Source organism: Enterococcus malodoratus ATCC 43197 (assembly GCF_000407185.1).
In the GTDB taxonomy this organism is placed as follows: Bacteria; Bacillota; Bacilli; order Lactobacillales; family Enterococcaceae; genus Enterococcus_A; species Enterococcus_A malodoratus.
This window is the reverse complement of sequence record NZ_KE136481.1, coordinates 1,190,899-1,248,569: the sequence shown is the minus strand read 5'-3', so window position 1 is coordinate 1,248,569 and position 57,671 is coordinate 1,190,899. Positions and strand designations below refer to the sequence as shown.

Here is a 57,671-nt window from a genome sequence, read left to right as displayed (position 1 = left end):
GAGTTTAAGGCTTTAGCTGTTAGACAATTGGAACAAGGAGAATCTGTTTGGTTCGGTTGTGATGTCGGCCAATCTTCCACTCGCGATAGCGGTATTATGGCATTAGATGCGTATGATGTTGATGATTTGTTTGACGTTGATTTGGCAATGACCAAAGCGGAACGGTTGGATTATGGTGAAAGTATGATGACCCACGCGATGGTTTTGACGGGTGTCGATTTGATTGATGATCAAGCGAAAAAATGGAAAGTTGAAAATAGTTGGGGCGAAAAAGTCGGTGAGAAGGGATTCTTTGTTATGAGTGACGAATGGATGGATGAATACACGTATCAAATCGTTGTTCGCAAAGAATTTTTAACGCAAGAACAATTGACCGCCTTTGAGGCAGAACCAACTGTTTTAGCTCCGTGGGACCCAATGGGTGCCTTGGCATAACTCAGAAGGGACTTGAAACAAGCGCGCTTGTTTTAAGTCCTTTTTGGATTGAAAAAGCGTTTTCTTCTGGGGTGTGCTATACTTTTAGCAAAAAGGAGGTTTGTTGAATGCCTAAACTTTTAGCGGTTCGACATGCTGAAAATCTACGGGAATTGGGTGGTTATGAGACAAAGGATGGGCGTAAGGTTGCTCATCGCAAACTAATCCGCTCTGCCAGTATCAATCATTTAGACACCCAAGATAAGAATTATTTAAGCGAGTATGGGATCAAAAAAGTTGTTGATTTTCGTTCACTTGAAGAACGGAATGCTCAACCAGATCAAGAGATACCAGAAGCAAAAAATATTTTTTTACCAATTTTTCCTATTAAGGAGACAGAAACAGCTTCGGCTTCACCTAAAAAAATGATGCAGCGTATGCAAGATGGTGAGGATGCTCTTCAGCAAATGGTTGAAGTATACAAGCATTTTGTAACAGATACGCATGTTCGTGGACAATACCGCAAATTTTTTGATTTAGTATTGGACAACGAGGGAACAGATGAAAGCTTGCTGTTTCATTGTACAGCGGGAAAGGATCGGACAGGATTCGCAGCGATTCTTTTATTGAACTGTCTAGACGTGGATAGTGAAACGATCGTGCAAGATTATATGGCGACAAATCGTTATTTAAAAAAAGTTATACAAGAAATGTATAAGAAGGCGGAATTGGCAGGACTGCCAGCTGAATCGCTACATGGTATTGAAGACATGATGTCTGCTAAGGAAGTCTATTTGCAGACTAGTTTTGAACAAATTAAAGAACACTATGGAACCGTAGCACAGTTTATTCACGAAGGGATTGGAGTATCAGCACCAGAAATCAAAGACCTACAAAAAATTTACTTGTTGTAAGGAGTTGACGAGATGGATGAATTGTTAAATTATCTACAATTACAATCAAAAGCAGTGCCAATCGGTGGTGGAGATATCAATCAGGCATATCGTGTAACAGATGGCAAACAAAACTTTTTTTTGAAATATCATCCTCAAATGTCGGCAGATTTCTTTCAAGCAGAGGTCGACGGCTTAGCTGAGTTGAGCAATGCTGTGCGAGTACCGAAAACGTATCAACATGGAAGCTTTGCCGGGGGTGCCTTTCTTTTGATGGAATGGATCGAACCAGGCGAAGGCGACCAAAAGGACTTGGCGCGTGATCTTAGCAAACTGCATGGGATAAAAGCGATTAAGTTTGGTTATAAAAGAAATAATTTTATGGGCCTACTACCACAGATTAATACACGTTCTTCTGATTGGTGGGACTTCTATTTTACTAATCGTTTAGGCGTTCAAATTGAAATTGCCAATGGACGAAATCGTTGGACAGCCCAACGAGAAAAAAATTATCAGTTATTTAAAGAGTGGGTTTATCAAAATTGGGGTACAATGTCTTTTGAACCAACTTTATTGCACGGAGATTTCTGGAGCGGAAATACCTTTTTCGATGTCGACGGTCAGCCGGTCTTTGTTGACCCGGCAGTTTCTTACGGACATCGGGAAATGGATCTCGCGATGTCACAACTTTTTGGCGGATTTCGTCAGGAATTTATCGACAGCTACCAAGAAATTCTACCGATGCGCGAAGGCTGGCAAGATCGACTAACGGTCTATCAGTTTTACTATCTGCTTGTTCACCTGAATATTTTTGGTGAAAGTTATGGGGATGCGGTAGATCGTGTCTTAGCTTTAGGAGGAAAGTAATTGGGAAAAAGATACACCATGAATCACGAGGTCGCTTATTATGAGTGCGATATCAATCAAAATATGACGTTTCCTGCTCTATTGAGTGTCGCTATCAAGGCATCATCGGATCAAAGTGATGAATTGCAGCGGGGAACAGAGTACATCAATACTTTAGGCATCACATGGGTGATTACGCAAACGGAAGTAAAGATTAACCGACTGCCCCAAGTTGGCGAAGAGATTACAGTCGTGACTGAACCAACAGAATTCAATCGCTATTTTTACTATCGAAGCTATTGGATATATGATTTAGCTGGAACGGAATTATTGAAGATTGAGATGTCTTTTGTTTTGATGGATATAGAAAATCGGAAAATGAGCAGTGTCGACGCCGAACTTATGGCGCCTTACGAATCTCCGAAAACCAAAAAAATTCGTCGCTGGCCAAAAATTGAAAAAGTCGAAGAGGAACAAAGAAAGCTGTATCACGTACGATATTATGATCTTGATAGCAATCATCATGTTAATAACGCCATGTATTTCAATTGGCTGATCGATGTGCTGGGCTATGACTTTATGACACAACACGAACCGACGTATGTAAATGTCAAATTTGATAAAGAAGTATTGTATGGAAATGATATTGAGAGTTTTTATGAGATCATTGAAGGTGATGAAGTAAAAACGCGTCACGAAATTCGTCTAGGCGATCAGCTTGCATGCGAAGCGAATATCTTATGGCAAAAAAGAAGCTGAATCGAATTTATTTCGATTCAACTTCTTTTTTTATTCTTCCATAAATTGTTTTAGTTCTGCCTTTGATAAATGGGCATTTAATGCGATTAATAGTTTTAAACGAGCTTTTTGACTGTTGATACCGTTGCAGAAGATCACACCATGTTGTGCTAATTCAATTCCGCCGCCATGATAATCATAAACCGGTTCAGCGATCCCGTTAAAACAGCGAGAAACTAAAACGATCGGCAGCCCTTTTTCTAATAGATGGTAAACAGGCGGCAACGTTTGCGGCGGCAAATTTCCAGCACCTAATGCTTCAACTACGAGTCCATCAACTGTGATCCCTTGGTCAAGGATTTTGAAGAAATCTCCCTGCATTCCAGCAAAAACTTTTACGATCGGAATCATCGCATCGTAACTGTCGATATCATAATGCGTTGCTTTAGGTAATTCCTGCTTGAAAAGAATTTTTGATTTTGTGACCAGACCGATTGGCCCTAAAGTCGGTGTTCTAAAAGTTGCGACATTGGTCGTGTGTGTTTTGGTTACATAACGTGCACTATGGACTTCATCATTCATGACAACAAGAACACCTTTACCGACAGCATTGTCTGAAGCGGCGACACGAATCGCACACTCAAAATTGTAGAGGCCGTCACTGCCTAATTCATTGATGGAGCGCATTGCACCAGTTAAGATGATCGGCATCAGATCGCCAATCGTTATTTCAAGAAAATAGGCCGTTTCTTCTAAGGTATCTGTTCCATGGGTGATGACTACGCTGTCGAGACCTTCTTTTTTCGCAGCTTTGATTCGTTCCTTTAATTGAAACATGGTCTCAACCGTAATATGGGGAGAAGGAAGGTTAGAAAAATCTTCCACGATCAATTCAATATCCGCGGGCAGTCGCAATTCTTGACCTGCCGCCAATAAAGGATTTTTTTTATCCGGGCGTACAGCACCATCAGCGTCTTGGCTCATCGAGATTGTTCCGCCTGTATGTAAAATCAAAATACGTTTCATCTTCATTACTCCATTCGTTATTTGCGCATTTTCGCTAATTTTTTGCTATGTTTATTGTATACTATGAAACAAGTGGAGGCTAGGATACTATGATTCGAATTGGATTAACTTCTTTTAATGAACACAGCAGTTTGACAGGTAAGAAGACCTCTTCCTTGTATGAATATGCTGGTTACCTGCCCTTGGTAGAGCTGGATACAAATTATTATGGGATTACCAGTAAGAGCTCCGTCGAAAATTGGCTGGCGCAAGTTCCGGAAGAATTTCGATTTGTTGTGAAGCTCTATGCCGGATTTACTGGGCAAAGTAAATGGCAGGATAGCTATCCTTCAATGGCGGCGATGCAGGAGCATTTTTTAGAAACACTGCAGCCTATGATCGAAAGCGGAAAGTTATTTTGCTTTTTAGCTCAATTTCCTGCACAATTTAAGTGTACGAAAAAGAATGTTGGGTATTTAGAAACACTGCGAGAATTATTTCCCGATTTACCAATGGCAATCGAGCTGCGGGATTATAGCTGGTATGCTAAAGGGTTTCTGGAAAAGACCCAGCAGTTGATGCGAAAGCTGAATTTTAGTTTGGTGATGGTGGATGAACCGCAGCTGCCAGACACGGTTCCTTTAGACAATACGGTGACCAACAAGAGTTTCAGCCTATTTCGTTTTCACGGCAGGAATCAAGCTTATTGGAATGATCGTACTGGGGATTGGCGCAAGAAGCGCACGTTGTACCGTTATAATGAAGCTGAGCTGAAAGTATTAGGCGAAAAAATTCAGCAAGCTGCAAATGACTCTGATCAAGTCGGTGTCATATTTAACAATAATTCCGGCGGAGATGCCGCTGATAATGCGATGCAGTTAAAAAAAATTCTTCAATTGGATTACGAAGGATTGAATCCAAGTCAAATTGATTTATTTTAAACGAGGGAGTGCCATGATAAAAGCTATTTTTTTTGATATTGACGGAACCTTGATCACGAAGGATTCAAAGGTACTGGATAGTACACGTGAAGCCGTTCGCTTAGCCCAAAAACAGGGGATTCTTTGTGGCGTTGCGACTGGCCGAGGTCCGGTAAAAATCGAAGAGCGGATCGAGCAAATGCCATTAGATGTCTTTGTTATGTACAATGGGCAGCTGGTGTATACCAAGCAGAAAGATATCTATCAGCGTTCCTTTGCTGAGGAAACACTACAGCAAATCGTGAATTTTGCCGATGATGAGCATCGGCAAATTATTTTTGGCGGTCGTGACCGCGTTGATGGAAGTCATTTAATGAAATGGTCACAAAACTCTTTGCTTAAAAAAATAGCAGGGTGGATGCCTAAATGGTTCCCTGTAAGACCAGCAAGAAGACTGTTGCAGTCCTTTAGCCCTAATCGTGAAAAAGGCCGCTACAAAAAATTAGCAATTTTAGCGGAACCCATTTATCAATGTGTCCTTTTTAGTGCTGAAACTGAAGCAGAACGTTTACAAGAACTGCTGCCGGATTGCTCTTTCCAACGCTCAAACCCTTACTCTGTCGATATCGTTCCAAAGAACGGCTCGAAGTATCGCGGTATTTTAGAATTTACCGAGGCTTCAGGAATTAAGATAGAAGAAGTCATGGTTTTTGGCGATCACTACAATGATATCGAGATGATTCAAAAGGTCGGCATCGGCGTGGCCATGGGAAATGCTCTCACTGAGGTTAAAACCCAAGCGGATTATGTTACCGCAACCAATGAAAATGACGGCATTTATAAAGCAATGAAGCATTTCGGAATAATTTAATTTCTTGTAGCTTTTTTCCTTTCACAAAACTAGCTGAAGGATCAAAGACGATAAGTTAGTAATAACCAATGAGTATGAGGTGTATATAATGGACGAACTATATCAAATGGCAAGAGAATTTCATGAGACGTTTGCGCCAGCGCCGCCTAAAAAAACGCAAGCTTTTTCGCGAGAACGAGGAAGTTTTCGAGCTGGATTCAAGGCTGAGGAAATTGTGGAATTTTTATATGGTGTAGCAGAAGGTGATGAAGTCGAATTTAATGATTTGGTTGAACGGCTTCACCAGAGCATCGAGCAAGCAAAGGAAAAGGTTTTGACTAAAGCAGAACCTGTGAAAGATCCGCTGGTAGCAGAAGTTGATGCGTTGACGGATCTGCTTTATTTTACTTATGGCTCATTTGCTTTAATCGGTGTCGATCCCAAACCAATTTTTGAGATCGTTCATCGTGCCAACATGGGAAAACTTTTCCCTGATGGCAAGCCACGCTACCATCCGATCACGAATAAAGTCATGAAACCGGATGATTGGCAGGAAAAATATGCACCAGAACCGTTGATCAAAAGAGAGTTGGATAGACAAAGAAAATAATTCCATCAATTGGTCTTTAGTAGGAAGCAAGGATAGTCATTGATTGAGAATAAAGGTGTCGCGAGAGAAACTATTTCGCGGCACCTTTTATTTTTTTGCCATGATTTATACCGTTTTTTACAGTAAGATTTGTTGATTCATGCGTAAAAAAAAGCGATTTTAAATTTTTGAGAATGGAATGATCACTTTTTACAAAAAAAAATTGAGACAGGGACAACTTTAAAATTATGTGAAAAAAACAAAAAAACATTCTAGTTTCTATTTATTTTTCTGAGGTGTAAAATTGTCCTCGATGAAATATGTGGGTGAATAAGTTGTTTTTTTATTTTTTGTTTATAGAAAAAATAAAATAGAAACGATCATGGTTCTATTGTATTATTCTCTCAGTTCACTACGCGTATTTCATTAAGCTGTGAACAAGAATTGAAAGGAGAAAAGACATGACAAGAAAATTTTTTATCGGTTTAGTGCTGTTTGCTTTACTGGTAGTTCCTATAACAGTGACTAATGCCGCGGAATCTCATGACTACCATTCGCATGGCGAAGCCACTTTCTTTGGAAAATATGACTATCCCAGTGAATCTGAGAATCAGAATAATACCCATAGTGATAGACCTGGTAACGACAATGGGCAATCGTCAAATCATTCCGCCATTGCCGGAAATGAACAGTCGCCAAATTATTCTGCCTCGGGACATCAAGTAATACCACCCATGGGTGATCAACGTTATGTAATGATTCAAATAATAGGAACACTTGTTATTTTTACTGTTTTTTCAATTCTGCTAATAAATAAAAGAATAGAAGGAGATCGGAAATCATGAAAAAAACATTATTTTTTGCGACAGCTGGATTGTTACTAAGTATTGGCGCTTCAACTTTGACCGCGCAAGCAGTGGAACTGCCCCAATCTGTCAATTCTAAAGGGACGGTCAGCTTTAAAGCTAGTGAAAAACCAAATCCGCCAGTCGATCCAGAAAATCCGGATCCAGAAAACCCAGTTGATCCAGAACAACCACCAACCGGAACTGCGGGTCCACTATCCATTGATTATGTTTCCAATTTCAAATTTGGTGAACAGGAAATTACAACGAAAGATGAGACTTACGCTGCCGCTACTGAAAAAATTCAACCAGTAAACTCAGAAGGCAAACCAACGGGGGCTGCTAAACAAGGACCTACGTATGTTCAGATCACTGATAAACGCGGGACTCTTGCAGGGTGGAAACTGTCTTTAAAACAAAATGCTCAATTTATGACAGCTGACAAAGATGAACTGGCTGGTGCAAGTTTGAAATTCACTAAAGCAGAAGTTGCTTCCAATATAGACGATGCCAAATATAAACCAACTGCACAAGCGGAAGTTGCTCTTGTTCCGGGGACAGAAGTTCCTAACGTTGTGGATGCTGCAAAAGGTCAAGGTGCCGGTACTTGGGTTTATCGTTTTGGTTCTGACGAAGCATCTGCCAAAGATGCCGTCAAACTGGAAGTCCCAGGTAAGACAGTTAAATTGGCTAAGGAATATAGTACGGAGTTGACGTGGACATTGTCTTCTACTCCAGATAACGGTTCTGAAAATCCATAGTTTGCGAAGCTGCATTTTTGATAAAAGGAAGTGTGTCATTACATGAAATATCTAGCACTTTTCAGTTTCGCAATGTTAAGTATCTCAGCTGCGGCGATCGCTCCTACAGCTGAAGCAAAAGAGTATCATTCAAATGGGATTGTTGAGTTTGTTCCTAATGATGAAATAACACCGCCGGTTGATCCGGAAAATCCAGACCCAGAAAAGCCGGTTGATCCAGTGGATCCGACTGAACCCGGCGGTGAACCAGAACCAGGAACAGCAGGTCCGCTATCGATTGATTATGTCTCGAGTTTTGATTTTGGTAAAAATAAAATATCCAATAAAGATGAAACCTACTATGCTATGGCACAGCACTATAATGGGCATTCAGACTCGCCCAACTATCTTCAAGTGACGGATAATCGTGGAACAAATGGTGGTTGGACTCTAACAGTAGCGCAGAATGGACAATTTATGGCTGAGAAAAAAGTGCAGCATAATAATTTATTAGGTGCTCAAATTACGTTAGCAGATCCAGAATTGAAATCAAACGCAAGAAGTGTGCTGAAACCGGATGCCGCATCCACTATCCACGTTGATCCAGCCGGAGCTGTTTCACTAGTACTGACAGCAAAATCAGGAATAGGATCAGGAACTTGGGATGAATATTGGGGGAAAGTTGAACCATTTGTTAGTAAAAGTGTCTTGCCTAAGCAAAGCTACAATATTACGAAAGCAGTGTCTTTAAGCGTACCTGGAAGTACGCCTAAAGATGCGGTTACGTATAAAACGAGCTTAACGTGGACGCTTAATGATATTCCTGAGAATTAGTGTATGAGTAATTTTTTGTTTTGAAAAATAGAAAAGGAGGAGATTTGTAGTGTTTAGTAAGATAGCAAGTATCGTTCTTTCCGCTAGTCTGCTGCTGAGTATTCCGGTGTTAGCTGCTGCTGATGTTAATCAATCGGATTCTACAGAAACGCAGATTGAAAAGACTTCTGGAACAGAGTCTTCTGAGCCTACGCCGCCTTTGACCACAGATTCCAGTTCGACAGTATCAACAAGCTCCTCGGAAAGCTTACCATCGAAAGAAAATCTTGAGTTGGTTGAAGCAGAGCCGACCGATAGTACTACCAGTGATCAACCTGCTGGAACTACAGATTCAAATGAAGAAAATGATCCAGTGACACCCAGAATACAAGATCTTGCCAAAAGTACAAAAGCCGCTGAATCGGTAGACACTTGGGCTGAACTGAAGACAGCTGTGCAGAATAAGAATATTACGGCAATTACTGTAACAACGGATCTGACAGCAAGTTCAACAGGGCCAAAAGTTGATCATGGGGTGGCTGTTGATTTTGGCAACCATCAGCTTGATATTAAAGGGTATGACTTTGATATTAAGGATACTGGTGCTTTGACACTTAAAGATTTGAAATTCACGGGAACGGGAGTGGGTAACTTAGCCGAAGGTGAAGGAAAACTAACTCTAATGGGAACAGTTAGTTCAGGTCCGGGCAATCATGCTGGTATCGCGGATATGAATACTGGGACGGTCGTCTTTGATGGAGTCGTGTTGACTTACGATCGTGATACAGCGATTGCTGGAGGCGTAATTGCAAAATTCTTTACAATTACCAATCAATCTCAAGTGACTTCCACAGCGATCCGTTTTTATGAAAATCAAGTTGCTGCCAGCGATGGGAGCCAAATCATTATTGAAAAAGGTTCGATCGTTAAAACGAATAGTGATAAAGGGAGTATTTCCGGACAAGTTTGGAAAGTTGAAAGACAAACCGATTTTTGGATTCGAGATGAGGGAACCAAACTGTTGATGGAAGGGAATATTGCCTATACCGGTGAAGACGGCGGGCTGTTTATTTTTAATGCAGCGAACTCAACGATGAATGTTTCTGATGGGGCTTATTTTGAAAGCCACTCACAAAAAGCGCCCGCATTATTGCTTCAAAGTAAGGGCGGTTCCTTCAATGTCAAAAACAAAGGAAAAATCAAGCTGATTTCCGATGGGCAATCCAATACACTGGGAGCCACTTTACGTTTTAGATTAGATGGTGATATGACCTTTAATGTAGAAGATCATTCTTCCATTGAAGTAAATAAAACCGCAGGAAATGCCCCAGCCATTCGAATGTATGGCGGGAATAATAAAATAAATGTTTCCGGCGGGTCAGATTTTATCGTTACTAACCAAGGGGATGGATCGCCCAATGACCCTGGCGTTGATGCCGGCAATCAGGGGATCCTTTACACCGCTGGAGCCAATAACGAGTTCAATTTGAAAGATGAAAATTCTTCTGTCTTAATTGATGCTAAAAATGGCGCCGCGATTGATTCCAAAACGTACTCCATGAATATTGTCGCAGATCCAGGAACGTATTTCGTTACGCGGGGTGCGACAAATACAGCTGGTCGAGGAACTTTTAATGCTGGGGCATTGAATTTCACGATGAACCAAGTGAAGTATTTTGATTTTGCCAATCGTCGTTCTGGCGGGGGGAGAATCATTGAATCAAGTGCCAGTTCAAAATTTGAAAGTAATAAGGCGGACTTAGCTGTTTGGAATGCCGGATCAGATTTGAACGGTACTCCGACAAGGCAATGGTTCACGGTTGACTATAAGTTGTCGGGGACGGATCTGGCAAATTTGGATTCTTCGTCCAGTGCAACGATGTCTAGTGAGTTTGGAAAACTAACAAATTACTCGCGGATGATGGCAAATAATCAAGCGGCTGTAATTGAAGACTTACGTGTACCAACGAATGCAGATAAATATATTTATGCCCATGCCTCAGTACCAGAAGCAAAAGGCGAAATTCGCGATGCCTATGACAATGAGGTTCTGCTAAAAATTGGTATTTATGATACAACGGGCAAAGAGGTCGGCCAAGTTCAAGGAACGTCAGTCGGTTCGGCAATGAGTGTCTACGGGGATCCGGCGCGAGCTGGTATGTTTAAAATTGATTCCTCAGACAAAGACTTTCTTAAAGCGGGCTATACCATGAAGGTGTTAGAAGCTTGGTCAGGGCAGTATGAAGGAAAATGGATTCATCAGAGCCGACCAGAAGATATCAAAACAGATTCGGTTCTAACCTATGACGTAACACCGACAAAACCGGCTAAATTAGTTGGCAACGCGACAACGATTGCACCCGGAACCAAGGAATTACAAGGAACTGGTGAATCAAATACCGATGTCAGCTTGACATTAAATGGCAAAGAAACAGGGCTGACTGCCAAAACAGACAGTTCTGGAAAATTTACTTTGACCTTACCAGATAACCTGAAGAAAAATGATGTTTTACAAATTTTCTTAAGAGATCATGCTGGAAAGGCCGAAATATCAAATCCGCCAGCTATCAACAATGCTGTCGGAAATATTGAGCCTGCGGAAGAGTTAACTTTTCATGATGCTGATTTCTTAGCCGCACTTAAAGTAAAAGTGGCGGGATCATTGGAATTTACTGCACCGAGTGCAATTGATTTTGGCATGAATGAAATTACTACCTCAACGCAGACACTGACTCCCAAAATCACCGGGTCATTAGAAGTATCTGATACAAGAGGGGCAACTGCTGGTGATTGGCAGCTGCTGTTAAGTGAGAAAACGGGGCTAACCTCAGCTGATAACGATCTTAGCGGGTTGCTGGTTTATACAAATCAAGGCGGAAAAGTTTCGATTGGCTCGACACCAGCATTAGTAGAGAAAAGTGATAAGGACAGTAGATCGCAAGTTATTAGCGACAACTGGAATAAAGAATACGGATTGCACCTCGTTGTACCTGTAGAAAAACAATTAAAGGGTGACTACAACGGAACTCTTAATTGGACGTTGCAAGATGTTCCAGGAAACTAGAATTAAAAAAAGTTCATGTAAAAAAGGAGAATACAACAAATGAAATTAGGTAAAAATTTATTGATGTCAAGCTTGATCTTAGGTTCAATGTTCGCGGCACCAATCGCCACTCTTGCTGCAAACAATGGGGGCGAATACAAGTCAAATGGAGTAATCGAATATGTCCCTAGCACCGATCCAACCGATCCGGTTGACCCGACTGATCCAGAAAAGCCAGTTGATCCGACTGACCCAACAAATCCTGAAGGACCTAATCCAGGAACAAATGGACCTTTATCAATTGACTTTGCCTCAAGTTTTTACTTTGGCAAACAAAAGATCACTTCTCAAAATGAAACATACCATGCAGATGCGCAGTCTTACCAAATCTTAGGTGCTGATGGCAAACCGACAGGTGACGTTAAAAAAGGACCTAACTATGTTCAAATTACAGATAATCGCGGAACAGAAACAGGTTGGACATTAAAAGTGAAACAAGATGGTCAATTTCTTTCTGAAGGAAAACATGCAGAGGATAAACAAGCTGAATTAACTGGAGCTCAACTAGTCTTGAATAACGGGCATGTTGTGACAAATTCGGCTTCTGCAAAACCAACAGGTACGGCTAAAATTACTTTAGATCCAACAGGTGCTGAAGCTGACGTGATGGTTGCAAAAGATAAAGAAGGAGCCGGCACATACCTATTAGATTGGGGTACCGATGAAGCAACTGGGGGTCAATCTGTTGATCTTACAGTTCCTGGCTCAACAACAAAATATGCAGAAAAATACGCAACAAAATTAGTTTGGACATTAACAGATGTACCTGGAAATGGCAGCACAACGCCAAAATCATAGTCTTGATTGGATTATGTACTGTAACAAAATGAACGAACAAATAGTAGTCAGAGCCATAAATTGTTCAATTTATGGCTTTAGCTACTCTATACATAGGAGATTAGAACGATGAAAATCAAAAGAATACTGCCCTTTTTATTATTAATTATGCTTGCCCTTTTTACGCAGGCACTGATTAGCCATGCCAGTGAGTTTAATTTCGCGGTAACCCCAACAATTCCTGAAAACCAAATAGACAAGTCTAAGACTTATTATGATCTGGCGATGACGCCAGGGCAGCAACAAACCCTTGAGACAGTTTTACGTAATGATACGGATAAAGAAGTCAAAGTAGCTATGAGTACTGCGAGTGCTACGACTAATATCAATGGCGTTGTAGAATATGGCAAAAATGCAATCAAAGCAGATAAAAGCCTAAAATATAATTTGGCCAATTATACAGAGCTTCCCAAAGAAGTTTTACTTAAACCACATACAGAATCTATTGTAAAAATCAAAGTTACCATGCCTAATGAAACATTTGATGGTGTGATGGCTGGCGGAATTACCTTTAAAGAAGTAAAAGACACTGCTCAAACAGACAGTTCATCAGATGAAAAGGGACTGGCAATCAAAAATGAGTATTCTTTTGTTGTTGCCTTACTGATGCGCCAATCAGAAAAGACAGTCCCAGCTAATTTAGTGCTGAACACGGTTAAGCCAGATCAAATTAATGCGCGGAATGTCATTTTATCTGATTTGCAAAATGATCGAATGACCTATATCAATCAAGTTGCTGTTGATGCTGAAATCACTCAAAAGGGCGACAAGCAAGTATTGTATTCAGAACATAAAGATGGACTACAAATTGCTCCTAACTCAACCTTCAGTCTGCCGGTCTCACTCAAAGGTGATCCGCTAAAAACTGGGGATTACCATATCAAAATAATTGCTTATGGAAATAAGAATACGGATGGTCAATTTACTCGAGGAAAAGATGTTCATTATAAAGATCGTTGGATTCTGGAAAAAGACTTCACGATTGATGGAACAAAAGCGAAAGAGCTGAACAAAAAGGATGTCTCGATTAAGAAAGACAATACCTGGATATTTGTTTTAATAGGGATTCTTCTATTATTATTGGTTCTATTTATTCTTTGGTTCATTTGGAGAAAGAAGAAAAAAGATGAAGAAGAACAAAAAGAAGAATAGGCTGTTTAAAGGATTGGCGCTCATTTTGCTCTATACAGGGGTATTGATGGTGTCATTGCCATGGCTCAAAACGACCATTATTGTCGCAAAGGATTCGAGAACTTCAATCACGCAGGTAACGAACTTAAGTGAAGTTAGAGATATTCCCTTCAAGCGTGTTGATCCACCGACACTTAATCAAGTTTTACTGAGTAAACCTAACGACCAGTCAGCAATTGGTGAAATTCAGATTGCTGATTTAAATATAGCGCTGCCGATTTTTGCTGGACTTGATTCTACACAACTGATTTATGGAGTAGGGTCAATGTATCCTGACAGAAATCTGAAAAAAGCAAATTTGGTTTTATTAGGACATCATCTTGGTGCGCAAGAACTACTTTTTGGTAATTTAGTTAATGCGCGCAAGGGGCAAGAGATACAGCTTAGCTATCTAGGGAAGTATTATGATTATGTGATCGATCAAAAACAGGTGGTCGACGAAAAGGATCTAGCAGAGTTAGCTGCGGCTGAAAAGCCGCAGTTAACTCTAGTTACTTGCGATAGTCCGGATTACACAACGAAACGTGTGATTGTAAAAGCGAATCTTGTGAAGCAGTCGTCAGATAAAACGAAACAAGTGATGAAGATAAATGAAACCAAATTTTTGAAGAAAAAACAGCAAATAAATCTGAAACGAATCGTGCTGCCCTTATTTTTACTTGTGTTGGGACTAATTTCAGTGACGTATCTGATAATCAAAAAAATTTAATCGATTAATGAGGCTTAGAATGAAAAAGAATATTCTGTTCACTTTAGCAGTTGTTTGCTTGCTTTCATTGTTTTCAACGATTGACAGTGAAAATGTTTATGGCGAAAATCAAATTTTGAATCCTGTTGATCCGCAAGAGGCAGTAAACCCAATACCGCCAGAAGAAAAAGCGGAAAGCAGCTCGAAAAATCTGCCGGAAGCCTCTACAGTAGAATCTACGAGTGAAACAAAACCGGAAACATTGAAGCAAAAGACGCCTGCTCCAGTGAAAAAGAAGAAAAAAAAGAACCCGCGAACGTTCATTACGGATGATTTTTTTTCAGCGAATGCAATCGCGCTATTAGATGATGGCAGATCGGATGGTGCGGGTGGTCAAGATCGAGAAGAAGAAGATCAATTGGTTCAAGTAGTGAAATTACTTTCTGGTGTGGTACTTCATGGTCGAAAGTTAGAAAAGTAGGGTTTAGTTATGAAATTAGAAAGCTTTATTAGTAAAGATGATAAAAGGAAAATAGATATTATCAGGCTTTTAGAAGAAGCGACCGATTTTTCGTACTTAAAAGTTAATCTGCAGGAGCAAATGGGATTATCTGATTTTCTCTTTGATAAAACAATGAGTGAGTTAATACATGATTTTGAATCCTATCAAATTGATCAGTTTTTCCAACTGGAGATCGACAAATTTGAGGTTCATCTGACAGAAGCTTACCAAGCAACTTCGGATTTATTATTAGAAAACTACTTGCGAAATTCTCAAGGCTTTGAGATCCTGCTGGCCATTTTTGAAGGCAAACTTAAATCAGTTAATGATTATGCGCTTGACCATTACAGCAGCTATACGAATATTTATAAGCAAGTCCAGCAAATAAAAAAAGAGTTCAAGCCATATGGGATTGAACTGGATAAACAGTATCGACTGGTAGGCAATGAGTGCAATCTCAGAATGGTGCTTACTCGAATTTTCAAGTTTGCCTATCCTAATCAACTGACTCTCTATTCGGAAGAACTGATTCAACGCTTGGACGATTCATTAATAGAACTGTCAAAGCATGAAGGATTTAACCTTGCAGAAAATGTGAAGAGCCTGTATCGGCATTACCTAGCACTTGCTATTATGCGAAACAAAAATGGTTTTGAACGGGCCGCGTATGAAAACAATCAGCAGAGAATTATTGATAATTTGACCGCTGCTTATCCTAACAAAATTGGCCACTTAAATGCTGTATTGGAACGAGCTTTTGGTACTGAGTTGATGGAAGCAGATCGTCAGGATATTCTTTCTCTGCTTTACGTGAACCAAGGGTTTGATTCAGTGGTTGATCAAAAAGTTTTCATTGGGAAACGGATTACGCGTTTAAATGAGCGATTGATCCAGTCCTTTATTGATGCTTGGGGAAGCCATTCATCTGATAAGTTGGTTCAGGTATTTAATGATTTTAATCGGATTCACTATGAGGCAATTTACTTTCCATTGAATACACTCTATTCTTTTGAGCGTTTTGATATGACATTTTTTAAAGATTCCTATTTTGAGTATTTTACTTTTTGCCAAAAATATTTGTCAGACCAGTCCTTTTTAAAATCTGAAGACTTGCTGGATGCCAGAATTTATCTTTTTTCCAAATATCTGCTTACCTTTATTATGTATATTCCTATGGAGGAGATATCCGAGCCGCTTTCCGTCTGTATCGATTTTTCTTTTGGCCAGCAGTACAATCAGTTTATTGCTCGAAATTTGTCTTTCTTTATAAATTTTGTCATCAACATAACGAATGTAGCTGATGATCAGACCGATTTAGTTATCACTGATCTGAATAAATTGTACGACAAAAGGCATAGTGAAAAGATTTTGTGGTTAGCACCTCCAAGAGCGACCGATTGGGCCAATCTGGCTAAACGACTAATTGAAATTCGAGCTGGAAAAAGAAAATAAGTAAAAACAGTATAAGCTTAAGTAAATCGGTAAAACGAAAAAGGTAGCTGGTGCCAATCAGCACTTGCTACCTTTTTAAGTATTGGTTTATTGGATATATGGTTAATCAAAGAATGTATAGTAGAGGGAACGAACGGCCAAACGTTCTTGTTCGCTGCGAATCGCGAAGATGATACTGCGTTCATCAGCTCCTTGGGAAATCATCCGCAAGTTAACATTTTTACGTGCCAGAGCAGCAGTGCTGTCTGAAGTAGTGCCAGGTCGTTCTCGCATACCCTCGCCAACTAACGCCACGACAGATAGCCCGTGTTCGATTGACAATTGATCGGGTTGAATCTGTTCTTCTATCTGTTTCATTAGCTCGGCTTCAATATCCCGAGTTAACTGACGTTCCCTTAAAATGATCGAGATGTCATCAATTCCTGAAGGCATGTGTTCGAAACCAATGTTTAAATCTTCAATGATTTGCAGGATTCGCCGAACGATCCCGACTTCTCGGTTTAATAAATATTTTCCGATAGTAATCCCGCAGAAGCCGCCATCGCTGGCAACCCCAACGACCTCATTCCGAGTTTCATCTTCAAAGGACTTCTTAATCAAGGTTCCTTGACACTCAGGATTATTGGTATTTTTGATGATGACGGGAATTTGTGCTTTAAAAGCCGGCATCAGCGCTTCATCGTGAAAAACGGTAAAACCTGCGTAAGTTAATTCACGAATTTCTCGATATGTGGCATATTCAATCAGTTCTGGATCGTGAATATATTTTGGACTGGCAGCAAAAATACCATCGACATCAGTAAAGTTTTCGTAGAGATCCACTTTCAAACCTGCTGCGACGATTGAACCGGTAATGTCAGAGCCGCCCCGCGAGAATGTACAAAGATGTCCATCCTTCGTGTAGCCGAAAAATCCAGGGATGATCAAAATTTCTGATGAATCATGCCATTGATAAATTTTTTCATAGGATTCGTCTAAAATCCGAGCGTTTTGCGGTTCGTTGGAAACGGTGATACCTAATTCTTTTGGATTAATGTAGCGAGCCTTAGTCCCGCCTTTTTGAAAACAAGCAGCAACTAATTGTGCATTCAAGTTTTCTCCGCTGGCTAAAAAACTGTCTAAGGCATAAGGATCTGTCTCATTAAAATTTTCTTGCAAGTGCTGTAGTTCAGCAGTAAATTTTTTTTCAATATCGTCATCTACGTGAAATTCAGTTGCGATTTCTGTGTAGCGGGCAACGATCTCGCGAATTAACGTTTCAGTTTCATGTTTGTATAAAACAGCATTGTAAAATTGAATCAATAAGTCGGTGACTTTTTTGTCTTTATTGGTTCGCTTTCCTGGAGCTGAAACCACCACGAAACGACGCTCGGAGTCGTCAGTAACGATCTGTAAGACTTTTTTTAGTTGTTCAGCTGAAGCTACTGAGCTTCCGCCAAATTTAATCACTTTCACTTTAATCACCTCTTATTTTAATGTGGCTTTAATATTATCTGAAAAGTCGTACAATTTCAAGAGGATTCGTCGCTTTCACGAATAGAAAATTTTATAAAATTACAATATTCTTAAATTTATAGTAATTGAAGCGATCTCCAAAAAATGCTAGTATGAGGAGTGACTGTGCGATAGGCATTTAAAAAACGAATTCGAAACTAGCTAGTGAAGAGAAAAGTCTTTTGTGTTATAATCTACGTTAGATGTTTTCGCCAAAAACAGGAAATAGTGGACCATTAAATAAACTGAATCTTGATAGTTGAAAGGAAAATCATACATGGGAAGTAATGTAATCATAGGGATCGTTATCGGCTTAGTCATACTGGCTGCCGTTTTATACTTGATTGGTTATCTGATGAAGAAAAAGAATCAAGAACGCTTAAAAGAACTTGATAAAAGGAAAGAAGCGTTATTCGATCTTCCCGTTGTGGAAGAAGTCGATGAAGTGAAGAAAATGCACCTTGTCGGCCAAAGTCAGAATACTTTCCGTGAATGGAATCAAAAATGGACGGACGTTTCGACAAAATCTTTTGCGGAATTAGAAAGTCAAATTTTTGAAGTTGAGAGCCAAAATGAAACCTTCCGTTTTATGAAGGGCAAATCAGCAATCGAAAGCGCTGAACGTACGATGACTGAGATGGAAGAAGAAGTTGAAGGCATTCGCGCTGGATTGAAAGAATTGCGTGAAACAGAAGAACGAAATTCATTAGCTGTTCAACAAGCACTGGATGTTTTTGAAGAACTGAAAAAGGATATGAAGGAAAAGAAAGACAACTTTGGTCCTGCTTTACCGGAAATCCAAAAGCAAGTGAAGAATGTTGAAATCGAATTTACACAATTTGTGACTCTGAATACCTCCGGTGATCCGATTGAAGCCCGTGAAGTGCTAGACGAGGCTGAGAAGCATACCTATGAAGTTCAAGAAATGATGCAAAAAGTTCCAGCTATTTATGAAGATTTAGAAAAAACTTTCCCAAGTCAAATTGATGAGTTAGAAAAAACTTACAAGAAGATGATGGCAGAAAATTTTGTTCTACCTGAAGATAATTTTGAAGAACGTTTAGGGCAAGTAAAAAAACACTTGGAACGTTCATTAGAGGATTTAGAGAAAATTGAATTAGGTACAGTGGAAACAGCGAACAAAGAAACTGCTGAGTTGATTGATGATCTATATGCAACGCTAGAAAAAGAATTTGAAGCGAAAAAATATGTTACGACGAATCGTAAAACGATTGGTGAATACATTGCTCACGCTTCTCGCAACAATCATCAGCTGATGGTTGAATTGGATCATACTTCTCAAAGTTATGCATTGAATAATAATGAGTTGGGACGTGCCCGCGGTTTCCAAACAGAGATCGAAGAATTAGAACGTCGCAACCGCAACATTGAACCGCAGATTGACAAACATGAGCTGCCATATTCAGAGGTTCAAGTCTTTTATAAGGATGCTTTTAAAGTCTTAGACGATATCGAAACCAAACAAGTTGAAATAGACGAAGACTTGCACGATTTGCGCAAAGGTGAAAAAGAAGCCTCTGCCAAAATCGAAAAATATGAATTCCGCTTACGTAATTTGAAACGCTATGTAGAACAACAGCGTTTACCTGGGTTGCCAGGCGACTACTTAGAATTTTTCTTCGTAGCAACAGATCGTGTAGAGGAATTAAGCAAATCATTGAATAAGATTCGAATCAACATGCAGGACATCAACAAACTGGTCAGCCTTTGTGATGAAGACATGGAAATGTTGGATCAAAAGACCTATGATCTAGTTGATGCAGCAGCTTTGACCGAACAAATGATGCAATATGCGAATCGTTATCGCCATACACATCCTGACATCAAAACTGCAATTGAAAATAGTCTAGAGTTGTTTAACAAAGAGTATCGCTATCAAGATGCTTTGGACGAAATTGGTACAGCGTTAGAACGTGTTGAACCAGGCGCATTCAAACGAATAGAAGATTTCTATTTCAATAACCGAGATTTAGTTTAAGCTGAGCGACCTGCTCGGCTTTTTTTTTGCGAATTATTGACGATAGTTTATGAAACTCTTCTTATTTGTAAGGAATACTTGAAGACTTGTGGCTTTCTCGCTATAATAGGAAAGAATTTTTGAAGGAAGGTCAGATAATGATTTATTTTGATAATAGTGCAACGACCGCAATTTATCCGTCGGCACTTGATACATATGTAAAAACTAGCCAGCGCATCATGGGGAATCCTTCAAGTCTGCACGACTTAGGAACCCAAGCGAACCGTCTACTGCAACAGGCCCGCAAGCAAATTGCGGAGCTCTTGAGTGTTCAGGATAATGAAATTTATTTTACTAGCGGCGGCACGGAAGGCGACAACTGGGTTTTGAAGGGAACGGCAATCGAAAAAAGAGACTATGGCAATCATATTATTATTTCGAGTGTTGAACATCCAGCAGTCAGCAGAACAGCTCAACAATTAAACGAACTTGGATTCGAGGTCAGTATCGCACCAGTTGATAGTAAAGGCTTCGTTCAGGTTGATAAACTAGCTGAATTGATTCGGCCTGAAACAATTCTAGTTTCTGTTATGGGCGTTAACAATGAGATGGGAGCAATCCAACCAATTGTAGCAATCAGTGAAATCTTGGAAGATTATCCAACGATTCATTTTCATGTGGATGCAGTGCAAGCCATCGGAAAAGTTGATCAAGCGAAATGGTTAACACCACGTGTTGATTTTGCCACTTTCTCTGCACATAAATTTCATGGGCCGCGCGGTGTTGGCTTCATTTATTGGAAAGCTGGCAGAAAATTAGCACCATTATTGAACGGTGGCGGGCAGGAGAATGGGCAGCGTGCGACGACTGAAAATCTTCCTGGAATCGTAGCTATGAGTCGTGCTTTACGTTTACATCTTGAGAGAAAGGCAGAACGGCCTAATCACACAGCGATTATTCGCCAGTATTTGAAAGAGGCCTTAGCCAGTTACGATAAGGTAATGATTTTTTCTGGGGATGAGAACTTTGCTCCGCATATCTTGACGTTCGGTATTAAGGGGATACGTGGAGAAGTATTGGTTCATGCATTGGAAGAAAAACAAATCTTTGTTTCTACTACTAGTGCCTGCTCTAGTCGGAAAAAGGTCGACAGTTCAACCTTACATGCCATGAATGTTCCACACGATGTTGCGACTACAGCAATTCGTGTAAGTTTGGATGAAGCGAATACGATGGCTGAAGCAGAACAATTTATGGTGATAATCAACCATCTCTACGAAAAATTTTCAAAGATAAATTAAACGCGAATATCGCCAAAGTCGATTGTTTTGTGAAAAGACTGGCAGATTATTTATAGTTTAGAAAAGAATATGGTAAAACGAATGAGGAGAATGACTGTGCAATATACTGAAATTATGGTGCGCTATGGGGAGTTATCGACAAAGGGGAAAAATCGTCGTAGTTTCATCATGCGACTCGCTCAAAATGTTCGAAACGCCCTGGGTGAATTTCCAAATTTAAAAATTCAAGCGGATCGTGATCGGATGCATATATTATTAAATGGTGAAGATAGCCGCTTAGTATTTCCAAAATTGAAAAAGGTCTTTGGAATTCAAAATTTTTCACCAAGTATTCGGGTTGAAAAAAACTTGGATGCTCTTGAACAAATGACCCATCAAATCATGCAAGAAATTTACACTGGGAAAGAAACATTCAAAATCACGGCCAAACGCAGTGATCATACCTTTGAACTAGATAGTCATGGTTTGCAGCAATTTTTGGGTGACGCTGTGATCGATATTTTCCCAGAAATCAAAGCTCAAATGAAACGTCCGGATATCAATTTACGCGTGGAGATTCGTCAGGACGCAGCCTATCTTTCTTATGAGACGATCAAGGGAGCAGGCGGGTTGCCAGTTGGTACTAGCGGCCGCGGTATGTTGATGCTGTCTGGTGGGATTGATTCACCGGTGGCGGGCTATTTAGCGATGAAACGTGGAGTCGAGATTGAAGCAGTTCATTTTGCAAGCCCACCATATACTAGCGAGCAGGCCTTACAAAAAGCTAAAGATCTAACAGAAAAATTGACCCCATATGTTGGCGGAATTCAATTTATCGAAGTCCCATTTACAGAGATTCAGGAAGAAATAAAAAAACGCAGTCCGCAAGGCTATTGGATGACACTGACACGTCGAATGATGCTGCGTTTGACAGATGCGATTCGTGAAATGCGCCATGGTCTAGTGATCATTAATGGGGAATCATTAGGACAGGTAGCCTCGCAAACGTTACACAGCATGGTAGCGATCAACGAAGTGACAACAACACCAATTATCCGGCCAGTTGTAACGATGGATAAGACAGAAATTATCGAATTGGCGGAAAAAATTGATACTTTCGAATTGGCGATCCAACCATTTGAAGACTGCTGTACGATCTTTGCACCGCCGCAGCCGAAGACACGTCCTAAATTGGAAAAAGTTTTGGAATTAGAAGAACGTTTTGATATTGAAGGCTTAATGGCACGTTGCTTAGCAGGAATTAAGATTGAAGAAATTACTCCTGCACAAGCAGAGAGAGCCGAAGAATTTGCGGACTTACTATAAAATTTTTGAGCAGGAAAGGACACTTTCTTGCTCTTTTTTTGTCAAAAGATTGTTATTGATTTTTTTCCATGTTAAAATCATTTATGTGAAGTAATTAACAAAGGTGTGGATTCCACGTTTTGCTTTGGCAGGGTGGTTCTAAGCACGAACTGTTTTTATTACCCTAAAACGAACAAGGAGAACAAACATGGAGCGGATAATTGAAAAACCTCAACTATCAAAAGCAACGACAAAAAGATTGTCTTTGTATTTGCGTTGTTTAAAAGGATTGGAAAAGAATGGTGTTACCCGCGTCAAATCTTCTGAGTTAAGTAAAATGACGCAAGTCGGGTCCGCGACGATTCGACGAGACTTTTCTCATTTCGGTGAACTTGGACGCAGCGGTTACGGCTATGACGTTAGCGATCTGATTAAGGTTTTCAGCGATATGTTAGAAACAAAAGAAGAAAAGCGGATTGCATTGATTGGTTGCGGTAATTTAGGACAAGCTCTTTTAAATAATAATTTTCGCCGCAATGAAAACTTGAATATTGTCTGCGCTTTTGACAATGATCCAGAAAAAGTTGGAAAAGAAATTTGCGGCTATTACGTTTATTCAATTGATGAGATGAATGATGTTTTGGCAAAAGAAAAAATTACTGTAGCCATTTCTACTGTTCCAAGTCAAAATGCACAAGGGGCGATTGATCAAGTAGTTGCCAATGGGGTCACTGCCATTTTGAATTTTGCGCCAGATCCCTTGAAGGTTCCGGAAAATGTTCATGTACATTATATTGATTTAACATCAGAATTGCAGACGCTGATCTATTTTGATGGACAGTAGGACTTTACAAGTTTCTGACTTCATTGTAGAATGATTCATACGATGATCAAGAGGAGTACATGAGCAACGAAGTCTTAGAGAGAAGATGCCTGGCTGAAACATTTTCACTTTGACTCATGGAAGGTAGCTTGGGAGTTTTGCGAGCTGAATCAAGTAGGAGCGCACGGCACATGCCCGTTATGGCATGAAAGAGCGGCAGAAAATTTTTCTGCAATTTAGGTGGTACCGCGTATTTTACGTCCTAGAACACACTTGTGTTCTAGGACTTTTTTTGTGAGTCTCACTAAATGTAAGAGTCATTATTTAGTTAAGCAAGTTTTAGATAATTTTCGAAACAATTAATTAGGAGGAACATCTATGACTGAAAATTTACCAACAAAATTCAATCCGCAGGAAGTCGAAGCGGGTCGCTACCAAAAATGGTTGGACCAAGATTTGTTCAAGCCATCAGAAGATAAACAAGCAAAACCCTATTCAATCGTTATTCCGCCCCCAAACGTAACGGGGAAATTGCACTTAGGTCATGCTTGGGATACAACATTGCAAGACATGATTATTCGTCAAAAACGGATGCAAGGTTTTGATACTCTATGGTTGCCTGGAATGGATCATGCGGGGATCGCGACGCAAGCAAAGGTTGAAGAAAAATTGAGAGAACAGGGCATTTCGCGCTATGATCTTGGTCGCGAAAAATTTGTTGATCAGGTTTGGGAATGGAAAGAGGAATACGCTGGACATATCCGCGAGCAATGGGCGAAGTTAGGTCTGTCGCTTGATTATGGTCGTGAACGCTTCACACTTGATGATGGATTGTCTGATGCTGTTCGTAAAGTATTCGTTTCTTTGTACGAAAAGGATCTGATCTATCGCGGTGAATACATCATCAACTGGGATCCGCAAGCTAAAACAGCCTTATCTGATATCGAAGTTATTCATAAAGATTTAGAAGGCGCCTTTTACCATGTTTCTTATCCGTTAACGGATGGCAGCGGTGTATTGGAAATCGCAACTACTCGTCCCGAAACGATGCTAGGAGATACAGCTATTGCAGTTCATCCAGATGACGAACGCTATCAAGATTTAATTGGCAAAACAGCAATCTTGCCGTTAGTTGATAAAGAAATTCCGATTATTGCGGACAGCTATGTGGATCGCGAATTTGGAACGGGCGCGGTGAAGATTACACCTGCCCATGACCCTAATGACTTTGAAGTTGGTAACCGTCATGACTTACCGCGAGTGAATGTGATGAATGCAGACGGCAGTATGAATGAGCTTGCTGGAAAATATGCCGGCATGGATCGTTTTGCCGCTCGTAAAGCGATTGTCGCTGACTTAAAAGAAATCGGCCGTTTGATTAAAGTTGAAAAAATGGTTCACAGTGTTGGACATTCAGAAAGAACCGGAGTGGTCGTTGAACCGCGTTTATCTACGCAATGGTTCGTAAAAATGGGACCACTTTCTGATCAAGCAGTTAAAAATCAAGAGACCGACAATGCGGTAGAATTCTTCCCACCGCGCTTCAATAATACCTTTATGACATGGATGGAAAATGTTCATGATTGGGTAATCTCTCGTCAATTATGGTGGGGACACCGTATTCCAGCTTGGTATCACAAAGAAACTGGTGAAATGTATGTAGGCATGGAAGCACCAGCTGATAGCGAGAATTGGGAGCAAGATCCAGATGTCTTGGACACGTGGTTCAGTTCAGCCTTATGGCCATTTTCTACGATGGGCTGGCCGAATGAAGAGAGCGAAGATTACAAACGCTACTTCCCAACAAGCACATTAGTTACTGGCTACGACATTATTTTCTTCTGGGTTAGCCGAATGATTTTCCAAAGTTTGGAATTCACCGATGAACGTCCATTCAAAAACGTTTTGATCCACGGATTGATCCGTGACGAGCAAGGCCGTAAGATGAGTAAGTCATTAGGCAACGGGATTGATCCAATGGATGTCATTGAAAAATATGGTGCCGATGCATTACGTTGGTTCTTATCAACTGGTTCAGCACCAGGGCAAGATGTTCGTTTTAGTTATGAAAAAATGGATGCGGCTTGGAATTTCATCAATAAAATTTGGAACGCTTCTCGTTTCGTAATCATGAATGTTGAAGACTTTACCGCGGAAGACATTGATTTTTCTGGTGAAAAGACTGTCGCCGATCGTTGGATTCTGACATGTTTGAATGAAACCATCGAGAAAGTAACCAATCTGTTTGATCAATTTGAATTTGGTGAAGCGGGACGTCAATTATACAACTTTATGTGGGATGACTTCTGTGACTGGTATATCGAAATGAGTAAAGAGATTCTTTACGGTGAAGACGAAGCTGCGAAACAAACAACTAAGAGTATTTTGATTTTTGTATTGGATCAAACACTCCGTTTGCTGCACCCAATCATGCCATTTGTGACGGAAGAAATCTGGGCGAAGATTCCTCATACTGGCGAATCACTAGTTGTTGCTGAGTATCCTGTAGTTCATCCAGAAAACAACGATGAATCAGCTGCCAAAGGGATGGAAGTCTTGAAAGAATTGATCCGCTCTGTTCGTAATATTCGTGCGGAAGTAAATACACCACTTTCAAAACAAATCACTTTATTGATTAAAACCAGTGATCTGAAAGTAGAGGAATTCCTGATTGAGAATACTAGCTACATCGAACGCTTCTGTAACCCAGAAGAATTAGTAATCGCAAGTGACATCATTGCGCCGGACTTGGCGATGTCTGCTGTATTGACTGGTGCCGAAATTTATCTGCCGTTAGCTGGTTTGATTAATATTGAAGAAGAAATCAAACGTTTAGAAAAAGAACTAGCAAAATGGAGCGGCGAAGTGAAACGCGTACAGGGTAAATTAGCCAACGAACGTTTTGTCGCGAACGCTCCTGAAAATGTCGTTGCTGAAGAACGTGCGAAGGAAAAAGACTATTTAGAAAAACAAGCAGCGGTTCAAGAACGAATCGAAAGCTTGCGGACGATTTCTTAAAAAGAAAATGGATAAAATAAATGAGTGTGGTCTTACTGAGGCCGCACTCATTTTTTTGATAGCAGGATTTCCTTTTTATAAATTTATTCTCTTTTGCGGAATTTCATCTGCGCTTAACAATCTTTCTTTGATAAACTTTGCTATACTAGAGGCATGCAAAAAATGTTGTAAATGAGGCGAATGATTATGACGATAGAAGAAGCGATTGCTTGGATTCACAGTCGGCAAAAATTTGGGTCGCGCCCTGGTTTAGACCGTGTTCAAGCCTTATTAAATAAAGTAGACAATCCAGAAAAAAAAGTATCCGTGATTCATATCGCCGGGACGAACGGCAAAGGCTCGACTGTAGCTTATTTGCGGAGTATCTTGATGGAGGCTGGAATAACCGTTGGAAGTTTTACCTCTCCTTATATTGAAGAGTTCAATGAGCGGATTGCCATTGATACGAAGCCTATTCCAGATAGTGAACTGATCCATTATGTAGAAAAATATCAGCCGATTGTAGCTGAACTAGATCAAGACCCTGCAATTGGCGGGATCACGGAATTTGAAATTTTAACCGCAGTCATGCTTGATTATTTTGCGGCAAAAAAGGTTGATGTCGCAGTTGTCGAAGTAGGACTAGGCGGGTTGCTTGATTCAACCAATGTGGTGGAACCGATTTTAACAGCAATTACGACTATCGGTTACGATCATATGGATGTTTTAGGCGATACCCTGCATGAGATCGCGCAGCAAAAGGCGGGCATTATTAAAGAAAATATTCCAGTTGTGACTGGGAAAATCGGCAAAGGGCCATTGATTGAAATTGTAGAAAAGGCTGTGACTGAAACGGCTAAAATCTATCGCTACGGCGAGGAGTATCAGGTAGATTACTTGCGGCCAGATACAACTTGGGGAGAATTGTTCAATTTTACGGATGAAGCGGGCAAACTTACTTCGCTCAAAGTTCCGTTATTAGGGCGTCACCAAGTTGAAAACGCGGGTGTCGCGATTGAACTATTTCATCTATATTGTGAGCAGCAGGGATTGCCATTCGAAGAAAAAACGATTCAAAAAGGCTTAGCTAAAGCACATTGGCCTGCTCGGATGGAAAAAATCAGCGACGAACCATTGATTGTGATGGATGGCGCTCACAATGGTCATGCCATGAAGCGTTTGGTTGAAAATGTAAAACGCGAATTTCGCGGCTATACGATTAAAATCCTTTTTTCAGCATTAGAGACAAAAGATGTTGATCGGATGTTGGCTTTGCTCTCAGATATTCCCAATGCACGAATCTATCTAACGACATTTGAATATCCGAAGGCATTAGATCTTAGTCGTTTTGATAAATTAGATAGCCGCTTTGAAGTTGTGTCACTCTGGCAGTTTGGATTAGGTGAATTGTTAGAGGATATGGGATCAGATGATTTACTATTAATTACAGGATCACTGTACTTCGTTTCTGAAGTACGTCAATTACTATTAAACTTGGGAGGTACGAATGAAAAAAGTTAAGGGAATTATTTTTGATATGGATGGTTTGTTGTTTGATACGGAATCGATTTATTGTGATGCGAATTTAGTTGTTGCTGAAAAATATGATCTTCCTTTTACTGAAGAAACATATGCACGTTTTATCGGTATCTCGGATGAAGAAGTCTGGGCGGAATTGCACAAAATGTTTGCTGACCATGGTAAAGAGACCGTCCAAAAGTTCATTGATGAGAGCTGGGGAATGGCCCATGATCGTTTCAAAACAGGGAATGTCGATTTGAAACCAGGTGTCCACGAACTGCTGGCTTATTTAGAAGAAAAAGAAATTCCGCGTGTATTGGCATCCAGCAATGTCCGCCCTGTGATTGAGATTCTATTAGAACATGCCGGGATTCGCGACAAATTTTCTGATATCATTTCGGCAGAAGATGTAAAATTTGCTAAGCCTGATCCAGAAATTTTTGTGATTGCCGCTGACCGATTAGGGATTGCTGCTGCTGACGGCTTAGTCTTAGAGGATTCGAAAAATGGCATTCTCGCTGCAGAAGGAGCGGGTGTCCCGGTTGTGATGGTTCCGGATATTGTTCCGCCAACCGCTGAGATAAAGGAAAAAACAGAAGCTGTTTTACCGACGCTGCATGAGGTAATCAACTTTTTAGAAGCATAATAATAGACTCCTTTGCGTACTTTAATGAAAAGTAGGCAAAGGAGTTTTTTATGGAAAAGAGTTTATTACTACAGGAGCTGCCAGAAAGTTCATGGCCGCGAGAACGATTGCTGCGAGAAGGCGAGAAACATTTATCTGATCAAGAACTGTTGGCAATCATTCTGCGGAATGGATCACGGCAGCAAAATGTTATGGAGTTGGCAGGCAGTATTTTACGTGAATATCCGGCACTTTATGATCTAAAACATACAACGCTGCAAGAATTACAGCAGTTTAAAGGAATCGGGGAAACACGTGCAATTGAATTGAAGGCGATGATGGAGTTTGGGTATCGGATCAACCGAGCGTTGCAGCCGAAAATGGGCAAGATCCAGTCTAGCTTATCTTTAGGCCAGCATTTGATCACAGAGCTGAAGGATTATCAACAAGAACATTTAGTTGCGCTCTTTTTGAATACTAAAAATGAAATCATTTTACAGAAGACGATTTTCATCGGTTCATTGAACCAGTCAATCGCGCATCCACGGGAGATATTTCGCGAGGCCGTTCGGATAAGTGCCGCACGGGTAGTTTTAGGTCATAATCATCCCTCCGGAAATCCGACGCCTTCGCAAAACGATTTGGATTTCACGAAACGCGTTCAAGAGTGCGGTTCAATGATGGGAATTGAGCTGATGGACCACATTATTGTCGGAGAAACCAAATATTTCAGTTTACGTGAAGAAAAATACTTAAAGTAGCAATTGAAAACCCTTGCGCGCTAGATAAAACCAGTGTTAAACTATTATTGTAATTTTGTTTGAGTTGCGAGTTGGTATACGTATGTTTCCCTTTTCGTAGGCCGGCAATGTTACAATCAATTAGTGCTTAGGCACGAGGAGGATTTTATTCATGGAAAACGGAACAGTAAAATGGTTTAACGCAGAAAAAGGTTTTGGCTTCATTACTCGCGAAGATGGCAGCGATGTATTCGTACATTTCTCAGCTATCCAAGGTGACGGCTTTAAAACAATCGAAGAAGGTCAAGCAGTAACTTTTGACGTTGAAGAAAGCGATCGTGGACCTCAAGCAGCTAACGTAGTTAAACAATAAAACGACAAGCCTTAGAGAATTTCTCTAAGGCTTTTTTTGCGCATTCGATTTTACCATGTGATGCCGATTCTGAGTAATCCTGAGATTAGCTTTCTAATGAAAATTCAAAGAAACGATCTTCCTCTAAATCTTCGGTATGGTTAGCGTTATTGATCGCTAAGGCGGCTTTTCCGATGCAATACTGCCAGAAAAAGTCAAAAAAGAAACAATCACTTTTTTCTGGATGAATAGTAGCAAAAACCTCTCTGGTTACTTGCTTAACTAATTGAATCGTGTCTGAGTCCTGTAAGAAAAAACGATGAAATTCATCTGGATAATCCGTTGCATAGTTTGTAATGGCCGTTGACATAGCCTGCAGTGATTTTGGTTCTTGGTCTTCTAAAAAGTCGGTGTATTTAACTAAGATGCGATTAGTCAATACTGACTTCAATTCAGCCAAGTTGGCAAATTCGCGATAGATCGGTTGGGTCGAGCAGGCGATATGCTGGGCGATGTTGCGGGCATGAAATTTTTTAAAACCTTCATTAATAATTAGTTGATAAGCGCCGTCAATAATGTGGCTCCGTTGCACGCGTTGTGTTCTTACCATAATCAATCTTCCTTTATCCTAAATTCAAGAAACTATAAAATAACTAGTGATAGTTATCAGCTCTTTCTAACTAATCTTCATTGTGCAAATAATACGGTTATTTGTCAATCGATTTTTTGATAATTTCAAGAAAATAATATTTTATTTTGCAAAAAAATCGCTAGTTATTTATGTGGACTGAAAAGGTATCATAGGCAGGATTGAATAAAAAAACACCTATCTGGCTTTCAGATAGGTGTTTTGACTAACGTTTTAATGCTATTAAATATCTGGTGTCATGATCATAGGCAAGATCATTGGGTGACGTTCAGTTTGATCAAATAGAAACGGCTGTAATGCAGCGACCATTGCGTTTTTCAATTTTGTTTCAGTGCAACCAGTCTCATTCAGAGCTTCTCGCAAGGCATGGAATAAGATTCGTTGTCCTTCATTGATCATTTCGCCAGATTCACGCATATAGACAAATCCTCGAGACAAAATGTCTGGACCAGCTAAAATTTCTTTCTTCTCAATATCAACTGTAGCGACAGCTAAGACTAAGCCTTCTTCAGAAAGAATACGGCGATCGCGCAAGACGACGTTTCCGATATCACCGATACCGCTGCCGTCCACATATACATCACTCGCGTTAAAATGACCTGCACGCCGAGCGCTGTCCGCGGTTAGCGCAAGCATATCACCATTTTCCATGATGAAACAATTTTCTTCAGGAACACCAGTATCCTGTGCTAAGCCGGCATGGATTTTCAACATTCTGAATTCACCATGAATCGGAACAAAATATTTTGGTTTCATTAAACGGAGCATCAATTTTTGTTCTTGCTGACTGCCGTGACCAGAAGTGTGGATATTGTTAACTTTTCCATGGATTACTTCGGCACCAGCTTCAGAGAGCAAGTTGATCAAATGATTGACGCTGGTAGTATTTCCAGGGATGGGTGAACTTGAAAAGATCACGGTATCGTCTGGCTGAATCTGGATCTGACGGTGTGTTCCGTTCGCGATCCGTGATAGAGCCGCCATAGGTTCACCTTGAGATCCGGTACATAAAATCATCAATTCATTGGCCGGCAAATGGTTGATTTCGTGAGCATCAACAAAAGTACCATCAGGCACATCAATGTAACCTAATTTTTGTCCATTGACGATCGCATTTTCCATACTGCGGCCGAATACAGCGATTTTACGTCCCGTGGCAACAGCAGCCGAAGCAGCTTGCTGCAAACGAGAAATGTTAGAGGCGAAGGTGGCGAAAATGATTCGACCTTCGATTTTTCCCATAATACGCAAGATCGATTGACCGATCGATTGCTCAGACTTAGTAAAGGTTGGGACTTCTGCGTTGGTACTGTCAGAAAGCAGGCACAAAACGCCTTCTTCTCCAAGCTTTGCCATGCGATGCAAGTTTGCAGGTTGACCAACCGGTGTGAAGTCGAATTTGAAATCTCCGGTTTCCACAACATTTCCAGAAGGAGTTTTAACAACAACACCTAATGGATCAGGAATACTGTGAGTGGTGCGGAAAAAGCTTACAGATGTTTTACGGAAGCGAATCACAGAATCTTCATCGATCTCATGCAATTCTGCGTCACGCAGTAAACCGTGCTCATCCAATTTGTTTTTGATCAGTGCCAAAGCTAGTGCGCCAGCGTAGATCGGAATATTGGCTTGCTTTAATAAATAAGGCACACCACCGATATGATCCTCATGTCCGTGAGTAATCACGAGTGCTTTTACTTTATTGATATTTTGGACAACATAACTAAAATCGGGAATGACATAATCAATTCCTAGCAGATCATCTTCGGGAAATTTTATTCCAGCATCAATGATGATGATCTCATCTTGAAATTGAACCCCATACATATTTTTTCCGATTTCGCCCAATCCACCAATGGCAAAGACACCAGTTTCATTGTTTTTTAGCGAAAGTTTCATATTAGAACTCCGTTAACTTAAAGTCGGCATTTTCTTTTTCGTATTCTAAGTGGTTGCCTTCTAAAAGTTGGATATATTCCACGTTATATGGGGTATTCTCGCGTAATAAATTGTGAACCATTTCTTCGTTGTCCGCTTCCACATACAATGATTGTGTTTGCTCACGTTTTGGATTGCGTTCTTTGGTTTCTTGATAATAAACTTTGTAAATCATGAATCTATCTCCTTTATTTGCTTTATAGCAATTTTTTCCACGACAAAATGAGGGGCGGCTGCCACCTATTTTCTTATGCTCGACGACTTAGCTTTGGCTAAAGCGCTGAGAAGAAGCCTCGTCTTTGCTTCTTGCTTGAAAAAATAATTTCACCGTTCTTTGGGTTGTCCTTACAACAATTACTTGTAGTTTATCACAGAATAAATGAGAAGTATAGAAACTAGGAAGTGAAATGGGGATTCATAAGAAATTTTCAGAAAGTCTAAAAAACAAAATAAAAAAACAATTTTCTAAGCGGGCAGAAGAAGTTCATTTATGCTATATTGGAGACATTACGGTATAGAAAGAGGCGAGAATAATGAAGTTGATGTTGCGGTATACCTTGCGTTACAAGAAGCTATTATTGTTTGATTTCATCAGTGTTTTTGGATTTATCTTGATTGAGTTGGGGTTGCCGACGATTTTAGCCATGATGATCGATAAAGGAATTGGAAATAACGATTTTGACTATGTTCAAAGAATGGGTATTGTGATGATTGCGATTACTGTAATTGGAATTATCATGAGTATCTCATTGCGTTACTTCAGTTCTCAAATCACATCTAGAATGGTAGCGGCAATACGAGATGATCTTTTTGAAAAAGTTCAGACTTTTTCTCATTCAGAGTACGAGCAGATCGGTGTACCTTCATTGATTACTAGAGCAACAAATGATGCTTATCAAATCATGTTGTTCATGCAAAATATTTTGACGACTGGTTTTATGACCCCAATGATGTTTGGGATGAGCTTGTACTTGATTATGCGTACGAGTCCAGGCTTAGGTTTTTACGTTTTGTTGGCGCTGCCGATATTGTTGTTAGCAGTCATTCTGATTGCAAAATATTCAGAACCATTGTCGACGAAGCAGCAAAAAAACTTAGACAATATCAATGGGATATTGCGAGAAAACTTATCAGGACTACGAGTAATCCGTGCGTTTGTTAATGAAAAATTTGAAGAAATGCGTTTCCGTTTAGTCAATGATGCATATACAAATAGTTCTAAGAGTTTGTTTCACTTAATGGCAGTAGCACAGCCGGGTTTTTTCTTTCTATTTAATATTGTGATGGTCTTGATCATTTGGAATGGAACAGTTCAAATCAGTGACGGCTCTTTGGCAGTTGGAACATTGATTGCTTTTATCGAGTATATTTTCCACGCATTGTTTTCTTTCATGCTTTTTGCAACGGTCTTTATGATGTATCCTCGAGCAAATGTTTCAGCACAGCGAATTCAAGAAGTTTTTGATATGGATCCGCTGATCAAGGACAATCCTGAAAAGACAGTGGAACCAACTAAAAAAAGTTCGTTGGAATTTCGTGATGTAACGTTTGCTTATCCTGGGCATGCAGAAAGCCCTGTGATTCGCAATGTCAGCTTTACAGCGAATCCCGGAGAAACAGTAGCATTTATCGGGAGTACTGGGTCAGGAAAATCAACATTAATTCAATTAATTCCCCGTTTCTACGATGTGACAGCGGGCCAGGTTTTAGTTGACGGTCAGGATGTTCGAGATTATCGTTTAAAGGATTTACGTGAAAAAATCGGCTATATTCCGCAAAAGGCTCAATTATTTACTGGAACGATCGCGGATAATTTGCGTTACGGAAAGAAAGACGCAACCCAAGAGGAAATGGAGCTGGCGGCAGAGATTGCGCAAGCAGCAGATTTTATCGCACAAAAACCAGATGGTTATCAAGAGGAGCTGGCAGAGGGCGGTAGTAATTTCTCTGGTGGCCAAAAGCAGCGTTTAGCAATCGCCCGTGCGGTGATCCGTCGTCCAGAAATATATATTTTTGATGACAGCTTTTCTGCACTGGATTATCAAACAGACGCGAAATTACGCGCTCGTTTGAAAAAGGAAACGACTGATTCTGCTGTTTTGATTGTCGCGCAGCGTGTCGGCACGATCATGCATGCAGATAAAATTGTGGTTCTTAACGAAGGGGATGTCGTGGGTATAGGCTCCCACCGAGAACTGTTGGAAAAATGTCCAATTTATTATGACATTGCCGCATCACAATTATCGAAGGAGGAATTAGCATGAGAAAATATACTTCTTCCTTAAAGCGTTTGATGCATTATATTAATCCTTACAAAAAATCATTTATCTTAGTTTTAGTCCTTGCCGTAGGAACCCTGGTTTTAGGAACGTGGCTGCCGTATTTAACAGGTTTGCCAACAACTGAGGTCAGTAAAAATATCGCACAAGTAGAACCGGTCAATTTTGATTATGTATTTAAATGGCTGATCGTGATTGTGATTGTTGGTATTTTCTATTGTGTTACTCAGTTAGGGACTGGTTGGTTGATGGCTAATGTGGTTCAATCCGCGATGCGGGATCTGCGAGATGATATTGAAGCAAAAATCAATCGTCTGCCGGTATCCTATTTTGACCGTAACCAGCAAGGGAATATCCTGTCACGGGTGACTAACGATGTGGATGCTGTAAGTAATGCTATGCAACAAGCGATTATTAAATCGATCAACGCTGTTTTAGGAATTTTGTTAGCAGTGGGCATGATGTTTTATATTAATCCCATGATGGCAATTTTATCTATGATCATGATTCCTTTATCAATCGTGATCTCACGAAAGATCGTACAGGTGTCGCAAAAAGATTTCCAAGGAATGCAAAATTCGCTTGGAGACTTGAATGGTTTCGTACAAGAAAATATGACGGGTTTCAGTGTTTTGAAGCTTTACGGCCGCGAACAAGAGACCTTAGCCGGGTTCAGTGAAGTCAACCACGAATTGCGTCGATTTGGTTTTCGAGCAGCTTTTGTGTCCAGCTTAATGCAGCCGCTTGTTCAATTAACTGCGTATGCAACCTATATTGCAATGGCGCTTTTAGGTAGTTGGAACGTGATTCATGGTGTAATCCTAGTTGGTCAGCTGCAAGCCTTCATTCAATATATTTGGCAAGTCAGCCAACCGATGGGAGAAATCACGCAATTGTCTTCGATGATCCAAAGTGCATCGGCTTCGGCTAAGCGGGTCTTTGAAATTCTGGATGAACCAGAAGAAATATTGAATGAACAAGATCTGCCATTGCCAGAACCCGTTCAAGGAAATGTCGTTTTCGATCATGTTAAATTCAGTTACGATCCGAAGAAACCGCTGATTGAGGATTTGAGTTCTGAGGTTAAGGCAGGTGAAACGGTAGCGATCGTTGGACCGACCGGTGCTGGCAAAACAACTTTGATCAATTTGTTGATGCGCTTTTATGATATCAACAGCGGAAGAATTTTGATTGATGGCGTGAATACCCAAGAAATGAATCGTTCCGATGTTCGTTCGCTATTCGGGATGGTTTTGCAGGATGCTTGGTTATATGAAGGAACGATTGGCGATAATATTCGCTTTGGACGGCTGGAGGCCACAGATTATGAAGTGGTTGATGCGGCCAAGACTGCCAATGTCGATCATTTTATTCGTACAATGCCAGGCGGTTATGAGATGGAGATCAACTCAGAAGGGAATAATGTTTCGCTTGGTCAGAAACAATTATTGACGATTGCTCGTGCAATTATCTCTGATCCCAAAATCTTGATTTTAGATGAAGCTACTAGTTCGGTAGATACTCGACTAGAGGGTCTGATCCAAAAAGCGATGGATCGAGTGATGGAAGGTCGAACTAGTTTTGTAATTGCTCACCGTTTATCGACAATTCGCGATGCAGATCACATCTTAGTGATGAGAGATGGACAGATCATTGAACACGGGACGCATCTTGAATTATTAGCACAAGGCGGCTTCTATGAACAGCTTTATAATAGTCAGTTTATGGAAGAAGCAGAATAGAACAATATGATCAGAGGCACGAAGTTTTCTTCGTGCCTCTTTTTTACTGCTTAAAACTGATGAATCGAGGACCATACACATTATTTATTCATGAGAGGAGCAGCTTTTTTTCTAATTTCTGACGACAGATCATTTAACGGCAAACTGTACTGGTTTAGAAGGGGGAGATTCTCTAAGCCGCAGTGTTTCAACCTATCAGTTAGTTTTTGCCCTAAATAAAAATAACGGATAATTTTTATTAAAAATAGAAAGCGTTTTCTTTTGAGAGTGATACTTTGCTAAAAACTACACCAGTTTTGTTGTTTTATTCTTTAAATATTCCTACAATTTTCCTAACAAAACGAATCAATAAAAAAACACTTTTTATTAAGTATTGAAAGAAAGGAGCTAATCGGTTCGTTATAAAAATACAAATTGGAGGAAATAGTTATGTCGAGCCCCAAGAAAAAGAAATTAACACTGATCTCACTTATTCTTATGATTTTTACTTCGGTATTTGGCTTCACTAATATTACACGAGCGTTCTATTTGATGGGTTATGCATCAATACTTTGGTATGTGTTGGCCGCAGTTACATTTTTCTTGCCTTTTGCATTTATGCTTTCAGAATACGGTGCAGCGTTTAAAGATCGTAAGGGTGGAATTTATTCCTGGATGGCAGAATCATTTAACCCCAAATTTGCCTTTATCGGCACATTTATGTGGTATGCCTCTTACATTATTTGGATGGTGAATGTAGGATCCGGAATTTGGATTCCTTTATCAAATGCGATTTTTGGTGTAGATAAAACACAGCAATGGACACCGTTTGGTTTGTCGGGTGTACAAACGTTAGGGATATTGGCTATTTTTTGGATTATTTTAATCACATTTGTCTCTTCAAGAGGATTGGATAGTATCAAAAAAGTGACTTCGATTGGTGGAACAGCGGTGGCCTTAATCAACGTTGTACTATTTCTCGGCGGATTAACTATTCTTTTATTAAATGGTCATATGGCACAGCCGTTAAGTCCAGGCGCCTTTTTCAAATCACCAAACGCGGATTATTCAACAATGATCCAAGTCTTTGGTTTCTTAGTATTTGCAATATTTGCCTATGGCGGCTTAGAAGTTGTAGGCGGGTTAGTTGATGAAACCGAAAATGCAGAGAAGACGTTTCCGCGAGGAGTAGCAATATCGGCCATCGTAATTGCGATTGGCTATGCGGTCGGAATCTTTATGATGGGAGCATTTACGAACTGGAATTTTGCTTTTACACAATTTTCCGATGCGGAAGTAACTTTAGGAAATGTAGCCTACATTGCTATGAATAATATGGGGTATCAATTGGGTCATGCATTGAATATCTCAGAGGCAGCCTCAGTGACGATGGGTGTGTGGGTATCTCGCTACATGGGCTTGTCGATGTTTTTAGCTTTGACCGGAGCGTTCTTTACATTGATTTTTTCTCCATTGAAACAATTGATTGAAGGGACACCAAAAGAGGTCTGGCCTGAATTTTTAACGAAAACAAAAAATGATTTACCAGTCAACGCTATGAAAGTTCAAGCAGCAATCGTGATCGCAATCGTCGCATTGGTTTCATTCGGCGGCAGCGGTGCGAAGTACTTTTTCCAAGTGCTGGTTTCAATGACCAATGTTTCGATGACGATTCCTTATATGTTCTTAGCGATTGCCTTTATTGGCTTCAAGAAGAAAAAGGAAATCGAAAAACCGTTTGAAATTTATAAGACACAAACAATGGCAAACATCGCAGTAACAGTCGTCACGTTTGTGGTCGGCTTTGCCAATGTCTTTACCATCGTTCAGCCAGCGATGCAGGGAGATATTGCTGGAACCCTTTATTCAATTTTAGGACCGGTTATTTTTGGAATTATCGCAGTGGTCATGTACAGCCGCTATGAGCGAAAATATATTTTATCATCAAAAACAGTACAGAGGTGAAAACATGGAAAATTTAATGACCTATTTAGATAAGTATGCAATGTTGATCGTCAAAACAGGCGTGAATGTACAAAAAGACGACTTAGTACAGTTAGATATTTCGGTTAACCAAGCCCCGTTAGCTCGACTGATCGTTAAAAAAGCCTATGAAGCAGGTGCAAGCCAAGTTGTTTTACGTTGGACAGACGATACAATCTTACGAGAGCAAGTAGAAAACATGGACATCGAAGAATTACGTACTGTTCCTGAATATAAGCAAACTGAAATGGAGGAAATGTTCAAACGTCGAATTAGTCGAATTAGCGTTGTCTCGCAGGATCCAGGTGTTTTTTCTGGAGTAGCGAAAGAACGTATCGAGGCTTATCAACAATACGACCGTCAATTATTATTTGGTCTGCGTCAAGCGGCGGCAGCAAATAGAATTAGTTGGACAGTTGTAGCAGCCTCCGAAGCATCATGGGCAGCAAAAGTTTTTCCTGAACTGCCAGCAGCGGAGCAAGTAGATGCATTGTGGGATGCTATTTTTAAGGCAACGAAAATTTACGAGGCAGATCCTGTTGAAGCATGGTCGCTGCATGAGAAGCGGTTGCAAGAAAAAGCAGCAATGATGAATCAAGAGCAATTCCAAGCTCTGCATTATCAAGCGCCTGGAACAGATCTGACCATCGGGTTGCCAGAAAATCATATTTGGGACAGTGCCCGCAGCATCAATGAAAAAGGTTTTGAGTTTATGGCGAATATGCCGACAGAAGAAATTTTTACCGCTCCTGATCGGCGTGTGGCAGACGGAGTTGTTTCTTCAACCAAGCCATTGGCTTATGCGGGACAAGTAATTACGGGAATAAAATTGACTTTCAAAGATGGTGCGATCATTGACGTGAAGGCTGATCAAGGTGAAGAGGCCTTGAAAAGCTTAGTAGCGATGGATGAAGGCTCCAAACATTTGGGAGAAGCGGCTTTGGTGCCAGATCCTTCTCCAATCTCACAATCGAGGATTACCTTTTTCAGTACTTTATATGATGAGAACGCATCAAATCATTTAGCTATCGGCAATGCGTATGCATTTAATCTAGCCAATGGTGTAGAAATGACTGAAAAAGAATTAGCAGAGCATGGGTTGAACCGCAGCAAGAATCATGTGGACTTTATGATTGGCTCAGACAAGATGAATATTGATGGTATTCGTAAGGATGGCAGCCGCGTAGCGATTTTTAGAAACGGCGACTGGGCTTAAGCGTTTTTCTTATATTGAAAACAAAGAGGCTTTGCATTTTGAGGTCTCTTTGTTTTTTATTTAGTTTTGAAGAGTGGAAGGCGTGCTATACTAGTGATTGAGGTGAGAAGAATGGTAGATTTTATCGCAAATAGTTCAGATGTATATGGAGACGTAACACTTGGAGAAGGTTCGACCATTTGGTTTCAAAGTGTTTTGCGTGGTGACAGCAACACGATAGCAATCGGTAAAATGAGTAACGTGCAAGATGGTACGATCGTACATGTAGATCATGGCGCGCCGACAAACATCGGTGATTATGTAACGATTGGGCATGCTTGTATTATCCACGGATGTACGATTCATTCTGGGGCATTGATTGGAATGGGCGCTACTGTTCTGAACCACGCGGAGATTGGAGAGAATAGTTTGATCGGTGCGGGTTCATTAGTGACAGAAGGAACAGTCATTCCCGCAAACTCGTTGGCATTCGGTTCTCCTGCTCGTGTGATTCGCAAATTGACACCTGAAGAAATCAAAAAAAATCGCGAGAATGCAGAGCATTACTACGAACTTGGACAAGCATACTTGAACAAGGAGATTCTTCCAATAAAGGGATCCGCTCATGAAGGAGACTAGTTTTCTGTTGCTGCAGGCTCAATTACGAACACTGTTTCCGAACGAAGGACTACATCAGTTAGCGATCTATGAAGACCAAATGGAGAAAATTCTGATTTTCTCAAGTCGTGGCTTGCATGTATTAGAAGAAGATGATTTAACAAAGAGGCCGCGAAATGTTTACTTCACTGCGGATTGTTTAAAACCTTTTGCGCTGAGACAAAACGCAGGTGTTTTTGAGTTGGTCATTGAGACCTTAGGAAGTCGCACATTCATTTTGGCCTTTCCGGATCAAATGGATGCTCATCAGGCAATGCAGACGCTTATAGATCTTTTAGCATGATAAGACGATTTAGTGTAATTTTTTTTTGATTCCCATTATAATCTTACTTAAAGGAAGTGATAGGAAATGGATGGAAGTAAATTTGATCAAGAACCAGTTAATGAAGAGGAATTATTGGTTCAAGGTTATCGCAAATATCATGGTGAGGGCGTTGATATTTATTACAACAAAGATATTTGTGCGCACATCGGGAATTGTGTAAGAGGAAATCCAGAAATTTTTGAGGTGGGTCGCAGACCGTGGATTATCCCCGATAACGGCAGTGCAGAAAATGCTAGTTATGTCGTAAATACATGTCCTAGCGGTGCCTTGAAATATATTGTGAAAAATTAAAGCTAAAAAAGCTGTAAGGAGAATTGTGATGGAAATCAAAGAAGAAAAAGAACGTTTTGTTTTATTGAATGATGCGAATGAAGAAGCAGGAGAAATGACTTGGTCGAATGCGGGTTCAGAAATCATGATTATTGATCATACATTTGTAGATCCAACTTATCGTGGCCAAGGTTTGGCAGAAAAATTGGTTGCTGCTGGTGTAGAAAAAGCGCGTAAAGAGGGTAAAAAAATTATTCCGTTATGCCCATTTGCTAAAAAAGAATTCGACGAAAAATCGGATTATGCAGATGTTTTAAGAAAATAAGTTTTTGACTTCTCTGGTCAAACGACTTCAATTGTGCTAAAGTAAAAAATGAGGTAGTTTGGAAATAAGGAGGATCAGCTTTTGTATAATTTTATTTTGGGTGTTATCTTAGTTTTATCAGTGATCATTGTCATTACGATCATGATGCAACCTAGCAAACAAAATAGTGCTGCGAGTGCTTTTACTGGTGGTGCGGATCAATTGTTCGGAAAGCAGAAAGCACGTGGCTTTGAAGCTGTTATGCAACGATCAACCGCAGTTTTAGGTGCGGTTTGGATGATTCTGCTCTTCGCATTAATGTTTTTATCAAGCAAATAAAACCGGCCTCTCAAGTGAGAGGTCTTTTTTATTTTGTATTTAGGTCAAATCAAGTACACTTTAAGATAGAGTGAGGATGCCAATTCGATTTTTTGCGATGTTTTGGCAGATCAAAGGTACGGAAAAAAAGAGCGAAATCAATTTTTCGTTTTTGAGAAAATGAAGGTCAACTACGAGATCGGAGTGAAGAAAGATGATTCAAGCCCCAGGATCGTTGTTTCTGCCCCAGGGGAAACGAGCGGTTTTACTGTTACATGCCTATTCAGGCAGTCCGAATGATGTGCGGATGCTGGCGCGTTTTTTGGAAAAATTAGATTATACAGTTTATGTTCCACTTTACTCAGGACACGGAACAGCAGATCCTTTGGATATCTTGCAGGAAACTTCTGAGCAATGGTGGCAGGATAGTCAACAAGGCGTCAAATTTTTGCAATCACAAGGGTATCAGGAAATTGCTGTATTTGGACTTTCAATGGGTGGTATTTTTGCAACCCGTCTATTACAAGCATTGCCCAAACAATTTTTAGGAGGCGGTTTTTTCTGTTCGCCTATTGCACCAGTCAAAACCAATGTAACAAAAAACTTCCTATTATATGCCAAACAGGTGTTAGAACGAAACGGTGCGAAAACGACTGAAAACAAAATTGAAAGTTATCGTCCTCTAGTAGAACGACAATTGACAACAATCGAAGAGCAATCCCAAACAGCATATGAAAATTTAACGAAAATCGATTGTCCTTTTTTTATGGCGCAGGCAGGACAGGATGAGATGATCGAAGCGGATGGTGTTTTTCAAACGGCAGAGCGTTTGAAACAGACCGCCTTCACCTTAAACTGGTACCCGCAAAGCGGACATGTGATTACCGTAGGGCCCGAAAGAAGACAATTAGAACAAGATGTGGCCGATTTTTTAGCCGGTCTTGGCTGGAGAGAAGAAAATGGAGAGAAAAACAATTAAAGCAGAAATACTGGCTGGGTTGAAAGCAGCCAATAAAAAAAGTCTTTCAATGGAAGAATTAGCAGAAGTTTTAGACATGCGCAAGAGCGAAGATTTTAAGTTATTAGTTCAAACGGTTGCGCAGCTTGAGCGAGAAAAAACTGTGGAATTTAATAAAAAGGGTCGTGTCATGCTGCCTTTTCAACCAATCGAAGTAGAAGGAATCTTTCGCCGCAATGAAAGAGGATTCGGCTTTGTAACGATTGATCCGGAAGAACCGGATATCTTTATCCCGAAAGAAGCAACGAACTTTGCGATGGATGGCGATATTGTCATGATCGATATTCAAAAGACGGCGGATCTCTTTTCTGATCGTGGAGCAGAGGGTCGTGTTGTTTCTATTAAAGAGCGGAAGATCCAACAGCTCGTGGGTGAATTCAATGCCTTTGACGTTGATGAGATTGCTGAATCAGATTTATTCGGTTACGTAACGCCGAAAGATAAAAAAAGTGCGCAGTTCAAAGTCTTCATTGCAGCAGAGGGGATTCAACCTGTTGATGGGAGTATCGTCATCGTTGAAATCACTCATTATCCTGAGAAGGGCTATGCTACGAGCTTGGAAGGGATGATTACTAAGGTAATTGGGCATAAAAATGATCCTGGTATGGATATTCTATCCATCGTAATCGCTCAAGGCATTCCGACATCCTTCCCCGATGAAGTTCAGACTGCTTCAGAGCAAGTGCCGGATAAAATTGCTGAAGCGGATCTAGTTGGACGCCGTGATCTGCGCGACCAGCAAATCGTTACGATCGATGGGGCTGATGCGAAAGATTTGGATGACGCAGTAACGGTTCGCAAGTTAGAAAATGGGAATTACTTCTTGGGTGTCCATATCGCGGATGTTTCTTATTATGTTACTGAAGATAGTATCTTGAATAAAGAAGCTTTTGAACGTGGAACGAGTGTGTATCTGACGGATCGTGTGATCCCAATGATTCCACAGCGTTTATCAAATGGTATCTGTTCATTAAATCCGCATGTACCGCGCTTGACCATGAGTTGCGAGATGGAGATTGATCCTAACGGGATGATCGTTCATCATGAAATCTTCCAAAGTGTCATCCAAACGAGCGAACGAATGACCTACTCGGCTGTGAATGCTATTTTGGACAATGATTCTGAAACAGTCGAACACTATCATGAGTTAGTACCGATGTTTCATTTAATGAAGGAACTTCATCAAATTCTTGAAAATCGTCGCAAGCAGCGCGGAGCTATTAACTTTGAGGATCGTGAAGCGAAAATCATAGTTGATCCTGAGGGACGTCCAATAGATATTGAACTACGGGAACGGGGTGTCGGCGAACGATTGATTGAATCCTTTATGCTAGCGGCTAATGAAACAGTGGCTGAGCATTTCAATAAATTGAAATTGCCCTTCATTTATCGGATTCACGAGCAACCAAAGGAAGAAAAGATGCAGCGCTTCTTTGATTTTGCGGCAGCATTAGGAATTTTAGTTAAAGGGACAAAAAATACGATTACACCAAAAGATTTGCAGCAAGTCATCCATGATGTAGAAGACAAGCCCGAGTCCGCGGTTATTAACACAATGTTGCTGCGCAGTATGCAGCAAGCGCGTTATTCGGAAGACAATTATGGTCATTATGGATTAGCGGCGGAATATTACACGCACTTCACATCGCCTATTCGTCGTTACCCTGATTTGATCGTTCATCGCTTGATTCGGACATATAGCCAGGATCAAAGTGAAGCAACGAAAGAGAAGTGGGCAGAAACGTTGCCTGAGATCGCTGATCATAGTTCGAAAATGGAACGGCGTGCCGTGGAAGCAGAACGTGAAGTTGATAGTATGAAAAAAGCCGAATACATGGCCGAGAGGGTTGGCGAAGAATTCGACGGTATTATCAGCTCCGTTACAAAATTTGGAATCTTTATCGAATTGCCAAATACGGTTGAAGGCATGATTCATCTAAACGAGATGAAACAAGATTATTTCCATTTCATCGAAAATCAACTGGCTTTGGTGGGGGAACGTACTCGTCAAACATTTAAGATTGGACAAAAGGTCCGCATAAAGGTGACTAAATCTGATCCTGAAACCCGTGAAATTGATTTCGAGCTGCTTGAGGCTGAAGAGATACCTTCATTGGAGGTGCCGGGAAATAGTCAACGTAATCAACGAAGGAAACCGGCGGGCGGCAGAAAGAATAATAGGGATTCTAATAAGAATTACGGTAAGACTTCCGATCGTTCAAAGACAAGCAAAGAGAAGAAAAATAAAAAAGGCAAGAAGCCGTTTTATAAATCAGTAGCCAAAAAGAAAAAGCCAGGTAGAAAGAAGGGATAATATGCCAAAAGGTGAAGGCAAGTTAGTAGCACAAAACAAAAAGGCGCGACACGATTATACGATCATCGATACAATCGAAGCTGGAATTGTCTTGCAAGGGACAGAAATAAAATCAATCCGAAATAGCAGGATTAATTTAAAAGATGGATTTGCTCGAATTCGAAATGGTGAAGCTTTTTTATACAATGTTCATATCAGTCCTTATGAACAAGGCAACATTTTCAATCATGATCCTGTCCGTACGCGTAAATTGCTGATGCACAAAAAACAAATTGCGCGTTTAGCTGGTGAGGTCAAAAATACCGGGATCACATTAGTTCCGTTGAAAGTCTATTTGAAAGATGGGTTTGCGAAGGTCCTAATCGGTGTGGCTAAAGGGAAACATCAGTACGATAAACGGGAAACTTTGAAGCGTAAAGATGTTGATCGACAAATCAGCCGCACATTGAAAAACTATTCTCATCAGTAAAATATTCTTTTTCGCATATTCGATGATTATTTCTTTACTTAAACTTCGATTTTGATACGATTAGTTACAATCTATAATAGCCTAATTTCGGGCTAAAATAAGTACCAGAGCCGTCTAACGAAAGATAAAATAACGTTTCGAAATTTATCTTCAAGTTATTCGAAAAATTTTAGGAAAATTCTTTGAAATTTTCTTTCTCTGGTGGTAACATACGATAGTATTTTGAGGAGCAGCGCTAAGCAGGCACGAGCTGACGCCGAGTCGCTGGGAAGAGAGGTGAACTTGATTGAATGAAAAATCTTGGTTTTTCCATATTGGACCCATATGGTTTGACGGAACGGTAACGACAATGATTATCGTAACGTGTGTAATTGTCTTTTTCCTTGTCTATTCCTTTACACGCAATCTGTCATTGAAACCTAAAGGAAAGCAAAACGCAATTGAGTGGGTCATTGATTTCACTACGAACATTGTTGGTGACAATATGCCTCGTAAGGAAGTCAGAAATTTTAGTTTGTTCTCATTTACGTTGTTCTTATTTATTTTTGTAGCAAACCAAATTGGACTCGTCACAAAAATTGTCTCTGGTAATGATGTGACTTATTGGAAAAGTCCAACAGCTAATCCTTTTGTAACGATGGGATTGGCCTTACTTGTATTAATCTTAGCGAATTACCTAGGAACAGAAAAATTGGGATTAGGTCGTTACATCAAAAATTCTTTCTTCACACCGTCAGGACTATTTCCTATTAAGTTGATGGAAGAATTTACCAATGTTATCACGTTGGGCCTACGTCTTTACGGAAACATTTTCGCAGGTGAAGTATTGCTTTCGCTGATCGCAAGCATGGTTACAAGTGCAGGATGGTGGACACTGCCATTCGCTATACCGCTTGAAATGATTTGGATCGCATTCTCACTATTTATTGGTAGTATCCAAGCCTTTGTTTTCACAACTCTATCTATGGTTTATATTAGTCATAAAATCGAGGTAGAATAATAAAAAAATTAATACACTTTTTAGGAGGAAATTTATTATGAACTTTATCGGTGCAGGAATCGCAATCATGGGAGCCGCAATTGGGGCTGGTTATGGTAACGGACAAGTAATTTCAAAAGCAATTGAATCAATGGCGCGTCAACCAGAAATGTCAGGACAAATTCGTTCAACAATGTTTATCGGTGTTGGTTTGATCGAAGCTGTGCCAATTCTAGGTGTAGTATTAGGTATGTTGATGGTTTTCCAATAAAAATCAGTACTTTTTTGTTGAGACTCACTTCAAAGGTGAGCAGGAGGACCGCTTGACGGTTCTTTTAATGAGGAAGACGAACAGAAAGGAAGACCGAGTATGCTGAATCTAGTTATTGCTGAGGCTGTCAATACAACGCTCGGTAATTTAATTGCTGTTACGGGAGCATTCGTGATCCTAATGGCATTATTGAAAAAATTCGCGTGGGGTGCCGTTCAAGACATTCTACAAAAACGTGAAGATAAGATCGCCAATGATCTAGATTCTGCCGAACAATCCCGGGTTAAAGCTGCTGAGTTGGAAAAAGAACGTGAAACTCAATTGGCCAGCTCCCGCAGTGATGCGGCAGATATCATTAAAAATGCGAAAGAAAGTGGCGAATTAAGCCGTCAAAATATCATCAAAGATACGAAAGAAGAAGTTTCGCGTCTAAAAGATCGTGCGCAAGCAGAGATCAAAGATGAACGTGAAAATGCGTTGACTTCTGTCAAAGATGATGTGGCAACACTTTCTCTACAAATCGCAGAAAAAATCTTGAGTAAAGAGCTCTCACAAGATGCTCATCAAGATTTGATCAACAACTATATGGACAAGCTAGGAAACACAAAGCATGAAGCTTGATAAATACACTGTTGGTAAACGTTATGGGAAAGCTTTGTTTGAATTGGCGATCGAAAATGAAGCCGCCGATGCCGTTTATCAAGAGTTGTTGACGATTCGGGAAATCTGTAAAGAAATTCCTGATCTAGGAAATATTTTAACTGATGTTCGTTTAGAAGGTGCAGAAAAGAAGGCCATCATGGATGCTTTTACTGGCGGATTCGACGGGATCGTTAAAAATTTTCTATTGGTTGTATTTGAGTACAACCGCAGCGATGATCTTCCATTTATGATTGATGAATTTGAGCGTCGCTATGATGAAATGAACAAAGTCGCACACGGTACAGTCACAACGGCTGTTCCGCTCTCTGAAGAAAAGAAACACGAACTTGAAGCAAAAGTCGCTGATGTTTTTGGCTACCAAAAGGCCTCATTAACCCCGATAGTTGATGAATCAATTCTCGGTGGTGTCATTGTTGAAGCCGATCATCAAGTGATCGACGGCAGCCTCGCCAGCCAATTAAATGGCCTACGAGCAGCACTTAGTAAAAAGTAGAGAAGAAGAGGTGAAATGAATGGCCATCAAAGCAGAAGAAATCAGTGCTTTAATCAAAGAACAGATTCAAAATTATGACAATAAGCTGTCTGTCGAAGAAATCGGAACAGTCACTTACGTTGGGGATGGAATCGCCCGTGCCCACGGTTTAGAAAATGCAATGAGTGGAGAACTTCTAGAGTTTTCAAACGGCTCTTATGGGATGGCACAAAACTTAGAAAGCAATGATGTCGGTATCATCGTTCTAGGTGAATTTGAGTCCATTCGTGAAGGAGACAAAGTAAAACGTACCGGTAAAATCATGGAAGTGCCAGTCGGTGATAACATGATCGGTCGTGTTGTAAACCCATTAGGTCAACCAATCGACGGTATGGGTCCAATCGAAACAAGTAAAACACGTCCAGTGGAAGCAATGGCTCCCGGTGTTATGCAGCGTAAATCAGTATCAGAACCAATGCAAACAGGTCTGAAGGCAATTGATGCCCTTGTTCCAATTGGCCGCGGACAACGTGAATTGGTCATTGGTGACCGTAAAACTGGTAAAACATCGATCGCTATTGATACGATTATTAACCAAAAAGGTCAAGATATGATCTGTATTTATGTGGCTATCGGACAAAAAGAATCTACGGTTCGTTCACAAGTGGAAACACTTCGTAAATTTGGTGCCATGGATTATACCATCGTTGTCACAGCTGGTGCGTCTCAACCTGCACCGCTATTATTTATCGCGCCTTACGCTGGAACAGCAATGGGTGAGGAATTCATGTATAACGGCAAACACGTATTAGTTGTTTTTGATGATTTATCAAAACAAGCTGTGGCTTATCGTGAACTGTCACTATTATTACGTCGTCCGCCAGGTCGTGAAGCTTATCCAGGGGATGTTTTCTATCTGCATTCACGTTTGTTAGAACGTGCAGCAAAACTTTCAGATGAATTAGGCGGCGGTTCATTAACTGCCTTGCCATTCGTTGAAACACAAGCAGGAGATATCTCTGCTTATATTCCAACCAATGTAATCTCAATCACCGATGGACAAATCTTCTTAGAAAACGATTTGTTCTATGCTGGTATTCGTCCAGCCGTTGATGCGGGTCTATCCGTATCACGGGTTGGTGGTTCCGCACAAATCAAAGCGATGAAAAAAGTTGCAGGGACACTTCGTTTAGATCTCGCCAGCTATCGTGAATTAGAAGCCTTTACGCAATTCGGTTCAGATTTAGATGCGGCTACACAAGCAAAATTAAATCGTGGACGCCGAACTGTTGAGGTACTAAAACAAAAATTACATGATCCGCTTCCTGTTGAAAAACAAGTAGTGATTCTATATGCCTTGACTCATGGTGTGCTAGATAGTATTCCAGTCAATAGTATTTTAGATTTTGAAGCACAATTATTTGAATACTTGGAAACGAATCATTCTGATTTATTCGCTGCGATTCGCGAAACAAAAGAATTGCCTGATACAGATAAATTAGATAGTGCTATCCAAGAATTCAAAGATATTTTTGACGCTTCCACAGCTAACCAAGAAAAAGCATAATCGAGGTGAGAATAAATCATGGCATCCTTAAATGAAATCAAAACACGGATTGCATCGACGAAGAAAACTAGTCAAATCACCAAGGCTATGCAAATGGTATCAGCATCTAAGTTGACGAAATCAGAAGTTTACTCAGCAAAATTTCAAATTTACGCTTCAAAAGTACGTGAAGTATTGACGCACTTAACAGCGAGTGAATTAACGGAATTAGCCAACTCTGGTCGTGAACTAGGCGGCATCAACTATCACAGCATGCTGTTGAATCGTCCAGTTAAAAAAACTGGCTATATTGTGATTACTTCTGATGGCGGTTTGGTGGGGGGCTACAACAGCTCAATCCTAAAACAGACGATGACAATGCTTGAAGATGATCATGATTCTGCTGATGAATATGTTTTGTTAGCCATCGGTGGAACCGGTGCGGACTTTTTCAAAGCTCGCGGCGTTAAATTAGCTTATGAATTACGCAATTTATCGGATCAGCCTAGCTTTGAAGAAGTACGAAAAATCGTTTCGATGACGACCAGTATGTATGAAAATCAAGTCTTTGATGAACTTTACGTCTGCTACAATCATCACGTTAATTCATTATCTAGTCAGTTCCGGGTAGAAAAAATGCTGCCTATCTCTGATTTGGATCCTAGTGAAGCACAAACGTATCGCGAAGAATATTTGTTTGAACCTTCAAAAGAAGCGATTCTTGATCAATTACTGCCGCAATATGCAGAAAGCTTGATCTATGGCGCAATCGTTGATGCCAAAACGGCGGAACATGCAGCCGGGATGACCGCAATGAAGACGGCAACAGATAATGCTGGCTCGATCATTGATGATTTAACCATTTCATACAACCGGGCACGCCAAGCGGCGATCACCCAAGAGATTACTGAAATTGTCGGCGGGGCTTCCGCATTAGAATAATTTCGAGATTGGAGGAAAAAACATGAGTTCAGGCAAGATTGTTCAAGTTATTGGTCCCGTTGTCGACGTGGAATTTTCTTTAGATCAATCCTTACCAGACATCAACAATGCGTTGATTGTTTACAAAAAAAATAAAACAAAAGTTGTTCTTGAAGCTGCTTTGGAACTTGGTGATGGTGTTATCCGCACGATCTCTATGGAATCAACAGATGGCTTGCAACGTGGAATGGAAGTTGTCGATACAGGCAAACCAATCTCAGTTCCCGTTGGTAAAGAAACTTTAGGTCGTGTGTTTAACGTATTAGGTGAAACAATCGACAAAGAAGCGCCTTTTCCAGAAGATGCAGTAAAAAGCGGTATTCATAAAAAAGCGCCGGCTTTTGAAGAACTTAGTACCAGTAATGAAATTTTAGAAACAGGGATCAAAGTTATCGACTTATTAGCTCCTTACTTAAAGGGTGGTAAAGTCGGACTATTTGGTGGTGCCGGTGTTGGTAAAACCGTCTTGATCCAAGAATTGATTCATAATATCGCCCAAGAACACGGTGGTATTTCAGTGTTTACGGGTGTTGGTGAACGTACTCGTGAAGGGAACGACCTTTATTATGAAATGAAGGAATCAGGCGTTATTGAGAAAACTGCCATGGTGTTTGGACAAATGAACGAGCCGCCAGGTGCGCGTATGCGTGTTGCCTTGACTGGTTTGACATTGGCTGAATATTTCCGAGATGAAGAAGGACAAGATGTGCTGTTGTTTATCGACAACATCTTCCGTTTCACTCAAGCCGGTTCTGAAGTTTCTGCCTTGCTTGGCCGGATGCCTTCAGCCGTTGGCTACCAACCAACTTTGGCAACTGAAATGGGTCAATTGCAAGAACGAATCACTTCAACGAAGAAGGGTTCAATTACTTCTATTCAAGCTATTTATGTTCCAGCCGATGACTATACTGACCCAGCGCCAGCAACAGCGTTCGCCCATTTGGATGCAACAACCAACTTGGAACGTAAGTTAACGGAGCAAGGGATCTATCCAGCCGTTGACCCATTGGCTTCATCTTCAAGTGCATTGGCACCTGAAATCGTTGGGGAAGAACATTATCGTGTAGCGACAGAAGTTCAACGTGTTTTACAACGTTACCGCGAGTTACAAGATATTATCGCTATTTTGGGGATGGACGAATTGTCTGACCAAGAAAAAGTGATTGTTTCTCGTGCTCGTCGAATCCAATTCTTCTTATCACAAAACTTCAATGTAGCGGAACAATTCACTGGTCAACCAGGTTCATATGTACCAGTTGAAAAAACAGTTGAAGGCTTTAAAGAAATTTTAGAAGGCAAGTATGATGACCTTCCAGAAGATGCTTTCCGTAGTGTAGGTACGATCGAAGACGTAGTAGAAAAAGCAAAAACTTTAGGCTACTAGAAAGAGGTGCCCGATGGAACAAGAAAAAGACAAAGTTCTGCAAGTGAACGTTGTTACTCCAGATGGTAACGTCTATGATCATAATGCAACCATCGTCATTGCAAAAACGGTCGCCGGTGAAATTGGGATATTACCAAACCATGCACCGATCATTGCGCCTCTTGCAATCGATGAGGTTCGTGTTCGCCGGACGGATGCTGATACACACGTGGATTGGATCGCAGTCAATGGTGGGATCATGGAAGTTCGGGACAATGTGTTGACGATTATCGCCGATACGGCAGAACGTGAACGAGATATCGATGTTTCACGTGCTGAAAGAGCAAAACAACGTGCGGAAGCGCGGATTCAAGAAGCTCGCGAAAAGGAAGATACCGATCAGTTGAGCCGTGCCGAAGTTGCTTTGCACCGTGCTATGAATCGGATCAAGGTTTCTAAACATCGTTAAATATTGCAAAAACGGTCATTGCAGAATCCTTTTCTGAAAGACCATAGGATTATTGAAAGTTGTGCCGCTGATTGCGGCACAACTTTTTTTTGTGAAATAGTTCAATATTTTAACTGATTATTAGAATAAAGAAAGCAAGTAAATGCACAAATTTTCAAAAAACTTGGACTTCAAAAAACACTGAGTATTTTTTGATATATTGACTAAAAAAGGAACCTAAAAATTTTTAAAGGACTTTTTACCTATAAAAAAAAGTTGTTTTGATAATAAAAAAGCAAAATTGAAAGATTAAGTTTTTTAAAAGTTTCTGTATAGTTCTTTGAATGCGCAAAGTGTTCTTCTTTATATAAATCTGTGCTATAATCCAACTATTGATTTTTTTGAAAGGAAACGAATTATGCAAGTATTTGGAATTGATGCAATCGTTCGGATTGTATCGCATTTTTCCTTTATCTATTTAGCCTTCTGGGCTTTAAGAGCTTTGCGAATTGAAAATCTGTTTAAAGCATTTAAGGAGACTCAAGTTCGAATCGTGATTTTGATGATGGCGATCGCCTTAGGTTTTGCTTGCAGTACGTTCTTCTTAGAAATCATTCTTTTATGCAAAAATATATTTTTGACATTTAGTTAAGGTACATATACGAGATAATCGACTAGCTTTTTTGGAGGGAATACAATGGAAGAGATCATCGTTCGTGGTGGTAAACAATTAAAAGGAACAGTACATATCGAAGGGGCAAAAAATGCCGTATTGCCAATTTTAGCTGCGACTTTATTAGCTGAAGAAGGAACATCAACATTAAGCAATGTTCCGATTTTATCTGATGTCTTTACCATGAATCAAGTGATTCGTTATTTGAATACAGATGTTGAGTTTAATGAAGAAACGAAAGAAATTACAGTGGATGCGACCCGTCAATTGAACGTGGAAGCCCCTTATGAGTATGTTAGCAAAATGCGTGCGTCAATCGTTGTGATGGGGCCTTTATTGGCGCGCAACGGACACGCAAAGGTTGCAATGCCTGGCGGCTGTGCAATTGGTAAACGTCCAATTGATTTGCATTTGAAAGGATTCCAAGCTTTGGGTGCGAAAATTATCCAAAAAAATGGATACATTGAAGCAATCGCTGACGAATTAGTCGGGGATACGATTTATTTGGACTTCCCAAGTGTCGGTGCGACTCAAAACATCATGATGGCCGCTGTAAAGGCTAAAGGAACAACTGTGATCGAAAACGTTGCTCGCGAACCTGAGATCGTTGATTTGGCGAACTTCCTAAATAAAATGGGTGCTAGCATCCATGGTGCTGGTACAGAAACGATGCGTATCGAAGGTGTTGACCATCTTCACGCTGTTTCTCATCCAATCGTTCAAGACCGGATTGAAGCTGGAACATTCATGGTTGCTGCTGCAATGACGGAAGGCAATGTCTTGATTGATGGAGCAATTCCTGAACATAATCGTCCATTGATCTCTAAACTGATCGAAATGGGTGTTAAGATCACTGAAGAAAATGACGGATTACGAGTTATCGGTCCTAAGAGCTTGAAAGCGACGGATATTAAAACGATGCCTCATCCAGGATTCCCAACAGATATGCAAGCACAAATGACCGCTATTCAATTAGTAGCTGATGGTGTTAGCACAACTACAGAAACGGTCTTCGAAAATCGTTTCCAACATTTAGAAGAAATGCGCAGAATGAATGCACAAGTGAAGATCGACAATAACGTTGCCTTGATTAAAGGGGCATCTGAATTGCAAGGCGCAGAAGTTTATGCGACTGATCTACGTGCGGCAGCTGCTTTAGTTTTGGCTGGTCTGCGAGCAAATGGTATGACACGTGTCCGTAATTTGAAATATTTGGATCGCGGCTACTACAAATTCCACACTAAATTACAACAATTAGGTGCGGATGTGGAACGTGTTGACAATGAAAGCAAGAAAACGGCCGACGCAGTCACTGTATTAGCTTAAGGAGTGGATATATGAGTTCGGGTGAACATATCTTACGCAGCTTAATTCGGATCGTGGCAATTTTACTAGCTGGTGTCCTATTATTTGTTGTTGGCAGTATGATCGGTTACGGTGCAATGGGTGGCGGAAATCCTTTTAAAGTGTTGATGCCAGATGTTTGGCGTCATATCTTAGATTTTGTCCATTAATTTGCAGTGAAGTTTTAGTTGATTATAAGGGGTTGCTCCATTTATTTGGTGCGATCCCTTTTTTGCAAGTTCTCTTTAAAAAGAATGGTATACGTAATATAGGAACGATGTTGAGGTGAGAGAATGAATTTCATAGGTAAAGGATTAATCTTTTTAGTACGAGGCTATCAGCGCTTTATCTCGCCGTTAACGCAGCCCTCTTGTCGCTATTACCCATCATGTTCTAGTTACATGATTAAGGCGATCCAAGTTCATGGGGCTTTTAAAGGGTTTTTGATGGGGACTTCGCGTATTCTGCGGTGTCATCCATTTGCTAAACCGGGATTAGACTATGTACCTGTCAATTTTTCTTTGCGGAAAAATTTAGTTGATCGAGAAGAACCTGATTATCAGAATTCGAAGAAGGATTTGAAGGTATAAAAAGTAGGCTGAATTTTCGATAGAAAAGAAGCGATAATTGTGTCTGTCATTCATTTTAGCGAGTGACAAGAAATTGGGCAATCTGGTTATTGTATGGACGGGGTGATTTCTTTCAGATTTTTCACGGCTAGTTTAGTCAAACGAATCCAAAATGAGCAAATCGGCTCAAAATAGCCCATGATCAATGATTCTGAGCAGAATCTTGAAGCGGCCTTACAATTAAGAAACTCAGTTATTTTAAATAAATCTCTTTGACTGTTTATCAGTTAAAGGGATTTTTTTTAGTTATCTGATAGACTTTAAATAGGGTTGTAAGCGCTATAAATTGTTTGAGTATTGTTGAATTATTAAAATATTCAGAAAATTTAATTGACAGTGAGAGTTTTTTCCTATATATTCTTTATTATCTTAACAAATTATCATTATTTTATTAGGGGGTAACAGGATGAAGAAAAGAACAGTAGCTGCATTGGCAGCAGGGTTGTTTCTATTTGGCGCATGTGGTTCGCCTAAAGCCAATGATAGCAGTGGCGGGGAAGATGCCAAAACAATCAAAATCGGCGGAAATTTTGAATTATCTGGTGCTGTAGCCGCTTATGGTGAAGCAGAAAATGAAGGTGTCAAATTGGCTGTTGAAGAAATCAATAAAGACGGCGGGATTGACGGAAAGAAAATCGAGTACGTTTCAAAAGACAATAAGTCAGATAATAATGAAGCTGCTTCTGTTGCGGCTAACTTAACTACTAAAGATGAAGTTGTTGCGATTGTGGGACCGGCTACTTCTGGCGCAACAAAAGCGACATTGCCAAACTTATCGAAAGCCAAAGTACCTGCTATTACGCCTTCAGGAACAGATGATGCGATCACTGTACAAAAGGGTAAAGTACAAGATTATATCTATCGAGCTTGTTTCCAAGACAGTTCTCAAGGGGTCATTTTAGCAAAATATGCGGAAGATAATTTGAAGGCTGATAAAGCAGTGATTTTAGGCGATAACTCAAGCGATTATGCAAACGGGTTGAAAAAAGCCTTTAAGGAAACGTATAAAGGAACAATCGTAGCGGAGGAAAACTTTACCGCTGGTGACAAAGATTTCCAAGCAATGTTGACAAAAATCAAAGATAAAGACTTCAATGTCATCTATATCCCAGGTTATTACACAGAAGCTGGCTTGATCATCAAACAAGCCCGTGAAATGGGTATTGAACAACCAATCATCGGTGCAGATGGTTTCGGTGATGAAAAACTGATTGAAACTGCTGGTGCAAGCAACGTCAAAAACGTTTATTACACAGGGCACTTCTCAACGAAAGCTCCAGCAACAGACAAAGTGGAACCATTTGTAAAAGCTTTTGAAAAGAAATACAGCAAACAGCCTTCTTCATTCAACGCGTTAGCTTATGATTCTGTTTACATGATCAAACAAGCGATCGAAGATGAAGGAAAAGCAACACCTGAAGCTATCAAGAAAGGTCTTGCGAATTTGAAAGACTTTGAAGGGGTTACTGGTAAGATTTCTATGGACAAGGATCACAATCCTGTGAAACCTTTAGTTGTACTAGGACTGACAGATGGAAAAGAAACTTCTGCTGAAACCGTAAATCAATAATTAATCGGGAAAAGCAGGCAAGGGGGTGTGCCAATGGACTTTGGCACACTCCCTTTTAAGAATCAAGTACGCAAAATAAGCGGCTAATCTATTTTTTTGAAAAGTGATGTGATAAAGATGGAAATATTTATTCAGCAAATCGTCAATGGGCTTTTTCTTGGGAGTGTCTATGCGTTGATGGCGCTAGGCTATACCATGGTTTATGGAATTATTAAATTGATCAACTTTGCCCATGGTGAAATCTATATGATTGGCTCATTTATTGGCTACTTTTTGATCAATCAATTCAATATGGGATTCTTTCCAGCATTGATTTTGTCAATGGCGGGCAGTGCGATCTTAGGTGTAGTAATCGAATTCTTGGCCTATCGACCACTGAGAAATTCAACTCGGATCGCGGCATTGATTACAGCGATCGGTGTATCGTATCTATTACAAAATACAATGATCTATTTTTTCAGCTCGACAACCAGACCTTTTCCGCAAGTGATTAAATTGCAGGTCTTCAAGATTGGTTTCTTAAGCGTCTCAAACATTCAGTTGTTAATTTTAGGCCTGTCCTTATTCCTGATGATCACCTTAAACTTGATCGTTCAAAGAACTAAGATGGGGAAAGCGATGCGTGCAGTCAGCGTTGATACCGATGCTGCACAGCTGATGGGGATCGATGTGAATCGGACGATTTCATTTACCTTTGCATTGGGTTCGGCACTCGCTGCAGCCGGTGGAATGATGATCGGACTGTATTATAACTCGATTGATCCGATGATGGGCTATATTCCGGGGCTGAAATCCTTTATCGCGGCTGTTTTAGGCGGGATCGGGATTATTCCGGGAGCTGCGATCGGCGGCTTTGTTATTGGACTGATCGAAACAATAACAACGGCGTTAGGATTCTCTGATTTCAAAGATGCAGTGGTTTACGCAGTATTGATTTTAATTTTATTAGTTCGTCCAGCCGGCATTTTGGGCAAACACGTAAAAGAGAAAGTGTAGGTGGATCAAATGAAAAAGAATTTGAAATACAATTTGATTTGGCTAGCTTTGATCGTAATTGGCTATGTGATTTTATATGTGGCTTACTCTGCTGGGATGGTCAATTTGTTCTTAGATAATGTTTTGGTTCAAATCGGAATTAATGTGATTTTAGCGGTGGGTTTGAATTTGATTATTGGTTTTTCTGGTCAGTTTTCTTTGGGACACGCTGGATTCATGGCGATTGGCGCTTATGGAGCGGCACTAGTTTCAATGAGTATGCCGACTTACGGCGGATTCTTCTTAGGAATGGCTGTCGGCGTTATTATCGCCGGTATTGTTGCTGTAGCGGTGGGGATTCCAACGTTGCGTTTAAGCGGTGACTATTTAGCAATCGCGACATTAGGTGTTGCGGAAATCATTCGGATACTATTGATCAACTTTAAAGACATCACGAATGGACCATCAGGGCTATTTGGAATCGAACCTTTTGTTGACTGGCAAATAGTTTACGGTTTTATGGCGATCACAACCTTGTTTATCGTCAACTACATTCGTTCAGGTGCGGGTCGTGCGACCATGGCGATTCGCGAAGATGAGATCGCGGCCGAATCAATGGGCGTGAACACGACGAAATACAAAGTTATGGCCTTTACATTTGGCGCGATGACAGCGAGTATTGCTGGTTCGTTGTATGCAGGGTATCTGCAATCAATCGCACCGAAGGATTTTGCATTTACTAAATCTGTCGATAT

General features: G+C 40.4%; 57 protein-coding genes and 1 other annotated feature (2 of these 58 only partly in view). Of the genes, 52 read left to right on the top strand and 5 right to left on the bottom strand.

Features of this window, described 5'->3' with window-relative positions; genetic code table 11:
* From I585_RS06260 to I585_RS06245, 4 genes are all read left to right on the top strand, one after another.
* Positions 1-435, top strand: the 3' portion of a protein-coding gene (locus I585_RS06260; RefSeq protein ID WP_010743228.1) for a C1 family peptidase. 894 nt of this gene lie to the left of the window's left edge; only the last 435 of its 1,329 coding nucleotides appear in the window; the start codon falls outside the window, past its left edge; its stop codon occupies positions 433-435.
* A gap of 107 nt (positions 436-542) precedes the next feature.
* Positions 543-1,328 carry a tyrosine-protein phosphatase gene (locus I585_RS06255; protein WP_010743229.1) on the top strand — a complete coding sequence of 262 codons (786 nt, stop codon included), beginning with the start codon at positions 543-545 and terminating at the stop codon, positions 1,326-1,328.
* Positions 1,329-1,340: 12 nt separating this feature from the next.
* Positions 1,341-2,174 carry a fructosamine kinase family protein gene (locus I585_RS06250; protein WP_010743230.1) on the top strand — a complete coding sequence of 278 codons (834 nt, stop codon included), beginning with the start codon at positions 1,341-1,343 and terminating at the stop codon, positions 2,172-2,174.
* Positions 2,175-2,912: an acyl-[acyl-carrier-protein] thioesterase gene (locus I585_RS06245; RefSeq protein ID WP_010743231.1), complete on the top strand. Its 738-nt coding sequence runs from the start codon at positions 2,175-2,177 to the stop codon at positions 2,910-2,912.
* A 30-nt stretch (positions 2,913-2,942) separates the two neighbouring features.
* On the opposite strand, the gene I585_RS06240 is transcribed toward I585_RS06245, so the two are convergent.
* A complete protein-coding gene (locus I585_RS06240) occupies positions 2,943-3,917 on the bottom strand; it encodes an asparaginase (RefSeq protein WP_010743232.1) in 975 nt (324 codons plus the stop codon).
* 89 nt (positions 3,918-4,006) lie between these two features.
* On the opposite strand from I585_RS06240, the gene I585_RS06235 reads away from it, so the two are divergent.
* From I585_RS06235 to I585_RS06180, 12 genes are all read left to right on the top strand, one after another.
* Complete coding sequence (locus I585_RS06235) at positions 4,007-4,837, top strand: DUF72 domain-containing protein (protein WP_010743233.1); 831 nt, start codon at positions 4,007-4,009, stop codon at positions 4,835-4,837.
* Positions 4,838-4,850: 13 nt separating this feature from the next.
* Positions 4,851-5,687 carry a Cof-type HAD-IIB family hydrolase gene (locus tag I585_RS06230; protein ID WP_010743234.1) on the top strand — a complete coding sequence of 279 codons (837 nt, stop codon included), beginning with the start codon at positions 4,851-4,853 and terminating at the stop codon, positions 5,685-5,687.
* Between the two features lie 88 nt (positions 5,688-5,775).
* Positions 5,776-6,276 (top strand): pyrophosphohydrolase domain-containing protein, encoded by a 501-nt coding sequence (locus I585_RS06225; protein WP_010743235.1) that lies wholly within the window; start codon positions 5,776-5,778, stop codon positions 6,274-6,276.
* Positions 6,277-6,716: 440 nt separating this feature from the next.
* On the top strand, positions 6,717-7,100 hold the full coding sequence (locus I585_RS06220; protein WP_010743236.1) for an EF2685/EF0750 family sortase-dependent surface protein: 384 nt from the start codon (positions 6,717-6,719) through the stop codon (positions 7,098-7,100).
* The gene (locus tag I585_RS06215) at positions 7,097-7,861 is read left to right on the top strand and encodes a WxL domain-containing protein (RefSeq protein WP_010743237.1); all 765 of its coding nucleotides are present in this window, start codon (positions 7,097-7,099) and stop codon (positions 7,859-7,861) included. Before I585_RS06220 ends, I585_RS06215 begins: the two co-directional genes overlap by 4 nt.
* A 42-nt stretch (positions 7,862-7,903) precedes the next feature.
* Positions 7,904-8,674: a WxL domain-containing protein gene (locus I585_RS06210; protein ID WP_010743238.1), complete on the top strand. Its 771-nt coding sequence runs from the start codon at positions 7,904-7,906 to the stop codon at positions 8,672-8,674.
* A gap of 49 nt (positions 8,675-8,723) precedes the next feature.
* A complete protein-coding gene (locus I585_RS06205; RefSeq protein WP_010743239.1) occupies positions 8,724-11,717 on the top strand; it encodes a pectate lyase-like adhesive domain-containing protein in 2,994 nt (997 codons plus the stop codon).
* Positions 11,718-11,756: 39 nt separating this feature from the next.
* Positions 11,757-12,554, top strand: a complete 798-nt coding sequence (locus I585_RS06200; protein ID WP_010743240.1) for a WxL domain-containing protein — start codon at positions 11,757-11,759, stop codon at positions 12,552-12,554.
* Positions 12,555-12,662: 108 nt separating this feature from the next.
* Complete coding sequence (locus tag I585_RS06195; protein WP_010743241.1) at positions 12,663-13,745, top strand: WxLIP family cell surface protein; 1,083 nt, start codon at positions 12,663-12,665, stop codon at positions 13,743-13,745.
* Complete coding sequence (locus I585_RS06190) at positions 13,720-14,493, top strand: class A sortase (RefSeq protein WP_034708428.1); 774 nt, start codon at positions 13,720-13,722, stop codon at positions 14,491-14,493. Before I585_RS06195 ends, I585_RS06190 begins: the two co-directional genes overlap by 26 nt.
* Positions 14,494-14,512: 19 nt before the next feature.
* Positions 14,513-14,953, top strand: a complete 441-nt coding sequence (locus I585_RS06185) for a hypothetical protein (protein WP_010743243.1) — start codon at positions 14,513-14,515, stop codon at positions 14,951-14,953.
* A 9-nt stretch (positions 14,954-14,962) separates the two neighbouring features.
* The gene (locus I585_RS06180; protein WP_010743244.1) at positions 14,963-16,426 is read left to right on the top strand and encodes a helix-turn-helix domain-containing protein; all 1,464 of its coding nucleotides are present in this window, start codon (positions 14,963-14,965) and stop codon (positions 16,424-16,426) included.
* Positions 16,427-16,528: 102 nt separating this feature from the next.
* On the opposite strand, the gene I585_RS06175 is transcribed toward I585_RS06180, so the two are convergent.
* A complete protein-coding gene (locus I585_RS06175) occupies positions 16,529-17,881 on the bottom strand; it encodes an aspartate kinase (RefSeq protein ID WP_010743245.1) in 1,353 nt (450 codons plus the stop codon).
* 316 nt (positions 17,882-18,197) lie between these two features.
* Here I585_RS06175 and I585_RS06170 point away from each other — a divergent pair, with 316 nt between their 5' ends.
* The 9 genes from I585_RS06170 (at position 18,198) to I585_RS06130 (ending at position 29,562) form a co-directional block, all read left to right on the top strand.
* Complete coding sequence (locus I585_RS06170) at positions 18,198-19,919, top strand: septation ring formation regulator EzrA (RefSeq protein ID WP_010743246.1); 1,722 nt, start codon at positions 18,198-18,200, stop codon at positions 19,917-19,919.
* Between the two features lie 137 nt (positions 19,920-20,056).
* Complete coding sequence (locus tag I585_RS06165) at positions 20,057-21,199, top strand: cysteine desulfurase family protein (RefSeq protein WP_010743247.1); 1,143 nt, start codon at positions 20,057-20,059, stop codon at positions 21,197-21,199.
* Positions 21,200-21,295: 96 nt separating this feature from the next.
* Positions 21,296-22,504 carry a tRNA uracil 4-sulfurtransferase ThiI gene (gene thiI, locus I585_RS06160; protein WP_010743248.1) on the top strand — a complete coding sequence of 403 codons (1,209 nt, stop codon included), beginning with the start codon at positions 21,296-21,298 and terminating at the stop codon, positions 22,502-22,504.
* 187 nt (positions 22,505-22,691) lie between these two features.
* Positions 22,692-23,327: a redox-sensing transcriptional repressor Rex gene (locus I585_RS06155; protein ID WP_010743249.1), complete on the top strand. Its 636-nt coding sequence runs from the start codon at positions 22,692-22,694 to the stop codon at positions 23,325-23,327.
* 33 nt (positions 23,328-23,360) lie between these two features.
* Positions 23,361-23,574 (top strand) — a binding site (T-box leader).
* 110 nt (positions 23,575-23,684) lie between these two features.
* Positions 23,685-26,324, top strand: a complete 2,640-nt coding sequence (locus tag I585_RS06150; protein WP_010743250.1) for a valine--tRNA ligase — start codon at positions 23,685-23,687, stop codon at positions 26,322-26,324.
* A gap of 186 nt (positions 26,325-26,510) precedes the next feature.
* The gene (locus tag I585_RS06145; RefSeq protein ID WP_010743251.1) at positions 26,511-27,824 is read left to right on the top strand and encodes a bifunctional folylpolyglutamate synthase/dihydrofolate synthase; all 1,314 of its coding nucleotides are present in this window, start codon (positions 26,511-26,513) and stop codon (positions 27,822-27,824) included.
* Positions 27,811-28,470 carry an HAD family hydrolase gene (locus I585_RS06140; protein WP_010743252.1) on the top strand — a complete coding sequence of 220 codons (660 nt, stop codon included), beginning with the start codon at positions 27,811-27,813 and terminating at the stop codon, positions 28,468-28,470. The genes I585_RS06145 and I585_RS06140 overlap by 14 nt, the downstream gene beginning before the upstream one ends.
* Before the next feature lie 50 nt (positions 28,471-28,520).
* On the top strand, positions 28,521-29,210 hold the full coding sequence (gene radC / locus I585_RS06135) for a RadC family protein (RefSeq protein ID WP_010743253.1): 690 nt from the start codon (positions 28,521-28,523) through the stop codon (positions 29,208-29,210).
* Between the two features lie 151 nt (positions 29,211-29,361).
* Complete coding sequence (locus I585_RS06130) at positions 29,362-29,562, top strand: cold-shock protein (RefSeq protein WP_010743254.1); 201 nt, start codon at positions 29,362-29,364, stop codon at positions 29,560-29,562.
* A gap of 85 nt (positions 29,563-29,647) precedes the next feature.
* Here the strand turns inward: I585_RS06130 and I585_RS06125 are convergent, their stop codons facing one another.
* The 3 genes from I585_RS06125 to I585_RS06115 all read right to left on the bottom strand — a co-directional run bounded on the left by I585_RS06125 (position 29,648) and on the right by I585_RS06115 (position 32,303).
* Positions 29,648-30,151 (bottom strand): TetR/AcrR family transcriptional regulator, encoded by a 504-nt coding sequence (locus tag I585_RS06125; protein WP_010743255.1) that lies wholly within the window; start codon positions 30,149-30,151, stop codon positions 29,648-29,650.
* Positions 30,152-30,412: 261 nt separating this feature from the next.
* The gene (gene rnjA, locus I585_RS06120; RefSeq protein WP_010743256.1) at positions 30,413-32,089 is read right to left on the bottom strand and encodes a ribonuclease J1; all 1,677 of its coding nucleotides are present in this window, start codon (positions 32,087-32,089) and stop codon (positions 30,413-30,415) included.
* Between the two features lies 1 nt (position 32,090).
* Positions 32,091-32,303: a DNA-directed RNA polymerase subunit epsilon gene (locus tag I585_RS06115; RefSeq protein WP_010743257.1), complete on the bottom strand. Its 213-nt coding sequence runs from the start codon at positions 32,301-32,303 to the stop codon at positions 32,091-32,093.
* A 358-nt stretch (positions 32,304-32,661) separates the two neighbouring features.
* Here I585_RS06115 and I585_RS06110 point away from each other — a divergent pair, with 358 nt between their 5' ends.
* The 27 genes from I585_RS06110 to I585_RS05985 all read left to right on the top strand — a co-directional run.
* Positions 32,662-34,392: an ABC transporter ATP-binding protein gene (locus I585_RS06110; protein WP_010743259.1), complete on the top strand. Its 1,731-nt coding sequence runs from the start codon at positions 32,662-32,664 to the stop codon at positions 34,390-34,392.
* Complete coding sequence (locus I585_RS06105; RefSeq protein ID WP_010743260.1) at positions 34,389-36,149, top strand: ABC transporter ATP-binding protein; 1,761 nt, start codon at positions 34,389-34,391, stop codon at positions 36,147-36,149. The genes I585_RS06110 and I585_RS06105 overlap by 4 nt, the downstream gene beginning before the upstream one ends.
* Positions 36,150-36,578: 429 nt before the next feature.
* On the top strand, positions 36,579-38,093 hold the full coding sequence (gene yjeM, locus I585_RS06100; protein ID WP_010743261.1) for a glutamate/gamma-aminobutyrate family transporter YjeM: 1,515 nt from the start codon (positions 36,579-36,581) through the stop codon (positions 38,091-38,093).
* Between the two features lie 4 nt (positions 38,094-38,097).
* Positions 38,098-39,327 (top strand): aminopeptidase, encoded by a 1,230-nt coding sequence (locus I585_RS06095; protein WP_010743262.1) that lies wholly within the window; start codon positions 38,098-38,100, stop codon positions 39,325-39,327.
* Between the two features lie 111 nt (positions 39,328-39,438).
* Positions 39,439-39,945, top strand: a complete 507-nt coding sequence (locus I585_RS06090; RefSeq protein ID WP_010743263.1) for a gamma carbonic anhydrase family protein — start codon at positions 39,439-39,441, stop codon at positions 39,943-39,945.
* Positions 39,932-40,267, top strand: coding sequence for a hypothetical protein (locus I585_RS06085; RefSeq protein WP_010743264.1), 336 nt, complete (start codon positions 39,932-39,934; stop codon positions 40,265-40,267). Before I585_RS06090 ends, I585_RS06085 begins: the two co-directional genes overlap by 14 nt.
* A 66-nt stretch (positions 40,268-40,333) precedes the next feature.
* The gene (locus tag I585_RS06080) at positions 40,334-40,600 is read left to right on the top strand and encodes a (4Fe-4S)-binding protein (RefSeq protein WP_010743265.1); all 267 of its coding nucleotides are present in this window, start codon (positions 40,334-40,336) and stop codon (positions 40,598-40,600) included.
* Between the two features lie 28 nt (positions 40,601-40,628).
* Positions 40,629-40,904: a GNAT family N-acetyltransferase gene (locus I585_RS06075; protein WP_010743266.1), complete on the top strand. Its 276-nt coding sequence runs from the start codon at positions 40,629-40,631 to the stop codon at positions 40,902-40,904.
* Between the two features lie 81 nt (positions 40,905-40,985).
* A complete protein-coding gene (gene secG, locus I585_RS06070; protein WP_010743267.1) occupies positions 40,986-41,222 on the top strand; it encodes a preprotein translocase subunit SecG in 237 nt (78 codons plus the stop codon).
* A 193-nt stretch (positions 41,223-41,415) separates the two neighbouring features.
* Positions 41,416-42,180, top strand: coding sequence for an alpha/beta hydrolase (locus I585_RS06065; RefSeq protein WP_010743268.1), 765 nt, complete (start codon positions 41,416-41,418; stop codon positions 42,178-42,180).
* Positions 42,161-44,533, top strand: coding sequence for a ribonuclease R (gene rnr / locus I585_RS06060; RefSeq protein WP_010743269.1), 2,373 nt, complete (start codon positions 42,161-42,163; stop codon positions 44,531-44,533). Before I585_RS06065 ends, rnr begins: the two co-directional genes overlap by 20 nt.
* A 1-nt stretch (position 44,534) precedes the next feature.
* A complete protein-coding gene (smpB, locus tag I585_RS06055) occupies positions 44,535-45,002 on the top strand; it encodes an SsrA-binding protein SmpB (protein ID WP_010743270.1) in 468 nt (155 codons plus the stop codon).
* A gap of 286 nt (positions 45,003-45,288) precedes the next feature.
* The gene (gene atpB, locus I585_RS06050; RefSeq protein WP_010743271.1) at positions 45,289-46,002 is read left to right on the top strand and encodes a F0F1 ATP synthase subunit A; all 714 of its coding nucleotides are present in this window, start codon (positions 45,289-45,291) and stop codon (positions 46,000-46,002) included.
* A 37-nt stretch (positions 46,003-46,039) separates the two neighbouring features.
* Complete coding sequence (gene atpE / locus I585_RS06045; RefSeq protein ID WP_010743272.1) at positions 46,040-46,252, top strand: ATP synthase F0 subunit C; 213 nt, start codon at positions 46,040-46,042, stop codon at positions 46,250-46,252.
* A gap of 99 nt (positions 46,253-46,351) precedes the next feature.
* Complete coding sequence (gene atpF, locus I585_RS06040; protein ID WP_010743273.1) at positions 46,352-46,873, top strand: F0F1 ATP synthase subunit B; 522 nt, start codon at positions 46,352-46,354, stop codon at positions 46,871-46,873.
* Positions 46,863-47,408 carry an ATP synthase F1 subunit delta gene (gene atpH / locus I585_RS06035; protein WP_010743274.1) on the top strand — a complete coding sequence of 182 codons (546 nt, stop codon included), beginning with the start codon at positions 46,863-46,865 and terminating at the stop codon, positions 47,406-47,408. The genes atpF and atpH overlap by 11 nt, the downstream gene beginning before the upstream one ends.
* 19 nt (positions 47,409-47,427) lie before the next feature.
* Positions 47,428-48,954, top strand: a complete 1,527-nt coding sequence (gene atpA / locus I585_RS06030; RefSeq protein ID WP_010743275.1) for a F0F1 ATP synthase subunit alpha — start codon at positions 47,428-47,430, stop codon at positions 48,952-48,954.
* Positions 48,955-48,969: 15 nt separating this feature from the next.
* Positions 48,970-49,875, top strand: a complete 906-nt coding sequence (locus I585_RS06025; RefSeq protein WP_034708422.1) for a F0F1 ATP synthase subunit gamma — start codon at positions 48,970-48,972, stop codon at positions 49,873-49,875.
* A 22-nt stretch (positions 49,876-49,897) separates the two neighbouring features.
* Positions 49,898-51,298, top strand: coding sequence for a F0F1 ATP synthase subunit beta (gene atpD, locus I585_RS06020; RefSeq protein ID WP_010743277.1), 1,401 nt, complete (start codon positions 49,898-49,900; stop codon positions 51,296-51,298).
* Between the two features lie 13 nt (positions 51,299-51,311).
* Positions 51,312-51,746: a F0F1 ATP synthase subunit epsilon gene (locus I585_RS06015; protein ID WP_010743278.1), complete on the top strand. Its 435-nt coding sequence runs from the start codon at positions 51,312-51,314 to the stop codon at positions 51,744-51,746.
* A gap of 397 nt (positions 51,747-52,143) precedes the next feature.
* Complete coding sequence (locus tag I585_RS06010; protein WP_010743279.1) at positions 52,144-52,377, top strand: DUF1146 family protein; 234 nt, start codon at positions 52,144-52,146, stop codon at positions 52,375-52,377.
* Positions 52,378-52,422: 45 nt separating this feature from the next.
* Entirely contained in the window at positions 52,423-53,724 is a 1,302-nt protein-coding gene (gene murA / locus I585_RS06005; RefSeq protein ID WP_010743280.1) for a UDP-N-acetylglucosamine 1-carboxyvinyltransferase, read from the top strand.
* Positions 53,725-53,735: 11 nt separating this feature from the next.
* On the top strand, positions 53,736-53,912 hold the full coding sequence (locus I585_RS22855; RefSeq protein ID WP_010743281.1) for a DNA-directed RNA polymerase subunit beta: 177 nt from the start codon (positions 53,736-53,738) through the stop codon (positions 53,910-53,912).
* A gap of 123 nt (positions 53,913-54,035) precedes the next feature.
* Complete coding sequence (yidD, locus tag I585_RS06000; protein ID WP_010743282.1) at positions 54,036-54,332, top strand: membrane protein insertion efficiency factor YidD; 297 nt, start codon at positions 54,036-54,038, stop codon at positions 54,330-54,332.
* A gap of 445 nt (positions 54,333-54,777) precedes the next feature.
* Positions 54,778-55,941 (top strand): ABC transporter substrate-binding protein, encoded by a 1,164-nt coding sequence (locus I585_RS05995; protein ID WP_010743283.1) that lies wholly within the window; start codon positions 54,778-54,780, stop codon positions 55,939-55,941.
* Positions 55,942-56,058: 117 nt separating this feature from the next.
* Positions 56,059-56,937: a branched-chain amino acid ABC transporter permease gene (locus I585_RS05990; protein ID WP_010743284.1), complete on the top strand. Its 879-nt coding sequence runs from the start codon at positions 56,059-56,061 to the stop codon at positions 56,935-56,937.
* A gap of 9 nt (positions 56,938-56,946) precedes the next feature.
* Positions 56,947-57,671, top strand: the 5' portion of a protein-coding gene (locus tag I585_RS05985; RefSeq protein WP_010743285.1) for a branched-chain amino acid ABC transporter permease. 250 nt of this gene lie beyond the right edge of the window; 725 of the gene's 975 nt are visible here — the first part of the coding sequence; it begins with the start codon at positions 56,947-56,949; its stop codon lies beyond the right edge, outside the window.

What these genes read in the sequence shown, in the direction of transcription:
- atpE (WP_010743272.1), top strand. Translation starts at nt 46,040, where the DNA reads ATGAACTTTATCGGTGCAGGAATCGCAATCATGGGAGCCGCAATTGGG.
- atpH (WP_010743274.1), top strand. Translation starts at nt 46,863, where the DNA reads ATGAAGCTTGATAAATACACTGTTGGTAAACGTTATGGGAAAGCTTTG.
- I585_RS06180 (WP_010743244.1), top strand. Translation starts at nt 14,963, where the DNA reads ATGAAATTAGAAAGCTTTATTAGTAAAGATGATAAAAGGAAAATAGAT.
- I585_RS22855 (WP_010743281.1), top strand. Translation starts at nt 53,736, where the DNA reads ATGAGTTCGGGTGAACATATCTTACGCAGCTTAATTCGGATCGTGGCA.
- I585_RS06145 (WP_010743251.1), top strand. Translation starts at nt 26,511, where the DNA reads ATGACGATAGAAGAAGCGATTGCTTGGATTCACAGTCGGCAAAAATTT.
- radC (WP_010743253.1), top strand. Translation starts at nt 28,521, where the DNA reads ATGGAAAAGAGTTTATTACTACAGGAGCTGCCAGAAAGTTCATGGCCG.
- I585_RS06215 (WP_010743237.1), top strand. Translation starts at nt 7,097, where the DNA reads ATGAAAAAAACATTATTTTTTGCGACAGCTGGATTGTTACTAAGTATT.
- rnjA (WP_010743256.1), bottom strand. Translation starts at nt 32,089, where the DNA reads ATGAAACTTTCGCTAAAAAACAATGAAACTGGTGTCTTTGCCATTGGT.
- I585_RS06235 (WP_010743233.1), top strand. Translation starts at nt 4,007, where the DNA reads ATGATTCGAATTGGATTAACTTCTTTTAATGAACACAGCAGTTTGACA.
- I585_RS06220 (WP_010743236.1), top strand. Translation starts at nt 6,717, where the DNA reads ATGACAAGAAAATTTTTTATCGGTTTAGTGCTGTTTGCTTTACTGGTA.
- I585_RS06200 (WP_010743240.1), top strand. Translation starts at nt 11,757, where the DNA reads ATGAAATTAGGTAAAAATTTATTGATGTCAAGCTTGATCTTAGGTTCA.
- rnr (WP_010743269.1), top strand. Translation starts at nt 42,161, where the DNA reads ATGGAGAGAAAAACAATTAAAGCAGAAATACTGGCTGGGTTGAAAGCA.
- atpD (WP_010743277.1), top strand. Translation starts at nt 49,898, where the DNA reads ATGAGTTCAGGCAAGATTGTTCAAGTTATTGGTCCCGTTGTCGACGTG.
- murA (WP_010743280.1), top strand. Translation starts at nt 52,423, where the DNA reads ATGGAAGAGATCATCGTTCGTGGTGGTAAACAATTAAAAGGAACAGTA.
- I585_RS06090 (WP_010743263.1), top strand. Translation starts at nt 39,439, where the DNA reads ATGGTAGATTTTATCGCAAATAGTTCAGATGTATATGGAGACGTAACA.
- atpA (WP_010743275.1), top strand. Translation starts at nt 47,428, where the DNA reads ATGGCCATCAAAGCAGAAGAAATCAGTGCTTTAATCAAAGAACAGATT.
- I585_RS06190 (WP_034708428.1), top strand. Translation starts at nt 13,720, where the DNA reads ATGAAGAAGAACAAAAAGAAGAATAGGCTGTTTAAAGGATTGGCGCTC.
- I585_RS06210 (WP_010743238.1), top strand. Translation starts at nt 7,904, where the DNA reads ATGAAATATCTAGCACTTTTCAGTTTCGCAATGTTAAGTATCTCAGCT.
- I585_RS06170 (WP_010743246.1), top strand. Translation starts at nt 18,198, where the DNA reads ATGGGAAGTAATGTAATCATAGGGATCGTTATCGGCTTAGTCATACTG.
- yjeM (WP_010743261.1), top strand. Translation starts at nt 36,579, where the DNA reads ATGTCGAGCCCCAAGAAAAAGAAATTAACACTGATCTCACTTATTCTT.
- I585_RS06225 (WP_010743235.1), top strand. Translation starts at nt 5,776, where the DNA reads ATGGACGAACTATATCAAATGGCAAGAGAATTTCATGAGACGTTTGCG.
- I585_RS06115 (WP_010743257.1), bottom strand. Translation starts at nt 32,303, where the DNA reads ATGATTTACAAAGTTTATTATCAAGAAACCAAAGAACGCAATCCAAAA.
- I585_RS06240 (WP_010743232.1), bottom strand. Translation starts at nt 3,917, where the DNA reads ATGAAACGTATTTTGATTTTACATACAGGCGGAACAATCTCGATGAGC.
- I585_RS06130 (WP_010743254.1), top strand. Translation starts at nt 29,362, where the DNA reads ATGGAAAACGGAACAGTAAAATGGTTTAACGCAGAAAAAGGTTTTGGC.
- I585_RS06095 (WP_010743262.1), top strand. Translation starts at nt 38,098, where the DNA reads ATGGAAAATTTAATGACCTATTTAGATAAGTATGCAATGTTGATCGTC.
- I585_RS06230 (WP_010743234.1), top strand. Translation starts at nt 4,851, where the DNA reads ATGATAAAAGCTATTTTTTTTGATATTGACGGAACCTTGATCACGAAG.
- I585_RS06140 (WP_010743252.1), top strand. Translation starts at nt 27,811, where the DNA reads ATGAAAAAAGTTAAGGGAATTATTTTTGATATGGATGGTTTGTTGTTT.
- I585_RS06185 (WP_010743243.1), top strand. Translation starts at nt 14,513, where the DNA reads ATGAAAAAGAATATTCTGTTCACTTTAGCAGTTGTTTGCTTGCTTTCA.
- I585_RS06195 (WP_010743241.1), top strand. Translation starts at nt 12,663, where the DNA reads ATGAAAATCAAAAGAATACTGCCCTTTTTATTATTAATTATGCTTGCC.
- I585_RS05995 (WP_010743283.1), top strand. Translation starts at nt 54,778, where the DNA reads ATGAAGAAAAGAACAGTAGCTGCATTGGCAGCAGGGTTGTTTCTATTT.
- atpF (WP_010743273.1), top strand. Translation starts at nt 46,352, where the DNA reads ATGCTGAATCTAGTTATTGCTGAGGCTGTCAATACAACGCTCGGTAAT.
- I585_RS06010 (WP_010743279.1), top strand. Translation starts at nt 52,144, where the DNA reads ATGCAAGTATTTGGAATTGATGCAATCGTTCGGATTGTATCGCATTTT.
- I585_RS06080 (WP_010743265.1), top strand. Translation starts at nt 40,334, where the DNA reads ATGGATGGAAGTAAATTTGATCAAGAACCAGTTAATGAAGAGGAATTA.
- I585_RS06075 (WP_010743266.1), top strand. Translation starts at nt 40,629, where the DNA reads ATGGAAATCAAAGAAGAAAAAGAACGTTTTGTTTTATTGAATGATGCG.
- I585_RS06155 (WP_010743249.1), top strand. Translation starts at nt 22,692, where the DNA reads ATGGAGCGGATAATTGAAAAACCTCAACTATCAAAAGCAACGACAAAA.
- I585_RS06105 (WP_010743260.1), top strand. Translation starts at nt 34,389, where the DNA reads ATGAGAAAATATACTTCTTCCTTAAAGCGTTTGATGCATTATATTAAT.
- I585_RS06015 (WP_010743278.1), top strand. Translation starts at nt 51,312, where the DNA reads ATGGAACAAGAAAAAGACAAAGTTCTGCAAGTGAACGTTGTTACTCCA.
- I585_RS06150 (WP_010743250.1), top strand. Translation starts at nt 23,685, where the DNA reads ATGACTGAAAATTTACCAACAAAATTCAATCCGCAGGAAGTCGAAGCG.
- I585_RS06110 (WP_010743259.1), top strand. Translation starts at nt 32,662, where the DNA reads ATGAAGTTGATGTTGCGGTATACCTTGCGTTACAAGAAGCTATTATTG.
- I585_RS06255 (WP_010743229.1), top strand. Translation starts at nt 543, where the DNA reads ATGCCTAAACTTTTAGCGGTTCGACATGCTGAAAATCTACGGGAATTG.
- yidD (WP_010743282.1), top strand. Translation starts at nt 54,036, where the DNA reads ATGAATTTCATAGGTAAAGGATTAATCTTTTTAGTACGAGGCTATCAG.
- I585_RS06250 (WP_010743230.1), top strand. Translation starts at nt 1,341, where the DNA reads ATGGATGAATTGTTAAATTATCTACAATTACAATCAAAAGCAGTGCCA.
- I585_RS06065 (WP_010743268.1), top strand. Translation starts at nt 41,416, where the DNA reads ATGATTCAAGCCCCAGGATCGTTGTTTCTGCCCCAGGGGAAACGAGCG.
- I585_RS06165 (WP_010743247.1), top strand. Translation starts at nt 20,057, where the DNA reads ATGATTTATTTTGATAATAGTGCAACGACCGCAATTTATCCGTCGGCA.
- smpB (WP_010743270.1), top strand. Translation starts at nt 44,535, where the DNA reads ATGCCAAAAGGTGAAGGCAAGTTAGTAGCACAAAACAAAAAGGCGCGA.
- I585_RS06085 (WP_010743264.1), top strand. Translation starts at nt 39,932, where the DNA reads ATGAAGGAGACTAGTTTTCTGTTGCTGCAGGCTCAATTACGAACACTG.
- I585_RS06125 (WP_010743255.1), bottom strand. Translation starts at nt 30,151, where the DNA reads ATGGTAAGAACACAACGCGTGCAACGGAGCCACATTATTGACGGCGCT.
- I585_RS05990 (WP_010743284.1), top strand. Translation starts at nt 56,059, where the DNA reads ATGGAAATATTTATTCAGCAAATCGTCAATGGGCTTTTTCTTGGGAGT.